Source organism: Rhizobium sp. BK176 (assembly GCF_024808055.1).
In genome coordinates this window covers 1,333,691-1,389,165 of the sequence record NZ_JANUBV010000001.1, presented here as the reverse complement: position 1 = coordinate 1,389,165, position 55,475 = coordinate 1,333,691, and the positions used below count along the sequence as shown (strand labels likewise).

At 60.6% G+C, this 55,475-nt stretch carries 56 protein-coding genes (1 of these 56 cut by a window edge); 29 read left to right on the top strand and 27 right to left on the bottom strand.

Translation table 11 applies throughout. The features are described 5' to 3' along the window. Positions 1-114 precede the first annotated feature (114 nt). Complete coding sequence (locus FHT76_RS07615) at positions 115-1,119, top strand: isocitrate/isopropylmalate dehydrogenase family protein (protein WP_259185195.1); 1,005 nt, start codon at positions 115-117, stop codon at positions 1,117-1,119. Positions 1,120-1,181: 62 nt separating this feature from the next. Here the strand turns inward: FHT76_RS07615 and FHT76_RS07610 are convergent, their stop codons facing one another. The 5 genes from FHT76_RS07610 to FHT76_RS07590 form a co-directional block, all read right to left on the bottom strand. Next, complete coding sequence (locus tag FHT76_RS07610; RefSeq protein WP_259185193.1) at positions 1,182-1,961, bottom strand: PAN domain-containing protein; 780 nt, start codon at positions 1,959-1,961, stop codon at positions 1,182-1,184. 96 nt (positions 1,962-2,057) lie between these two features. After that, a complete protein-coding gene (locus tag FHT76_RS07605; RefSeq protein WP_259185192.1) occupies positions 2,058-3,422 on the bottom strand; it encodes a peptidase E in 1,365 nt (454 codons plus the stop codon). 65 nt (positions 3,423-3,487) lie between these two features. Continuing rightward, on the bottom strand, positions 3,488-3,979 hold the full coding sequence (locus tag FHT76_RS07600; protein WP_259185191.1) for a hypothetical protein: 492 nt from the start codon (positions 3,977-3,979) through the stop codon (positions 3,488-3,490). 474 nt (positions 3,980-4,453) lie between these two features. Beyond that, positions 4,454-4,675 carry a hypothetical protein gene (locus tag FHT76_RS07595; RefSeq protein WP_259185190.1) on the bottom strand — a complete coding sequence of 74 codons (222 nt, stop codon included), beginning with the start codon at positions 4,673-4,675 and terminating at the stop codon, positions 4,454-4,456. Then, entirely contained in the window at positions 4,675-4,887 is a 213-nt protein-coding gene (locus FHT76_RS07590) for a hypothetical protein (RefSeq protein ID WP_259185189.1), read from the bottom strand. Before FHT76_RS07590 ends, FHT76_RS07595 begins: the two co-directional genes overlap by 1 nt. A gap of 153 nt (positions 4,888-5,040) precedes the next feature. On the opposite strand from FHT76_RS07590, the gene FHT76_RS07585 reads away from it, so the two are divergent. The 3 genes from FHT76_RS07585 to FHT76_RS07575 all read left to right on the top strand — a co-directional run bounded on the left by FHT76_RS07585 (position 5,041) and on the right by FHT76_RS07575 (position 8,572). Beyond that, positions 5,041-5,340, top strand: coding sequence for a (2Fe-2S)-binding protein (locus tag FHT76_RS07585; protein ID WP_259185187.1), 300 nt, complete (start codon positions 5,041-5,043; stop codon positions 5,338-5,340). Positions 5,341-5,366: 26 nt separating this feature from the next. Next, the gene (gene ligA / locus FHT76_RS07580) at positions 5,367-7,511 is read left to right on the top strand and encodes an NAD-dependent DNA ligase LigA (RefSeq protein WP_259185186.1); all 2,145 of its coding nucleotides are present in this window, start codon (positions 5,367-5,369) and stop codon (positions 7,509-7,511) included. A 512-nt stretch (positions 7,512-8,023) separates the two neighbouring features. Next, a complete protein-coding gene (locus tag FHT76_RS07575; protein ID WP_259185184.1) occupies positions 8,024-8,572 on the top strand; it encodes a hypothetical protein in 549 nt (182 codons plus the stop codon). 130 nt (positions 8,573-8,702) lie between these two features. On the opposite strand, the gene FHT76_RS07570 is transcribed toward FHT76_RS07575, so the two are convergent. Continuing rightward, positions 8,703-9,752, bottom strand: a complete 1,050-nt coding sequence (locus tag FHT76_RS07570) for a hypothetical protein (protein ID WP_259185183.1) — start codon at positions 9,750-9,752, stop codon at positions 8,703-8,705. Between the two features lie 71 nt (positions 9,753-9,823). Here FHT76_RS07570 and FHT76_RS07565 point away from each other — a divergent pair, with 71 nt between their 5' ends. Further along, positions 9,824-10,420: a hypothetical protein gene (locus FHT76_RS07565; RefSeq protein WP_259185182.1), complete on the top strand. Its 597-nt coding sequence runs from the start codon at positions 9,824-9,826 to the stop codon at positions 10,418-10,420. On the opposite strand, the gene FHT76_RS07560 is transcribed toward FHT76_RS07565, so the two are convergent. Together FHT76_RS07560 and FHT76_RS07555 are read right to left on the bottom strand one after the other, a co-directional pair. Beyond that, a complete protein-coding gene (locus FHT76_RS07560; protein ID WP_259185181.1) occupies positions 10,417-11,949 on the bottom strand; it encodes a hypothetical protein in 1,533 nt (510 codons plus the stop codon). The two genes, FHT76_RS07565 and FHT76_RS07560, sit on opposite strands and share 4 nt — an antisense overlap. A gap of 1 nt (position 11,950) precedes the next feature. Continuing rightward, the gene (locus FHT76_RS07555; RefSeq protein ID WP_259185180.1) at positions 11,951-12,268 is read right to left on the bottom strand and encodes a hypothetical protein; all 318 of its coding nucleotides are present in this window, start codon (positions 12,266-12,268) and stop codon (positions 11,951-11,953) included. A 209-nt stretch (positions 12,269-12,477) separates the two neighbouring features. Here FHT76_RS07555 and FHT76_RS07550 point away from each other — a divergent pair, with 209 nt between their 5' ends. Continuing rightward, positions 12,478-13,116: a hypothetical protein gene (locus FHT76_RS07550; RefSeq protein WP_259185179.1), complete on the top strand. Its 639-nt coding sequence runs from the start codon at positions 12,478-12,480 to the stop codon at positions 13,114-13,116. 4 nt (positions 13,117-13,120) lie between these two features. On the opposite strand, the gene FHT76_RS07545 is transcribed toward FHT76_RS07550, so the two are convergent. Further along, entirely contained in the window at positions 13,121-13,723 is a 603-nt protein-coding gene (locus FHT76_RS07545; protein ID WP_259185178.1) for a hypothetical protein, read from the bottom strand. Positions 13,724-13,780: 57 nt separating this feature from the next. Next, positions 13,781-15,517, bottom strand: coding sequence for an arginine--tRNA ligase (argS, locus tag FHT76_RS07540; RefSeq protein WP_259185177.1), 1,737 nt, complete (start codon positions 15,515-15,517; stop codon positions 13,781-13,783). Between the two features lie 195 nt (positions 15,518-15,712). Between argS and FHT76_RS07535 the strand changes: the two genes are divergently transcribed. Beyond that, on the top strand, positions 15,713-16,261 hold the full coding sequence (locus FHT76_RS07535; RefSeq protein ID WP_259185559.1) for a gamma-glutamylcyclotransferase: 549 nt from the start codon (positions 15,713-15,715) through the stop codon (positions 16,259-16,261). Here FHT76_RS07535 and FHT76_RS07530 read toward each other — a convergent pair. Beyond that, on the bottom strand, positions 16,209-16,547 hold the full coding sequence (locus FHT76_RS07530; RefSeq protein WP_259185176.1) for a DUF3846 domain-containing protein: 339 nt from the start codon (positions 16,545-16,547) through the stop codon (positions 16,209-16,211). The two genes, FHT76_RS07535 and FHT76_RS07530, sit on opposite strands and share 53 nt — an antisense overlap. 109 nt (positions 16,548-16,656) lie before the next feature. On the opposite strand from FHT76_RS07530, the gene FHT76_RS07525 reads away from it, so the two are divergent. The 4 genes from FHT76_RS07525 (at position 16,657) to FHT76_RS07510 (ending at position 19,534) form a co-directional block, all read left to right on the top strand. Next, positions 16,657-16,833, top strand: a complete 177-nt coding sequence (locus FHT76_RS07525) for a hypothetical protein (RefSeq protein ID WP_259185175.1) — start codon at positions 16,657-16,659, stop codon at positions 16,831-16,833. 34 nt (positions 16,834-16,867) lie between these two features. Further along, positions 16,868-17,983 carry a DNA polymerase beta superfamily protein gene (locus tag FHT76_RS07520; RefSeq protein ID WP_310503286.1) on the top strand — a complete coding sequence of 372 codons (1,116 nt, stop codon included), beginning with the start codon at positions 16,868-16,870 and terminating at the stop codon, positions 17,981-17,983. Positions 17,984-17,986: 3 nt separating this feature from the next. Next, positions 17,987-19,066, top strand: a complete 1,080-nt coding sequence (locus FHT76_RS07515; protein WP_259185174.1) for a hypothetical protein — start codon at positions 17,987-17,989, stop codon at positions 19,064-19,066. Positions 19,067-19,129: 63 nt separating this feature from the next. Continuing rightward, a complete protein-coding gene (locus FHT76_RS07510; protein ID WP_259185173.1) occupies positions 19,130-19,534 on the top strand; it encodes a hypothetical protein in 405 nt (134 codons plus the stop codon). Here the strand turns inward: FHT76_RS07510 and FHT76_RS07505 are convergent. Then, positions 19,518-20,168 carry a hypothetical protein gene (locus tag FHT76_RS07505; protein WP_259185172.1) on the bottom strand — a complete coding sequence of 217 codons (651 nt, stop codon included), beginning with the start codon at positions 20,166-20,168 and terminating at the stop codon, positions 19,518-19,520. The genes FHT76_RS07510 and FHT76_RS07505 overlap by 17 nt on opposite strands. 65 nt (positions 20,169-20,233) lie before the next feature. Then, positions 20,234-21,196 (bottom strand): MYG1 family protein, encoded by a 963-nt coding sequence (locus FHT76_RS07500; protein WP_259185171.1) that lies wholly within the window; start codon positions 21,194-21,196, stop codon positions 20,234-20,236. Positions 21,197-21,299: 103 nt separating this feature from the next. On the opposite strand from FHT76_RS07500, the gene FHT76_RS07495 reads away from it, so the two are divergent. Together FHT76_RS07495 and FHT76_RS07490 are read left to right on the top strand one after the other, a co-directional pair. Beyond that, positions 21,300-23,123, top strand: coding sequence for an ATP-dependent metallopeptidase FtsH/Yme1/Tma family protein (locus FHT76_RS07495; RefSeq protein WP_259185170.1), 1,824 nt, complete (start codon positions 21,300-21,302; stop codon positions 23,121-23,123). A 14-nt stretch (positions 23,124-23,137) separates the two neighbouring features. Beyond that, positions 23,138-23,638: a hypothetical protein gene (locus tag FHT76_RS07490; protein WP_259185169.1), complete on the top strand. Its 501-nt coding sequence runs from the start codon at positions 23,138-23,140 to the stop codon at positions 23,636-23,638. Between the two features lie 31 nt (positions 23,639-23,669). Here FHT76_RS07490 and FHT76_RS07485 read toward each other — a convergent pair whose 3' ends face one another. The 3 genes from FHT76_RS07485 to FHT76_RS07475 form a co-directional block, all read right to left on the bottom strand. Next, positions 23,670-24,377 carry a hypothetical protein gene (locus FHT76_RS07485; protein WP_259185168.1) on the bottom strand — a complete coding sequence of 236 codons (708 nt, stop codon included), beginning with the start codon at positions 24,375-24,377 and terminating at the stop codon, positions 23,670-23,672. 89 nt (positions 24,378-24,466) lie between these two features. Further along, positions 24,467-26,287: an LPD1 domain-containing protein gene (locus tag FHT76_RS07480; RefSeq protein WP_259185167.1), complete on the bottom strand. Its 1,821-nt coding sequence runs from the start codon at positions 26,285-26,287 to the stop codon at positions 24,467-24,469. 11 nt (positions 26,288-26,298) lie between these two features. Beyond that, positions 26,299-27,306 (bottom strand): hypothetical protein, encoded by a 1,008-nt coding sequence (locus tag FHT76_RS07475; protein ID WP_259185166.1) that lies wholly within the window; start codon positions 27,304-27,306, stop codon positions 26,299-26,301. Between the two features lie 119 nt (positions 27,307-27,425). On the opposite strand from FHT76_RS07475, the gene FHT76_RS07470 reads away from it, so the two are divergent. Genes FHT76_RS07470 through FHT76_RS07460 form a run of 3 tightly spaced genes read left to right on the top strand, consistent with a single transcriptional unit; the run spans position 27,426 to position 29,067 of the window. After that, entirely contained in the window at positions 27,426-27,875 is a 450-nt protein-coding gene (locus FHT76_RS07470) for a YkvA family protein (protein ID WP_259185165.1), read from the top strand. After that, a complete protein-coding gene (locus tag FHT76_RS07465; protein ID WP_259185163.1) occupies positions 27,872-28,282 on the top strand; it encodes a cyclic-phosphate processing receiver domain-containing protein in 411 nt (136 codons plus the stop codon). Before FHT76_RS07470 ends, FHT76_RS07465 begins: the two co-directional genes overlap by 4 nt. Beyond that, entirely contained in the window at positions 28,279-29,067 is a 789-nt protein-coding gene (locus FHT76_RS07460) for a hypothetical protein (RefSeq protein ID WP_259185162.1), read from the top strand. The genes FHT76_RS07465 and FHT76_RS07460 overlap by 4 nt, the downstream gene beginning before the upstream one ends. Here the strand turns inward: FHT76_RS07460 and FHT76_RS07455 are convergent. The 7 genes from FHT76_RS07455 to FHT76_RS07425 all read right to left on the bottom strand — a co-directional run bounded on the left by FHT76_RS07455 (position 29,064) and on the right by FHT76_RS07425 (position 34,787). Continuing rightward, complete coding sequence (locus tag FHT76_RS07455; protein WP_259185161.1) at positions 29,064-29,660, bottom strand: SMC-Scp complex subunit ScpB; 597 nt, start codon at positions 29,658-29,660, stop codon at positions 29,064-29,066. The genes FHT76_RS07460 and FHT76_RS07455 overlap by 4 nt on opposite strands. Further along, positions 29,657-30,406, bottom strand: a complete 750-nt coding sequence (locus FHT76_RS07450; protein ID WP_259185160.1) for a ScpA family protein — start codon at positions 30,404-30,406, stop codon at positions 29,657-29,659. The genes FHT76_RS07455 and FHT76_RS07450 overlap by 4 nt, the downstream gene beginning before the upstream one ends. A 69-nt stretch (positions 30,407-30,475) precedes the next feature. Next, a complete protein-coding gene (locus tag FHT76_RS07445) occupies positions 30,476-30,982 on the bottom strand; it encodes an outer membrane protein (RefSeq protein WP_259185159.1) in 507 nt (168 codons plus the stop codon). 111 nt (positions 30,983-31,093) lie between these two features. After that, a complete protein-coding gene (locus FHT76_RS07440) occupies positions 31,094-31,933 on the bottom strand; it encodes a hypothetical protein (protein WP_259185158.1) in 840 nt (279 codons plus the stop codon). Positions 31,934-31,935: 2 nt separating this feature from the next. Beyond that, positions 31,936-32,787 carry a hypothetical protein gene (locus FHT76_RS07435; RefSeq protein WP_259185157.1) on the bottom strand — a complete coding sequence of 284 codons (852 nt, stop codon included), beginning with the start codon at positions 32,785-32,787 and terminating at the stop codon, positions 31,936-31,938. Between the two features lie 84 nt (positions 32,788-32,871). After that, positions 32,872-33,351, bottom strand: a complete 480-nt coding sequence (locus tag FHT76_RS07430) for a hypothetical protein (RefSeq protein ID WP_259185156.1) — start codon at positions 33,349-33,351, stop codon at positions 32,872-32,874. Beyond that, complete coding sequence (locus tag FHT76_RS07425) at positions 33,348-34,787, bottom strand: hypothetical protein (protein WP_259185155.1); 1,440 nt, start codon at positions 34,785-34,787, stop codon at positions 33,348-33,350. The genes FHT76_RS07430 and FHT76_RS07425 overlap by 4 nt, the downstream gene beginning before the upstream one ends. A 129-nt stretch (positions 34,788-34,916) precedes the next feature. Here FHT76_RS07425 and FHT76_RS07420 point away from each other — a divergent pair, with 129 nt between their 5' ends. The 10 genes from FHT76_RS07420 (at position 34,917) to FHT76_RS07375 (ending at position 43,914) form a co-directional block, all read left to right on the top strand. Further along, positions 34,917-35,399, top strand: a complete 483-nt coding sequence (locus FHT76_RS07420) for a hypothetical protein (protein ID WP_259185154.1) — start codon at positions 34,917-34,919, stop codon at positions 35,397-35,399. Then, positions 35,329-36,915 carry a type II secretion system protein GspD gene (locus FHT76_RS07415; protein ID WP_259185153.1) on the top strand — a complete coding sequence of 529 codons (1,587 nt, stop codon included), beginning with the start codon at positions 35,329-35,331 and terminating at the stop codon, positions 36,913-36,915. The genes FHT76_RS07420 and FHT76_RS07415 overlap by 71 nt, the downstream gene beginning before the upstream one ends. A gap of 3 nt (positions 36,916-36,918) precedes the next feature. Next, positions 36,919-37,911, top strand: a complete 993-nt coding sequence (locus FHT76_RS07410; protein WP_259185151.1) for a hypothetical protein — start codon at positions 36,919-36,921, stop codon at positions 37,909-37,911. Beyond that, complete coding sequence (locus tag FHT76_RS07405; RefSeq protein WP_259185150.1) at positions 37,908-38,279, top strand: hypothetical protein; 372 nt, start codon at positions 37,908-37,910, stop codon at positions 38,277-38,279. The genes FHT76_RS07410 and FHT76_RS07405 overlap by 4 nt, the downstream gene beginning before the upstream one ends. Before the next feature lies 1 nt (position 38,280). Beyond that, positions 38,281-38,535, top strand: coding sequence for a hypothetical protein (locus FHT76_RS07400; RefSeq protein WP_259185149.1), 255 nt, complete (start codon positions 38,281-38,283; stop codon positions 38,533-38,535). A 46-nt stretch (positions 38,536-38,581) separates the two neighbouring features. Further along, the gene (locus FHT76_RS07395) at positions 38,582-40,552 is read left to right on the top strand and encodes a GspE/PulE family protein (RefSeq protein ID WP_259185148.1); all 1,971 of its coding nucleotides are present in this window, start codon (positions 38,582-38,584) and stop codon (positions 40,550-40,552) included. Then, positions 40,549-41,046, top strand: coding sequence for a hypothetical protein (locus FHT76_RS07390; protein ID WP_259185147.1), 498 nt, complete (start codon positions 40,549-40,551; stop codon positions 41,044-41,046). Before FHT76_RS07395 ends, FHT76_RS07390 begins: the two co-directional genes overlap by 4 nt. Positions 41,047-41,049: 3 nt before the next feature. After that, the gene (locus tag FHT76_RS07385) at positions 41,050-42,210 is read left to right on the top strand and encodes a type II secretion system F family protein (protein WP_259185146.1); all 1,161 of its coding nucleotides are present in this window, start codon (positions 41,050-41,052) and stop codon (positions 42,208-42,210) included. A 644-nt stretch (positions 42,211-42,854) separates the two neighbouring features. After that, complete coding sequence (locus FHT76_RS07380; protein ID WP_259185145.1) at positions 42,855-43,304, top strand: hypothetical protein; 450 nt, start codon at positions 42,855-42,857, stop codon at positions 43,302-43,304. A gap of 124 nt (positions 43,305-43,428) precedes the next feature. Beyond that, on the top strand, positions 43,429-43,914 hold the full coding sequence (locus FHT76_RS07375) for a hypothetical protein (RefSeq protein WP_259185144.1): 486 nt from the start codon (positions 43,429-43,431) through the stop codon (positions 43,912-43,914). Positions 43,915-44,246: 332 nt separating this feature from the next. Here the strand turns inward: FHT76_RS07375 and FHT76_RS07370 are convergent, their stop codons facing one another. Next, positions 44,247-48,884, bottom strand: coding sequence for a hypothetical protein (locus FHT76_RS07370; protein ID WP_259185142.1), 4,638 nt, complete (start codon positions 48,882-48,884; stop codon positions 44,247-44,249). Positions 48,885-49,102: 218 nt separating this feature from the next. On the opposite strand from FHT76_RS07370, the gene FHT76_RS07365 reads away from it, so the two are divergent. Beyond that, complete coding sequence (locus FHT76_RS07365; protein ID WP_259185141.1) at positions 49,103-50,836, top strand: type I secretion system permease/ATPase; 1,734 nt, start codon at positions 49,103-49,105, stop codon at positions 50,834-50,836. Then, positions 50,833-52,119, top strand: a complete 1,287-nt coding sequence (locus tag FHT76_RS07360) for an HlyD family type I secretion periplasmic adaptor subunit (RefSeq protein WP_259185140.1) — start codon at positions 50,833-50,835, stop codon at positions 52,117-52,119. Before FHT76_RS07365 ends, FHT76_RS07360 begins: the two co-directional genes overlap by 4 nt. 169 nt (positions 52,120-52,288) lie before the next feature. Here FHT76_RS07360 and FHT76_RS07355 read toward each other — a convergent pair whose 3' ends face one another. Together FHT76_RS07355 and FHT76_RS07350 are read right to left on the bottom strand one after the other, a co-directional pair. Further along, positions 52,289-53,881, bottom strand: coding sequence for a hypothetical protein (locus tag FHT76_RS07355; protein WP_259185139.1), 1,593 nt, complete (start codon positions 53,879-53,881; stop codon positions 52,289-52,291). A gap of 83 nt (positions 53,882-53,964) precedes the next feature. Further along, complete coding sequence (locus FHT76_RS07350) at positions 53,965-54,603, bottom strand: 3'-5' exonuclease (RefSeq protein WP_259185138.1); 639 nt, start codon at positions 54,601-54,603, stop codon at positions 53,965-53,967. Between the two features lie 142 nt (positions 54,604-54,745). On the opposite strand from FHT76_RS07350, the gene FHT76_RS07345 reads away from it, so the two are divergent. Next, a complete protein-coding gene (locus FHT76_RS07345) occupies positions 54,746-55,471 on the top strand; it encodes a hypothetical protein (RefSeq protein ID WP_259185137.1) in 726 nt (241 codons plus the stop codon). Here the strand turns inward: FHT76_RS07345 and FHT76_RS07340 are convergent. Continuing rightward, positions 55,463-55,475, bottom strand: partial view of a RecQ family ATP-dependent DNA helicase gene (locus FHT76_RS07340; protein WP_259185136.1) — the 3' end only. It continues 1,901 nt past the right edge of the window; 13 of the gene's 1,914 nt are visible here — the last part of the coding sequence; its start codon lies off the right edge, out of view — the gene reads right to left on this strand; it ends in the stop codon at positions 55,463-55,465. The two genes, FHT76_RS07345 and FHT76_RS07340, sit on opposite strands and share 9 nt — an antisense overlap.

Here is a 55,475-nt window from a genome sequence, read left to right as displayed (position 1 = left end):
GGTGTCTTGAATTTATAGGGCGTTGCCGTGCCGTCTGTCGAAGTCTTCATTTCAATGTTGACAACACCGCGGGAGGGGCATAAGCCAGGCCACGAAAGAAAAGGAGAATGCCGAATGGAACTGACCATCATCAAAGGCGACGGCATCGGCCCGGAAATCATGGACGTGACGCTGGAGGTCCTAAAGGCCGTCTGCGCTGACTTCACCTACGACTTCGTCGCCGCTGGCGAAGGCGCTATCGCGACCCACGGCGACACCCTGCCAGCCGAGACGCTCGCCAGTATCGAGCGTACCGGACTTGCCCTCAAGGGTCCGCTCTCGACGCCGTCGGGCGGCGGCTACACATCGGTGAACGTCCGCCTGCGTAAGCACTTCGACCTCTATGCCAACGTACGTCCCGCCAAGACGCTGGTTCCGGGTGGTCGCTTCACGGGCGTCGACCTCGTGCTGTTCCGCGAGAACGTCGAGGGTCTCTACAGCGGCGACGAGCGCTGGGAAGAAGTCGACGGCCACCCGCACGGCCGCGGTGTCCTGACGGCCAGCAACAGCCGCGCGGGCATGCTCCGCTTCGTCGACTACAGTTACCGCGCCGCCATCGCCATGGGCCGCCAGCGGGTGACGCTGGTCCACAAGGCGAACATCATGAAGGCGCTTTCGGGCATCTTCCTCGAGGCGGGTCTCGAAGTCGCGGAGCGCTACAAGGACGTCATCGCGACCGACACGCTGATCGCCGACGACTGCGGCCAGAAGCTGGTCCGCTGGCCTGAACGCTTCGATGTCATCGTCACCACGAACCTCTTGGGCGACATCCTGTCGGACGTCGCGGCCGGCACCGTGGGTGGCCTCGGTCTCGCCCCCGGAGCCAACATGGGCGACAAGGCATGCGTCTTCGAAGCGGTCCACGGGTCGGCACCGGACATCGCCGGCAAGCTGATCGCCAACCCGACCGCGCTGCTTCTCTCGGCCGCCATGATGCTCGACCACGTCGGCTGGAAGGACAAGGGAGACGCGATCCGCCACGCCGTGGTCTCGGCCATCGAGGCGGGAGAGCGGACGGGCGAAATCGGCGGCAAGCTCAATACCTACGGGTTCATGAAGGCCGTGTTGGCACGACTCTAAACGATTTGGGCGGAGGACACGAAAGCCCTCCGCCGTCCCAACATCCCTCGGCTATGTTGCCGCTAGTTTGGCACTCTGACGTCCAACCAACGTCCACGACCAACGCTGTCGTGTACATTGACGTTCACCCATACATTTCCAATCACGATCATGCGTGCCGCCGAGGCGGAAATCGATCCGTTGCGAACCATCGCCTCGAGGTCCTCGCGGTTGATTGGATCGGAGAACAGCCCGTCCGACTGGTCCCCGCGATCTCGAAACCCGAACTGATGGAAGTTCGCCAGGTCCTGCCTGATGATCTGCCACGGCTTCGTCAGACGATCGCCTCTGGAATTGTAAAGATCGGAATCGCCGATGTAGGCCCGATAGCGGGCGATGATCCGATCCGCGCCAGGGGTCGTGGTCACGCTCGATCGGGGAAGCGGCTGAACAGGTTGTTGCTGCGTAACCGCCGGCTGTGCTGGCATGTTCAAGGGTGGATGGTAGCTCGAAATAAGCGAGCGGGTGGCGGCCACGCCGTGCCTGTCCTCCCTCGCCGACGCGACCGAACTGAACATCCGGCAAACATTCGTCGTGTGGAAGTAGTCGTAGCCAACGCAGCCGCGTCGGTCGACGCATAGTTTTCGGCAATCGGCAGGAGGAAACTGTACCTCGGCGGAAACATCGCCATTCAGCAAGGTCGCAGCGTAGTCGAAGAAGTTTCCGTCCGGGCGTGTCTGCGCCGCGGCGATTGAGGCCGTGAACAAACAGACGAGAAACAATGCCGCGGAGATTTTGGTCAAGGAGAAGGAGCTGGCGATTGCTCCAGTAGCCAGGCGTCGCAGATGTCCGCGATGTTTCATCTTCGTTTCTCGGCTGCACGGGCGAAAACGCCCGGATCGTCTCCCGGGCGCACTATCGGTCTTATCGCCGACGTGTGCCAATCCGCCTTTCGGCCATCAGCCGATAGTGGCAGTCGGAGCCTGCGGTTGCACCGACGAAGCGCGTACGATGCGAGCGCCGTTCTCGTCGATCACCACCGCCTCGTTGTCGTCGAGACCGTAGTATTCGGTTCCGGCGGCGTCGAAGGCATCGGCGATCGCGCAGACGTAAGGCGCGAAGGCGACGTGATCCATGTGCGGTAACACCGGCCGGTCGATGAAGCCAAGCCCGACGTTGTCGTTACCATCCCCCTTTGAAGGATCGTCCACCGAAGCAGCGTAAGTGATATCGGGCGTCGCGGCGACGGAACCCGCGCTCGAACCGATGTAGACAAGGCCATTTTCGACCCGACCGCCGATCTCTTCGGCGAATCCTGAGGTTTTCATTGCTCCGACGAGGTAGAACGTGTTCCCGCCCCCGACGAAAACGACGTCGGTTCTGTCAAGCGCGGCAACCGTTTCCTCGCGGGTCTTTCCGGCGAGGTCGAACATCTCCACGACGAAACCTGCGTCCTCGAACGGCACGATGTCTGTCTCTGGAACGGGTTCCCAGCCCTCGCCATAGGCCGCCGTCGGAATGTAGAGCAAGCGGTTGCCGAGCGCCCTGTCACGCGCGGTGGCGATGATCGTCGGAAAACATCCCGTCATCTGGGAGGCCAGGATAATCGTCTGCATGGTTATCCAATTCTGGGTTAGGGCGAAAACGGACGGGATGCGGTGTTGGCGGGGCGCTCGACGACCGACAAGTCGCTGACGTTGTAGGAGTTGTCCTTCGCGGCGTAGTCGACCAGCACGAGAACCAGTCCATCCGGATTCTGTTTCGGATCGAGCGGCCAGGTTTCCGGCAACGGCACGGCATGGAGGACCTCGCCGATCTTCGCATCGACATAGGTTTCCGCCAGCACAGAATTCGCCGGGCGCGATAGTCTCGTTGTCGCCGTTGAAGACGAGAAATTCCGGGTCCATTCCGTCCAGCCTCGAAAGGAGGTCGGCGGGGATGTAGGACTTGAGAAGATTGCGAGGCGTTCCGGAGAAGTCCCTCGAGCGGACGATCCTCGGCGTGCGAAGGTTTTCCAGTTCGACCCTGACTAGATCGGTCGACAGGAGAACGCTGTCGCCGCCCTGAACCACCGCGCCGTAGCGCTTGACCGCCGCAACAGGGAAGAACTCGTCTTTGACGCGGTCGATGGAGGGAAGGCCATAAGGTGTTCTGTCGCCCTCGCCGAGGCGCATCAGCCTGTGGATGTCCGCGATGTCGGCAGTGGCAAACGCGGGACCATCGCCATCGACTGCCAGGAAGGTCCTGGATTCGTCGGGATTGCCGTACTGGCGCAGGAAGCGGCCGGTCGCCGCGTCCATGAGGTGGAATGTCGTCTCGGTCATCAGCCGTTTTCCCGTTGCGTCGCCCGCAAGATGTCACGGGCGACGGCAAGCGGCAACAAATCCGATTACTTCAGTTCCTTGAAAAAGCTGACGTCGTTGTCGAGCCAGTCGACCATGGCGCGGGCATCGTCGAGGTTCTTCTTGGAGACGCATGTCGCGAGATCGTCGAGACCCTTGACGAACTCGCCCTTCGCAAGCTCGCGCTCCGCCTTGTTGCGGTGGGCGTCGATGTCGCTGGCGATGATCTTGGTCGTCTTGGCGGCCGTGAACGAGATGTGTTTGATCTGCGGCTTCGCCTCGTATTCCTCGGCGAGCAGGGCCGCCTTGATAACGGCGGCGCGGCCGGCCTTGTCGAAGGTGCCGGGAAGGCTCGAATAGACGTCGTAGCCGTCGTCGAGAAGGATGTCGCGGGTCGCGCCGACGCTCGCCGCGCAACGGAAGTAGCCGAGCGCGTCCGCATCCATGGACGACAGGTAGGAAAGCTTTTCGGCAGCCGAGGCCGGAAGGGCCGCAATCAGCGCGGCGCTGGCGATGACGAGGGCTTTGATGGACTTCATCTTACGTTTCCTTTCGATTTCATTGGCTGGAAATTAAGGCACGGGGTCTTGTTTTGTCAACCAGAATTGAGTTCGAGGTCTTGAAAAACGCAATGATCGAGTTCTTTATTTTTATGCGCTAAAGCCCCCACTCAACCTGCCGATGCTCGGGCCAAACAGGAATGGCACCGCTCAGTTCATTTTTGGGGACAGCAGATGGATACCTTTCCGATCCTTCCGCCGTCGGTTCCGCGTCGCAGCGCGCGCGGCCGATCGTCATGACCTCCATCGCGATGGGTGCAGGAATGCTTCCGATCACGCTCGGGATCGGTGCCGATGCGACAGCAGCCCCCAATCACGGTGACCCCCATCGGCGCGTGGCTTTGGCCGTCGACCGTGCTGAGCCTCGTCTACATTCCTGTCGTCTACACCTTCGTGGACGACGTCGAGCGGTTCCTGTGTCGCCAGTTGTCGAAGCTGCGGTCCGCGGCCGTGTTAGAACTGGTTGTAGCCTGGGTGACCAGCGGGAAAGAGGATGAAGTTCTGGACTTCCTCCGGGGCGATATCGAGGGGATCGACGGATTCGTGAACGTCGTCTGCCACGAGGATATCGAAGTCATCGTCGAGGTCGATGTCATGGAGGCCGCCGTGAGTGCCAAAGAAGTCGGCTTCCACGCCGGAAGGGGAAATGACGACCAACGAGCTGGCGGCGGCCATCAGAATTCACCGTACCTTCCCTGCGAGCGGGGCGCTGGAATGTCGAAGTAGAGAGGTATGGTGCCGATCGGCGTCGCGACCGAAACGTGGAGCGTCGGCGTGATGGCGTCTATGATCACGTTGATGCTGTGCGACTGCACGAGCTCCTGCGGACTCTTCGCGAAATTCGGCGGCAGCGGCGGCAACGATGGGAGAACTGACGGGACGTCCATGTCTTCGATTCCTTTCGGGCGGGACCGTATCGAACGACGGTTTCTCCGACAACCAGAGTGTCGGGGAAACGTTAACGGACGGTTAATTCCGGATTTCGTTTGACAAGTTGACCGCATGCACGAGACTTTGGGGACGAAAGGACGACGGTCGCCATGATCACCTGCCATTGCAACTACATCACCGAGAGGGAAATCGAGGACGTCGTTATCGGCTTCTTGCGCGAAGACCCTTGGCAGCTGGTCGTTCCGAACAAGGTCTACCACGAGATGGGCAGACGCGGGCGGTGTTGCGGATGTTTTCCGTCGGTCATCGACATCATCATCAGGACAACCGTCGAGTTCCACCGGCACTTGAAGGGCGGCGCGTCCGAAGAACTGGAAACCGTCGTCTCGAAGCTCGACGAACTCAGAACACGATTGACAGCGGCCCGCAATAAGGTATTTGTCGCCTGAAATTAAAGACCTCAACGGAGTAGCCCATGAACGTCGAACCAAGCGCCATGTCCAAGGCACAGGCGAAAGAGGAACTTGCCCGTCTCGACGCCGAGATCGCGCGCCACAACCGCCTCTACCACGACGACGACGCGCCGGAGATCGACGACGGCACCTACGATGCCCTGCGCCGCAGGTTCAACGCCATCGCGGAACTGTTTCCCGATGTCTCGGAGGACCTGAAGGCGAACAAGTCGGTCGGCGCGCGCGGCACCCGAGGCTTCGAAGAAGTCCGCCATTCCCGCAGGATGCTGTCGCTCGCCAACGCCTTCACCGACGAAGACGTCCATGGCTTCGTCGAGGCAGTCCGCAAGTACCTCGCGCTCGCTCCGGGAACTGCCGTGCGCATCGTCGCCGAACCCAAGATGGACGGCCTCTCGATGAGCCTGCGCTACGAGCGCGGACTTCTGGTACGCGCGGTGACGCGTGGCGACGGCGACGTGGGGGAAGACGTGACCGCGAATGTTCGCGGGATCGCGGACGTGCCTCAGGACATCCGCGCGGCGACGACCCTCCCCGTTCTCGAGGTCCGCGGCGAAGTATATATGACCAAGGCGAACTTCTTCGCCCTCAACGAGGCGCTGGAGGCAGCAGGCAAGCCCGTGAAGGCGAACCCGCGCAACACCGCCGCCGGCTCGCTCCGCCAGCGTGACCCCGCCGTGACGGCGAGCCGCAAGCTCAACTTCATGGCCTATGGCTGGGGCGAGGTGTCGGAGTTCGCGAGCCGCACCCAGACGGGGATGCTCGAGTTCCTTGGCAAGGCCGGCTTCAAGACCAATAGCCTGACGGTCGCGTTCGACGACGTGGACTTGATCCTCGAAAACCATCGCGGCATCTCGGCGATCCGCGCGTCGCTTCCATATGACATCGATGGCGTGGTCTACAAGGTGGACGACCTCGACCTCCAGGACCGTCTCGGGGCTCTGTCGAACACGCCCCGCTGGGCCGTGGCCCACAAGTTCGACGCCGAGGAAGCGACCACGGTTCTCCGCGACATCGAAATCCAGGTGGGCCGCACGGGCGCTCTCAGCCCGGTGGCGAGGCTAGAACCTGTCACCGTCGGCGGCGTCGTGGTCTCAAACGTTACCCTGCACAATGAAGAATACATCGCGGGCATCGACCCGGACGGCGAGGCGATCCGCACGGGCGGCGACCTGCGTGTCGGCGACACCGTCATCGTCTACCGCTCAGGCGATGTCATCCCCAAGATCAAGGACCTCGTTCCGGAGAAGCGGCCGACCGGTGCCAGGCCGTACGTCTTCCCGACAAACTGCCCCGTCTGCGGCAGCGACGCCGTGCGCGAGGCCAACAAGTCGGGCAAGATCGACTCCGTGCGCCGTTGCACGGGCGGCATCACCTGTTCGGCGCAGGGAGTGGAGAAGCTGAAGTACTTCGTCTCCCGCGAGGCGTTCGACATCGACGGCCTCGGCGAGAAGCAGATCGAATACTTCTTCAACGACGCCGAGCTGCCGGTGCGCGAGCCGGCCGACATCTTCACGCTGCGCGCCCGCAACGAACAGGCCGTCAAGCCGATCAACTCGCGCGAGGGGTTCGGAACGTCATCGGAAGCCAAGCTGCTTGACGCCATCGACGAGCGCCGCGACATCAAGCTCGACCGCTTCATCGTCGCCCTCGGCATCCGCCACGTCGGTCAGTCGACATCGAAGACGCTGGCGCGCCACTACCGCAGCCTCGACGCGTTCCTTGAGGCCGCTCATTCCGTCAGGGCAGACGCGCAGGGTTCGGCAGCCACGGAGATGACCGCCCTTCCGGATATCGGCAAGGCGGTGGTCGAAAGCCTTGCGGGCTTCTTTTCCAACCAGCGCAACGCCGACGCCGTCGCACGTCTTGCCGCAGAACTGCGGGTCAGCGACGCGGAGCAGCCCGCGGCGGCGCAAAGCCCCGTCTCCGGCCTTACGGTCGTCTTCACGGGCAGCCTCGCGCGCATGAGCAGGGACGAGGCCAAGGCCATGGCGGAAAACCTCGGCGCGAAGGTCTCTGGTTCGATCTCCGCGAAAACCAACCTGCTTGTCGCGGGTCCGGGAGCGGGATCGAAGCTCAAGAAGGCGGACGAACTCGGCATCGAGACGATCTCGGAAGACGAATGGTTCGCGCGGGTGGGCGCAGGCTGATACCCAATCACGCTACCACGAGCAAAATGAGCCGACCGCGACGCGCGCGGCGGCTCATTTTGTTTATTTAAGACGTCAGCTCTGCTACGTCCGCAAGCGTGCTTTCGCAGGCACGGAAACACTAATTTTTTGGAAGGAACTCGACCACCAGGAGACGGGTGACTAGTGGTAACCGCGAGTTCATCAATTGTTTGCCATACCCCGACATTGGCCGGGGCAGGAAAACCCGCGCTGACCGATTATGTAGAGCACTACCTATTATCAATTGAAAACAATGTTTTAGCCGAAAGCAACCTCAGGTCGATTTCGGTCGTTAACAATTTTAATCAATGGAATCATTGGGATACCGCGCGGTTGTCAACATTCGGCAAATCCGCAACACTCACGACAAGGCACGCATAAATTAGTAATTGCCGGGGAAAAACCGGTTGACGCGGATCACCCGGATATGCTGAATAGCCCTCGAACTCAAGGGCAACAACTGAGTTCATTTCACTCTAAGTGGGGGCATCATGACTGACAATAGCATTCCGGTTGGTTCGAACATCAAGACGATCGCCGGTCATACCACGCCTAACCGTCGCCGTATGGTTTCCCTGTTCGCAGGTTGGTCATTTATCCGGTTCCGTGAAGGCAATGACGAGTCCTTCCCCGTATGGCCCGTCTACACCTACGACTGCCCGACGTTCGAATTCAATCCGGCGTGCGCCAGTCTCGAACATCTCGAAAATCCGCACATCGCTCCCTTCTGGCTTCCCCTCGCGCTTTCGCAAATCTGCACACGCGTTCTCGCTCAGGCAATGAACGACCAGAACGAGGGCGAAATCGATCTTGGCGACGAAGACAAAGGCGAACGCCTGATCGGCGAAGGCTGGGATAATTTCCGTGCCGAACTCTGCAAGCAATGTGACATGACCATGGATCAGATGATGATCAACGCACGCGTCCATGGCTTCGAGAATGCCGTTGCATACCTGACGCAGTGCATCTACTACGAAACGGGCCTCCACGCCGCCATCGAGGCGCGCCAGGCCGGCCGTCCCGTTCTCAGGTCAGCCTGATACTTTCGGCATCCTGAATTTCCATCCCCGGGTCGGAGAAAGATACGGTCGCTTTCGACCGTCCTCCCCCGGGAAGGTGTACGGTGCGGACATCCGCATCCCCGGTTCGCGAAGTCATCGAATTCCGCGATCAGTTCCCAACGCCAAGCCCCGCGGCTTCGGACACAGGATGCGACAACGCGCCGACCCATGTCCTCTTGGCGATCGTGTTGGCTATCTGCGGCTCCGCCAGAATACCCTCGAGTTCTTCTGCGTGCCGCGAATGGTAGTCGATAGGCTTGACGGGTACCAGCTTGCGGCCGGGCCACAGTAAGTCCGCCATTTCCGCGTCGTAGGCCGCCCTGTTGCGATCCCTCCATGCGCACAACTCCTGCCGCACGTGGTCCCGCGAAGGATTTCGGATCGCCTCGCCGTAGTAGGTGCTGGCATCGAATAGCGATGTCTCCAGCGGATGGCGCGGGATTGCCGTTTCCAAGACGCCGTCGGCGGAGATAGTCGTCAGCACGCCCTGTGCGAGCGCGTAGTCGGGCTTGTATTGCCCGCAAAGTAGACCGCCTTCGCCGAAAGCAGGCAGGAACATTCGTTCATTTAGGTCTTCGAGCGACGTCTTTTCGGCCAGGCTGAGCATGGCCGACCAGCCGACCAGGTCCATACCGACCTGACGCATGACGGCGGTCGCCGCTTTGTTGCGTTCGAGGAGGCGGGCGACCGCATGCAACCGGAAGGCCAAAGGCAGGGGAAGGCATTCGGTTTCGACACGCTCGCCCGTCAGAAGCACGCGCATGGAATGGAGCTGGTAGACAGTCTCGCGGTTGTTCGATTCCGCCGAGACCGGCAGGAAGACGACATGGCAGCTCTCGTGGTGGCTTAGTCCTTCCGCCACGGTATGCTTGTAGTAGCGGCTGTAGAGCGGCTGCAGCGTCTCGCAGATCAGCGAGTCGGACTTTTCGAAGCATTTGCGCAACGAGCGGCCGCCGACGGATGGCTGGTTCCTGAAGGAGCCGGCGACGGAGTCATGGACGAACTTGTAGGCGGTTCTCATCCTCGACAGGTTCCACCAGGTGTCCTTTGTCAGGTTGATGGCTTCCTGGTAGCACGGCAGCTCGTTGTGCGCGAGGCCTCGACGGACCGTCGGTTCGTTGAAATCTCCAATTTCGTCGTCTGAAATCCTGTCGTCCATATGGTTATTGCCCCCTCACGGGTTAAGGGTAATCATGGAGTCATGAATTAATCAAAGCGCCGACCAGTCCGATGATCGATATCAAATCACTTGCAAGAGCCCGCAGGAGCAGACGCAGATACGAGGCCGTGATCTCGATCGAAGACCCATGCGCCCGCAGAAAGCTGCGGTTCCACCGCACGCCGCATCCCGACCACCTCGTCCTCAGGCTGGAGGATATCGATCAACACGATCCCGACCTGGCAGGCCCTGACATCCACCACGTCGACCGGGCTATCGCTTTCGCCAGGGAACACCTGGACAAGAGGATTCTCGTCCATTGCCACGTCGGTGTCTGCCGTTCGACGGCGACTGGCCTTGCGATCATCGCCGACAGGCTTGGTCCCGGGAACGAGCGTTTAGCGGTCGAAGCCCTTCTCGCGTCGAATCCCGACGCCGTTCCGAACCTGTTGATGATCGGGATGGCAGACGAGGTTCTTCAGAGAAACGGCGCGCTGGTAGATGCATGGGCGGAGGTGGAGAGCGGAAACGTCGCCATCGCCGAGTACCGTCGCAAGAAGGAAAAGCTTCTCAAGGACGACCGGGCGCTCTTCGCCGCCCGGCCCGAAGGTGGATATCATACCGCCGCACGGTGCAGGCCACAGACGCTGGGCCTCACGCTGGTTTAAAGCGAGGGAACGCTGGCGCGACCCGAGAACAAGTGGCTGTCGTCGTAGTCAAATCCCATCGGCTGATTGCGCACGACGCTCTTGATCCGCCCTGCGACCGAGTTGAGGACGCCGTTGCGCTCTTCCTGAGCGACGCTCTCTGCCGTCTGGCGAAGGGTTTCGGCCAACGGGGTCGTCATTTCGGAGAACATCCTTTCCATGCGGTCCGGAACGTGGATCGCACCGAATGTCAGAAGGCGATGTGCGGCGACCGGATGAACCTTGTGTTCCTGGACCAGCGCGTCGAGATCGTCGCAGTACTTAACGCCTAGATGCTCGATGTAGTCGGGGGTGGACGACTGAAGGTCGGCCGCGATGAGGTTTGCCGAATTGACGGCTCCAAGCAGCTCCTGCTCGGTGACCGCCGACGCGTCGGCGAAGCGAAGGCCTTCGTAGGCCGTCGCCTTGGCGATACGGACGGCGCGGGTCACGAGGTCCTTGACCGACAGTTCGGCGTCGCCCTGCTCCGCATACCATTCTATCGCCGCGCGCACGGAGCGATGGGTGGCCTGCTCGAGAACGCCGTTCTTGAGGCCGCCCCTGCTTTCATCGTAGCCGAAATAGATGGAGGCTTCGCGCAGATGGGCGTATTCCTCGATCACCTCGGGCCTGCCGCCCCTTGCGAGAAACACAAGGCTCGCGGCGGCGTCGGCGAAGCAGTTGCTGAGATGGCGGACGCGAGGATGGGTGTCTAGGTCGGCCTGGAATCCCTTGCCGACGCTAAGGCGGTTGTGGGCGATGGCGAGCGCCATCTGCCGCGCCGACGAAAGCCTGCGCGTCTCGGAAATGTTCATGGAACACAGCGGGAAAATGCCGATGTGCATGCCGGCGACGTCACGGGCGAACCCGACCGATCCCGAGAACGGCGAATAGGGAATGACGAAGTTGACAGAAATCTCGTTGCTGCCCGTGAACTTCTCGACGATACGAGAGCAGGCCGGATGAAAGCCGGAGCGCAGGATGTTGGTCAGCTCGTCCTTGGAACGGCGGCTCCCCTCGATGTCGGCCGGCAGCGAAAAGTTCTGAAGCGACTTCATGTCCCAAGGGGATCGGGTCACGGCTTTCACGTCGATGACGTTCAACGCCAGACCGAGACGCTCGGCCTCGGGCTTGAAGTTGTCCATCGCCCAGCGGATATCCGGATCGTCGCTGTGCGGCATACGCTCGATCGACATGCCGCCGCCCGGCTTGAAGACGGCGGACTTGGCGCGCTCGAACATCTTGGCGAGGATGCGGGCCGTCAGGTCGGGTCGCTTGGAGAGCGGGATGATCTTGACGTTGCCGTCGAGCATGGCGTCGAGGACGCTCGGATAGAGCGTCATCTCGACACGCCCTTCCTCGCCGGCCGAAAGGTTGCCGATCACGTCGGAACCGATCATCGGCGAGCCGCCGCGGAAGAACACGTTTTCACGACGGCCGTCGCGCTGAACGACGACGTGGCTGCCGTCCTTGTTCTTTCCCCTGACGGTTCCGACGATGATGTCCGACATGTTAGCCCCTGTAACCTGCCACCTGCGCGATCACCGGCGGCTTGATCTCGTATTCTCGCCCCATATCTCCGCGGGAATCAAATTCGCGGATCATGTGGACGCTGCAGGCCGACGGCTCTGCGTAGTCCTGGTAGATGCTCTCGGGAAAGGTCACTTCCCGACCGGTGTCCGTGTACATCGTGACGGTGTCGCCATCGAAAGAGATGTCCTGGAAGGTCTCTCCGTCGGTCTCGGCCGAGTGCTTGATGGCCCATTCGGCCACGTTGCCGCTGACGAGGCAGACGACCAGTACGGGATGCTGTTCAACTTGGGCATGCATGGTGAAGTCTCCGGATATGCGCGTTCCAATCTCGAGTCTATAAATTTCGTTTGCAAGGAACGAACAGGGCAGGCTTTGTCCGCTTTTGAAGTCTTAAAAACTGTAAACAAATCTCGTCGAGGTCTTTAATTAAGTTGACGAGGCGTTACGATTCGTGGAAATTGGCGATACGAAAAGAAGAACCAAACCCTCATCGCGAAGGAACAACCATGACCCAGATTTCGAACGTGCCGAGGGAGACGGCCGTCAAGGTGTTCGGAACCGTGTGGCTGGCCGAAGATTTCGGCGGTGACAGCCTGGTGGAACACCTCGGCACCCACAAGCCGGCCCTGCATTTCGGCGAAGCGTTTCCGGACCTGGAAACCGCACGGGCGGCTCGCCCGGCCTATAAGGTCGTCTATCTCGGTGATCGCATCGCGCTGCCGAATGTCACGCCCGTCCCGATGCCGCGGACGGCACAGAGCGGCAACGTCGTTCCCCGGGAGATTTTCGTCGTCGAGTTCGACAACATCCTTGAACGCGGGCTTCGCGTGGCGACGGCCCAGATCGAAAAGGTCGAATTCGATTCCGCTCCGGCGCATCTGGTCGGCAAGGTGGACTTCGTCGTCGGTGCCGTCGTCGCCGGACCGCATGGAAAGTACCGCGTCCTCGTCCAGTACGACGAAAACCTCGGCCTCAACATCGTCGAAAACCCGATGGTGTTGTCCGAGCGCGGCAACTACGTCGCATCCGGTCAGGTAATGGCGTTCTTCCGCGCCGAAGACGCCGCCGCAGAGGCCGACCGCTTCGCAAGGGGTCTGGTCGAAGCGGCGGACTGGCGATCCCGCAGCGACGCGCTGGCCGCCTGATCGACTACCAACCGGGCTGCCTCATGACAGTGGCCCCGTTTCCCCTCGCATAGGCTTCCTGACGGGCGTCGTATTCGTCGAGCGCCGTCAGGTCCGCGAGCCACCACCCTCGCCCCCTCTCGTCGAGGAGACGGTCTTGCTCGTCGCAGTCCGTGTTTCCGGCGTAGGTGTCGAGCCAAGCCGCCATGCATCCGTCTCCGTCGTCTGGATGGCCGGGATGAAAATCCTCGTAGAACTCAGGTCGGTACCGACCGATCTCGGCTGACTGCGCACCCACGAACGAAACAGAGTGTCCATCTCCGAACTGGTCTCTCGTCCAGTCGATAATCGATCCGTCCGGTAGAAGGGAAACGACGTGCGCCGCGCAGATGACGTCGCCGTCGGTTGAGAGATACGCGACCGACAGCATCGGCCAACCGTGACGACCTCCCATGATCTCGCTGACAACGTGGCACATGCCTCCGCCGCCTTCGTACGCTCGGACGTCTTCGCGCAACGTCTCGGCTTCCAGAACGAATTCCGGCGTCATGTCGGCCGCGGAAAACGCACGTCCGCCGGCGACCGATTTGAAATAGGCGACTGACGCTTGCGGTTCGATTTTGGCCATGCCGGTTCCCGTGAATGATCGCATGGATCGTTACGGAAAATCCGGCATGGATCAAGGCTACATCCGCTCCGGAACCTCTATGCCGAGGAGGTCGAGCGCGGACGAGATCGCACTTCCGGCCCACTTCAACAAGGCAAGACGGCCTTCGCGTTCGCCGTCGGGGGCGCGAAGGATTTCGACCTCGGCATAGAGACGGGAAAGAGCCGTCGCGATGTCGTAGGCGGCGTCGCAGATCGCCTTGGGCTGGAGTTCGACCGCCGCGCGATGGACGGCGGCGGGCAAGCCCAGAACCTCGACCGCGAGGTCACGGTCGGCGGGATGCGAGATGGCGATGTCGCCAGGTCCGCCGCGACCGTCTTCGTCCGCCTTGCGCAGGAGCGAATTCACGCGGGCGCAGGCGTACTGGAGATACGGACCCGTGCGGCCGGTGAACGACATCATGCGCTCCGGGTCGAACACGTAGCCGGAACGGCGGTCGGTCGAGAGATCGGCGAACTTCAGCGCGGCGATGGCGACTTTGCGGGCCGTTTCGCCGTCGGTGTCGTCGGTGATGACCTCGCGGGCCTTCTCCAGCGCCTCCCCGATCAGGTCCTCGAGCAGCGCGGGCTTTCCCTCGCGGGTGCTGTAGGGCTTGCCGGATGCGTCGTTGACCGTCCCGAAGTCGGCGTGGACGAGGCGCGGCAGCGGAGAGAAACCTTCCACGCCTGCGGCCGCCGCCTTTTCAGCCAGCATGAAGCATGTCTTGAGATGGACGCCCTGACGGCCGTCGACGCAGTAGACCACGGTGTCGGGTGCGTACTTGGCGATACGGTCGACGATGGTCGCCAGGTCGGTCGTCCCGTAGAGATAGCTTCCGTCGCTCTTGCGCAGGAGCACGGGCGGCAGGCTGTCGTCTTCGACCACATGGCCGACCAGAGCGCCGTCGCTTTCGACGGCGAGGCCAGCCTCCGCGAGCGAGCGAAGCATCGCCGGGATCAGCGGATCGACGTCGGACTCCCCGTCCAGCGTGTCGAAATGCGCGCCGAGGGTCTCGATATGCTGCGAGATGCCCGCAAGCGAGACCTCGCGCATCCGGGTCCACAGCGCCACGAGGTTGAGATGGCGAAGGTGCATGAACCCAGCGCCGCCCTTCTGCAGGTTGACGGTGTTCGCCTTGGCCTTTTCGTAAGCCGCGGGATCGTCGTTCGTCAGGGCGTTGCCAGCACGGTAGTATTCGCCGAGGCTGTCGAGCGTGAGATCGAGACCGGCCACCTCCTCGGCGTCGACCTCGTGTCCAAGTGCTGTCTCGATGCCGAGAACGAGCTTGCCGATCGGCAGGCCCCAGTCGCCGTAGTGGATATCCGACACCACCTTGTGGCCGACGGCCTTGAGGATACGGCGCAGGCTCTCCCCGATCACGAAGGAACGGAGATGTCCGACATGCAGGGCCTTGGCGATGTTGGGTCCGCCGTAGTCGATGACGACGGCCTCCGGTTCCGCGACGGGTTCGACCATCGACGGAGCGGCCGCGGTTTCGCGCGCCACCGTCGCGACGTAGCCGTCTGCGAGGATGAAGTTGAGGTAGCCGGGGCCGGTTACTGTGACGTCCGCGATGCCCGTAAGGTCAATCGCCCCGGCGATTTCGCGGGCCAGATCGGCCGGCTTCATGCGCATGCGCCCGGCGAGCTGGAGGACGGAGTTGCACTGGAAGTCACCGCCGCCGTTCTTGTTCGGTGGCGAAAGCACGGGCGTTACGGATACGGGATACTTGGCGAAGGCAGCGATAAGCGCCTTCTCGATGGCGGACGTGTACATGGGTATTCTCCGGTTGGGAAATGACAGGCGCTCAGTGCGTGGTGGTCATCGCCGTCTTCGGAGTTCCATGTCCATATTTCCTTCACCAAGCCATCTTCTGGAAAAATTATTTATAGACTTCGTGAATTCAAGTCAATCGCCTTGCTTGAACGTTTCTCCCGCCGGGACACAATGGATGGAAGCAGTTGAGTGACAATGGGCGTCTTCGTTTTCGGCTACGGATCACTGATGTGGAACCCGGGCTTCCGTCATGCGGGAACCAGGCCGGCGCTGCTCGACGGCTGGCGGCGGGCATGGTGCGTTCGTTCTACCTATTACCGGGGATGCGAAAACACGCCGGGGCTTGTGCTTGGCCTCAAGAGGGGCGGGAGCTGCGTCGGCGTCCTCTTCGAGATACCGGACGATTTGGTTAGCGAAACCATCGGAACGCTGGACGCCCGGGAAATGCGGGAGTGCGGATACCGGAGGCAGACCTTGCCGGTCCTCCACGCAGACGGCTCCGCGGAAGCCATAGCCTATACCACCGACAGCCTGCCTGACCCGCATGAGGCGGACTTCGACATCGCCTACAGAGGTGCCAAGGGCATCGCCGGCAGGACCAGCGAATACATCGAGCGCACAAGGGATTTCATCAAGGGGATGGCGATTCCCGCCCATTGGCCGCCAGCGCAAGACGGCCTGCCACCTCGCCTCACGGCCGTGGAAAAGCGAACTGGATTCGCACCGTTATCTCGGGAACCGTGACGGAGACGTCGCATGGGCTTCCGCTGTCGTCCTCGCCGACGATCAGTCCCCTGCCCGCGAAAACCTGATGGGCGTGAATGCAGAAGCATGTCGCCTTGTCGTTAGGGCCTGGCGTCAGGTCTTTCGTCAGTCCCTCCTCATCGACGTAAAGGACATCGCCGGACGGGAAGACATGGGCGATTTCAAGATCGCCACCGATCAGCTCCTGCATCGCGCCGAACGACGGCGCGCAATCGACGTAGCGAACGGACAGGTCGCGGGGGTCGATGAGGATGGCTTTCGTCATAGATTGCAGGTCTCCCCGTTAAAGTCCGTTTAACCGGATGTCGGGAACGGTGTTGACGGCGTCATCCATAGCTGAGAGTAGTGGTTGTAGCAAACGAAAGGAGGCAGACATGGACAGCAGACTTGAAGAGCGCCGGCAGGCATTCATAACCGAGGAAGCCAAGCGCGCCGCCTCCGAGATCGGCGATTTGCGCCGGAAGGGCCAGTTCGTGTGCGACATAGCGTACATAGAAGGCGCTATGATCGAGGCGGCGAAAATGTTCGACCGAGTCAATTCTAAGACCTGAGGGTCTTCCGGGTTTCCGTTTCGCGGGTTAGCATCTGCCCTCGGGAACCAACCCGCAGGCACTGGATAGCATCGAAATGGAAAACATCGTACTCGCCCGCATCACGCACGGCTCCACCCTCTTCGGCCTTTCGACTCCGAAGTCGGACAAGGATTACGTGTCCGTCGTCCTGCCGTCGGCCGCCCAGATTCTGATGAGCGAAGGCTACTTCGTGACCGACGAAGGCTCGACAAGCGACAGCACGCGCAAGAACACGAGTTCCGACGTCGACGACAAGCAGTTCAGCCTCGCGACGTTCTTGGAACTCTGCGCATCGGGTACGCTGGATTCCATCGAGCTGCTCAACGCGCCGCTGGAGTATCATGTTATCGAGCCGCACCCGCTGTTCCTCGAGCTGATTGCCAACAAGCACAGGCTCGTCAGCCGGAATTTCGACAAGATCGTCGGCTTCTGCAGCAATCAGGCAGTGACCTACAGTCCGCGCAAGGAACGGTATCTGGCGGCGATGGCGGCCCGTGACGCCTTGCTGGCGCTCGGCGTCACCGAGACGACCAAGACGCTGGCCGGAGAATACTTCGACCGCGTCGTTGAAGCTTGTGGGACGGACTACGTCGTCGTGAAGAACATCCCGAACGCCAACGGGCGCGACATGCTGCATCTCGACATCTGCGGCAAGATGGTGCCGGCTAGCGTTCACGCCAGCATGGCGCTGGCCGTCGCCGCTTCGGCGTCGAAAAGATACGGCAGGCGTGTCAAGGAGGTGGCGAACGCCACGGACCACGACTGGAAGTCCCTGAGCCACGCGCTCAGGATCGCCTACGAGGGCATCGAGTACATGCAGACCGGGGCGGTCACTCTCCCCGTACCCAATCGCGCGCACCTGCTCGACGTCAAGCTGGGGCGCTTGCCGCTCGAGCAGGTCGCCAACGAGGTCGACGAGGCGGTCAAGACGCTGATCGTAGAGTCGAAGAGAAGCACGTTACCCGAAACGCACGACAGCCAATTCGTCCGAGAATTCGTGATCTCGGCGTACGGCCGTCGCGTGATCGCCGATTTCGAAGACCTCGAGGCCGATCTTGAGACCCGTCGGCCCTTGAAGCTTTCCGGAGATGCCGCCATGCTCGGGCCATCCAAGCTCACCATCAGATAGAAAATGGCCACGAGAAGCACGAGCACCAAGGAAAAGATCGCAGAAACAGTGACGTCCATACTCGAGGGGGAAATGGCGGACGACGTGGCGTCCTTCATTCGCGCCCTCTCATACCGGCGGTTCTCTCCCGACACGACGCTGGAAAAGCGCGTCGTCTTGCACGAGGCCGTCAGAACCTACCTGGCGACCGGCGACAGGCAGGCGGCAAGCCTGGAGATTTCAGAGCGTCTCGGCGATGCGACAGACATCGATCTCGCGAGCATCCTGAGCGACACAGAGGTGTTCGACACATTCTCAGCGAAGGTCCGCTCGGTGATCGAGGCGTCATTCCCGGAACTCGTTGTCGAGGGCATCGGTGCGGTGGTGGGCCGCACGACCCTGCTTCATCTCGTAGAAGAGGCCCGCCGCGCCGACACCAGCAACCCTTTCGACATCGCGGCAGGAAAGGACGTCACCGTCTGCTTCATTCCAGGGTCCTCCAGCGTGCAGAACTACTGGGAAACAGCGACCCGCAGCTGGCTGGAACGCAGCGATTCCATTTCGATCTATCCCGACCGGACGTTTCTCGATTTCCTCGGCGTGGTCGGTGTCACGAAGGCCGACTGGCTCGCGGCCGTCGAGCGCAACACGACGATGTCCGCGGCCGCGAGGATGCGCGCGCATCTTGCGGAACGTACAGCCGCATGGAACGCGGTGCCTGAATGGGAGACGGCAGGATCGCTCGATATCGATGACGACGACCTCGTCGCGGCAGTGGACGGCTGCCCCTTCGGCTTCACGCCGATGATCGCCTTCACCATGGACGCCGAAGAGGTGTTTTCGCTGGATTTCGCCGAAACGCTCGAAGTCACCGGCGGCATCGTCGGACTGCACGATTTCACCACCGGCTCCGGAGACCCGATCCGTTTCGAGGGAACGTTGCGCTTTTCGCCGGGTGTCGGCGACATGCACTTGGCCGACGACCAGCCGCTCGGACTGATCGCGACCCACGGTTTCCTGAGCTCGGCGTTCGTCTCGACGGTCAAGCGTCTTTCGCTCCGACCGACACCGGATTTCCAGACGACCGCCCATCTGACACCCTGACGGAGTTTGTGCCGGCCACGACGCGCTGTATCCTTTGGGAATCGGCGGTCGTGGAGTGGCGCATTGAAGGTTCAGGCAAGGCACCTCGTGTTCGCGGCACCCATGTCGCATCGCGAACTTCTCGTCCGCGAGATTTCGAGCCGTCTTCTCGAGGCGGGAATACGCGCGTATCCGCCCGAGTTCCCCTACGGCGTACACCACGAATATTACAGGACAAGGCTGCGTCACGGCGGCAGGCATTCGAAGCTGTCCGATATCGCCAAGGCGCTGGAGAACTGGGCCGCGACCCGCGAAAACGACGACGACTACGTCTGGCAGGCGGTATGCGGCTTCCTGCTCTCCTATTTCGCGGAAAAGCCCGATCACAGGCGTTGGCTTCCCGCCGACATCGAAGGCCGGATGGACATCCTGCGGTGGGGCGACGATTTCCTGGAGTTCTCGCGCTCGGCGATCAGCCAGCCAGCTTGAGCTGTTCCGGACCTTCGCCGTCCGTTTCGGCGGCAGGTGCCAGCGCTCCGACGCGCCGTGAAGCGACGACGATCTCCGAGGTCGTCCGTTCGACGAGCGAGACAAGCGTTTCGAGACGGTGACGTTCGCGTTCGATCTTGCGCGCGCCGTCCTCGGAGATCGAATAGGCGGCCGACTGGTTGAGACCGACGACGACACGCTTGATCGTGTAAGAAGCGTGCTGGAGGGAGGCGCGACGTTCGTTGAGGTCCTCGGTGAACGACAGGACCAGATGGACGAGCCTGGAGTCCTGAAGGCGGGCTTCCGCGGCGCTCGGGTCTTCCTCTTCGACGAGGACGTCAGCCTGCCGGCGCAGCGGGAACCAGGACTGCTTCTGTGGCGTGACCGAGACTGTCCGCACCCCTTCCCCGGCATAGCCCGGGAACTCGCCAGCAAGACGCGCGAACTCGTCGATAACGGAAGTCTCCTCGACCATCACGACGCGCTCGACGCCGACGGCGATGTCGTCCGGCACGTCGCCGATGGAGATCGCCTCGAGGCGGCCCGCCTGAAGTTCGCAGATTTCCCTGTACCTGTTGCGCAGGGCGACCAGTTGGCTCAGTTGCTCGTCTCGTCTCGCAATCGTCTCGTTCATCTTGAATGTCTCCGTGCAATTTGAAGTCTGGTATTTCGCACGCGGTAATTCAAGACAAAAAATGTTCACGGACGGGAAGACGGAACGGTATTCGGCGACGGCTCCCAGTCGACGGCGAGCCTCGCCATCCGAAGCGCCGTTTCCAGTGACCGGGTCGCGCAGGTGAAGCGCTTGACGTGGCAGAAGACGGCGTCTTCGATGCCTGTCACCTCAGCCAGGTCGCCGTCGCGCAGGCCCGCCCATTCCAGCGGCAGCGGCTTGCGCTGACCAAATGGCTCGCCGTCCGGCCTGACGCAGGTGACGAACCACTCGCCGCTGCGGCTTCTCTCGACCGTATAGAGAGCCTCGTCGAAGCCGTGCTTTCGGATGACGGACCCGATCGGCATGTAATCGGGGATCACCACGATCCGCGGGTCCTCCGCCGTCCGGAAGGCATCGAGGACCGCCGCCTCCGCCCGCGCCAGAGAAACGGTACGGGCGACCCGCTTGCGGAAAATCCCGCCGAAGACGGAGACGGCTTCATAGAAGCGGGCCTCGTTGTCGCCGACCGGGTCGTCCCACGGAGCGACGAAGTCCTCGACCAGCAGAGACAGCGTCGTTTCCGAGGAAGAGGCGACGCTTCCAGGTGGAACGTAGCCGTTGTCGGCCCGATCGATGTCGATGACGAAACGGCGGTCGATGTTGCCCCATACCGCCCGCAAGATCGCCTCGGATTCGCGGGGGAAGAGCGTCTTGAGGAAATCCGCGCCGTGGTGACGCCACACGAGACCGAACGACGAGTACGGGGTCCCGTCCTCGCGCAGCGGGTGGCCGGGCTGATGGTGGTCGTAACGGCCGCGTTCCGCGTCGTATTCGAAACCGACGTCGTAGACGATGTCGGAGGCCGTCGTCGCCGTCAGGACCGACGGATCACGGGTGCGCAGGACGGAAGCCTCGGGGAAGAGTTTGCTCAGCACGACCGTGGCCAAGACGTCGTCGGCATGGAAGGAGCCGGAGTGGGTGATCAGTCTCTGAATCGGCGTCTTCATTTTGCCCCCAACGTTAATCGTCCGTTAATTTTAAAAGTTGACCCCACCGTCAAACTAAGGGAACACTATCCAAGAGTAAAGAAAGACGTGGAGGGAAGTTCCTGTGAGTATAGTGCGCAAGATCGTGGAAGCACTGAGGAACACGAAACCCTGGAAAATCCTCGCTTTCGCCTGCGCGTTGTCGGCGGTCTCGGTGACCGCGGGAAGCCTGAGCCTGACCTCGATCCTGCTCGCTCCCGGCCCCGAAGCCGTCAAGTCGGAACCGGTCAAGGAACCCAAGACGGTGGACTTCACCGAGTTCCTGAAATTGCTCGACGCCAACACCTTCAAGAAGGTCGAATTCTCGACGACCAGGCTCGTCGCCGAGGACGCCAAGGGCGACACGTTCATCCTGAACCACGACAGGCGCTTCTCCGGCGAAACCTTCCCGCAGCAGCTGGCCCGCAAGGGAATTCAGGTCACGTTCCCGGACCTCAACACCACGACGGTCGGCGATTACGTGCTGATGGCCGTCCAGATCGGCATTCAGGTCCTCCTTCTCATGGTGTTCGTGTCGATCGGTGCCTTCATGCTGATGAACGCGCGGCGCTTCATCAATCCGAGCTGGCCAGCGGTCGCAAAAAACGTCGGCGTCCGTTTTTCGGATGTCGCAGGTCAGGAAGAGAGCAAGTTCGAACTCGAGGAAATCAGGACCTTCCTGCGCAATCCCGAAGCCTACGAAAAGTCGGGTGCAAAGGCACCGCGCGGGGTACTGCTCGTCGGCCCTCCCGGCACCGGAAAGACGCTGCTCGCAGAGGCTCTGGCCGGTGAGGCGGGGGTATCATACATCTACACGACAGGCAGCGAGTTCTCGAACATGTTCGTCGGCACCGGCCGCGACCGAGTCGAGAAGCTCTTCAAGAAGGCGCGGAAGATGGCCCCGTGCATCATCTTCATTGACGAGATCGACAGCCTTGCCCGCGCCCGCGGTGCCTCCGGTTCCGACGTCTCCCGCGAACAGGACACGACCCTCAACCAGCTTCTCACCGAGATGAACGGCTTCGGCAAGCGTTCGGGCGTGATCGTCGTCGGCGCGACCAACCGCATAGACGTCCTCGATCCCGCGATCCTGCGTCCAGGCCGTTTCGACCGCCATGTCTACATGGGCCTGCCGAACCTCGGCGACCGCCGCAAAATCCTCGACGTCCACATCAAGGGCAAGCAGATCGCCAAGGACGTCGACCTCGACGTGGTTGCACGGGGCGCGCCGGGCTTTTCCGGTGCCGAGATCGAGAACATCGTCAACGAAGCGGCGGCGTTCGCGGCCCGCGACGGTCGCGTCGAGCTGACCCAGTCAGACTTCTCCGAGGCCCGCGACAAGGTGTTCATGGGTGCCAAGCGCAGCACGGCCATCCTCGACGACTTCGAAAAGAAGCTGACGGCCTACCACGAAGCGGGTCACGCCGTCGTCGCCACGCTGACGAAGGGAACCGATCCGGTGCATCAGGCAACGATCATTCCGCGCGCCCAGTCGCTCGGCCACGTCATGCAGTTGCCGGAGAAGGAATGGAAGGCCATTCCGATGTCGCGCCTGCTCGCCCGTCTCGATGTCATGGTCGCAGGCCGCATGGCCGAGGAGAAGATTTTCGGCGCGTCCGAAATCACCACAGGTGCCGCATCCGACATCGAGGAAGCGACGAAGACGGCGACCGCCATGGTCACGGTCTACGGCATGAGCGAGCGGATCGGCATGCGCAAGGTCATCCAGACAGAGCGCGGCTTCGGAGAGGTCGCCGAAACGGAGATCGACCGCCTCATCTGCGAAGCATGCGACCGCGCCCGGCGGCTGCTTGACGAACGCGGTGCCGCGCTGGAAGCTGTGGCACAAGCCTTGCTGGACCGCGAGACCCTGACGGGACCGGAGATCAAGGTACTCGTCGAGGCATAGAGGGAACAAGCGCCATGGACCGCATCAATACACTCCACAAGGACGTCACAAAAGCGCTCGAGGGTTTCAATGTGGATGTTTCCATGTCGCGTGGACCGGACCAGGACTACCTGGATGTCAGGGCCTACTTCCAGGCCGATCCGGTCCACGACTTCGAATGCACGTGGTCGCTGGACGGCCTGTCCTGGAGCGAGCCTTCCGTTCTCGCGGCCGCCAAGGACGGTGCCTACGGCGATGTCGAAGGCATCGAGACGCCGGTCGCGGCGCAGCGGTTCTTCGACGCCGTGGGCCAGCGCGTCGTCGGCTACGGCCGCCTCTCTTCATCGGAGATGGCGCTTCTGTCGGTCCTGACCGACCAGGAGTTCGACTTCAACGACGTGTCGGGCGGGAAGCTGCGGGAAGCGATCGAGGTCCTGCATCGCGAGCTGGCGTTTAGAACGCCGGCGCGCCTCGTCGAGTCGATTCACGATTCCAGACGGACGAACGAATACAGGGCCGCCGAAGCAGCCCTCTAAACAAGAAGCCCATTCCAGGAAGCCCGCTCTTTCAGGCGGCGAGCGATGGCGCGGCGCTCGCCGGAACCGTATTTCGCTCGTCTTCGACAGACTCCCTGAAGCCTTCCGGATCGACGGCGTTCAGATGAACCAGGTCGGCCGCACGGTCGGCAAGGCGGACAAGACGTTCCAGCGGCTCGCCGAGCCTTGCAATGAGGGCCTTGTCCTTGCGGCGGTCGGCGAGGCCGCGCATCGCCACAGGCAGGTAGGACAGCGGGTTGGTGTAGTCGGCAGGCAGTCCGGAAGAAGCAACCGACGACGCGAACTGGGCGGCGTCGCGCAGCGCGCCGTGATCGAGACCAGGATCGTTTTCGAGCGATGCGCGCTCGAGGACAGCGCCGATGTCGGCGAGTGTCTCGATGACCCTGCCCCTATTGAAGGCGCGGCCCATCTCGATCATCTTGGGACGCATGCGGTCCATCAGGGCCTCGTAGGTGGCGGAGGCGATGACTGTCGCGACATTGCGGGTATCGACCGGCTTGTCGGCGAGAGACACGGAGCGTGTCGTTTCGTCCGAAAGGATCGCGAGCTGGCCGGCGGTGCCGACCGCCGCGACGTGTTTGTAGATCGCCGAGCTGAAGGAATTGGAGAGGAAATCGAGGCTGAGGTTCTTCTCGCCGCAGGCGATGATGTCTTCCCTGATCAGGGCGTTGATCTTCGCGACGGCCCTGTCCAGGTTTGTTTTGACGTTGTCCTGCATTGTTCCTCCGAATGCGGAACGGCAAGTTCCGCTCAAGTAATATTCGAATAAATACTCGATTAATACTTGGAACGCAAATCTATTTTCGTTTACATCTTCGGAACTATTGTTTTCGATGCCTTCAAAGGCGGAGCAGCCGACATGTCCGGGACAAAGTCGGCGACAAGACCGATCAGGTCGTCGAAGCTTGTCCTCAACCGCGCGAGGTCGTCGCCGGAGGGATAGGGATTGCCCTTGTAGAGTTCCTCCGGGTAGAAGCGCGCGTCGGCCCAGGCGACCAGATAGGTCGAGGACGACGACGTTTCCTTGAGCGTTTCCGTGACCACGGCCTCGAAGGCACGCGCGAAGAGCTCGTTCGGCCGCGCCCAGTATCCGCCGCTGCCGCTGATCTTGGCGGCCTCCGTATAGAATTGGTTCGGTTCGTCGCCGAAGTCGTGGAATTCCGAGCGGGACAGGGCGAAGTCGCGTGTCGCCTCCCACTGCTTGAGGCCCTTCTCCTGACCGCTTTTGCCCTTCACGAGCTTTTTGACGTGCGCGGCGTTGGGTTTCACTCCGGCTTCCTCGGCCTTTGCGAGGTAGGAATCTATCGACTTCTCCCATGAAGCAACACTCTGCTGGAAGCCTGCGATGTTCTTCTCGGCTTCCGCTAGCGCCTCTTGCCTCGTTTTCGGACGGAAATAGAGAGACCTGAGGACTCCCTGAGCGGCTGTCGCGAGCGCTTCTCCGCGATGGGCCAGAACCCCACGGCAGTTGTGGATACGGGTGCGCCAGCCGGTGAGGCTCGGTATTTCGAGCGCCGCCTTGGAGCCGTCGCCGAGCATGTGGTCGAGGGCATGGCCCCATTCATGCGCCAGAGCGCCAGCGCCGCTTAGTCTTGTCAGATTGACCACCCGTTGGCCGGGTTCGTAGTGCGCGGAATGCGCGCCGCCAAGACCGCGCGCGCCGAAGGCGATGGCGAGCGTGCCATCGAGAGAGAGCTGGCCCGGCGTGAAGCCGATGGCCTCGGCGAGGTCCATAAGGGCATCGTATCCGTGGTTGAGAACGAGCTGTCTCTCGTCGTCAGGCAACCAATCCCCGAACTGTACGCCTCTGAAGCCGAAGACGTCGAGGAAGGTCTGCGGGGAGACATCCTCCCCTCCGCGCCTGTCCGAGAGACCGACACGCTCGACGCGATCAAGGTGCGGACGATCAGGGGTCTTCTTGGTTCCGGTCCTGGTCGCGGCCCTGGCCTCTTCCCAGTTGTTCTTCAACCAGTCGAGAGCCTCTTGCTCGGAAGAAAAGCCCTTTCCGACGATCCACTTGCCCTTGACGACGATGAAATCGTCGCGGCTGCTGCCGTGTTTCTTGACCACATGTCCCCTGCGCCATGGCGGAACGTCACCAGGAAAACCTTGGTTCAGAAGGGCGGCGATCTTTGTCTTGTCGTCGAGCGGGCAATAGAGCGGGTTGTGCCGACCACGCCTGATGACGTCGAAACGGTCTCGCCCTTCAGCGGAATGATACTGCCTGTCCGAGCGACGGGCGATGGTCTCGTCGAGGACGCGTTGAGCGCCCATCACCTCGTCGAGCGTCTTGCAACCTTCGAGATACGCGCCGACGGCCGAAAGGGTCTCGTAGTACCAGACGAGCGTGGTGGAGTGCTCGCGGCGGCGCGACACAGCAGGGGCCTTGGCGATCCTGTCGCGGATCACCTTGATCTGGGCGGCGGCTTCGGGCGACATCCCCGCTTCCACGAGCGCGGCGTAATCGGGTTTCGGCCAGACGTTGTCCTTCTGGATGTGCTCGACGCGCTCGACGTCGGTCATCTCGTCGACATCGGCCTTCGCCATGCGCTCGCGCGCCCAGTCCTTCCTTGCTCCGCCGATCTTCTCGCCGGCGTCGTCGATCTTGCGCTTGCGCTCTTCCTCCATGACGTCCGTCCTTAGAATTTGAAGCCGCCGATCTGCAGTCCGGTCGTCGCGGCCGGCATCTCGAGCTTGCCGCCTTCTTCGGTCGGCCAGGCATAGGCATAGGTCCCCATGAAGTCGTTGAACACCACGACATCGACGCCCTTCGCCCTGTGGAACGCCACGTCGCCGGTCCTGTATCCGGTCAGCGCGTTACGCCCCTCGAAGGGAGGCAGCATTCCGGCGAGATCGAAGCCGGCTTCCTCGAGCTTCTCCGAGAAGTGCGCTTCCTCCGTTCCGGACTGTGCGCAGATCATCGTGACGCGGTCGTCCGGAAAGTTGCCGAGCATGTCGCGCATGAACATGTCGAACAGGTAACGGACCTGGGTTTTCATGTAATTCGGATGTTCGCGGACCTCGTGCCAGCCTTCCACCACCTGGTCCAGACCGAAGCGCTTGTGGGTCGGACCGGCCGGATTGCCGATGGCGCTGATCTTCGCCATGACCGCCATGAAATCGAGCCCGTCTGACAGTTCACCGCTGTCGACGTTGTACATGTGGTGTTCCAGGAGTTCGAAACGGTCCGTGGAATCTCCGTAAACGGTGGCCATCTCCCGGATGTCCATAAGGTGGTCGTCCGCAAGCCTGCTTTCCTTGCACTTGTCCATCTGCTTGCTGAGGGTTTCGGCGAACGAAGCGAGAATTCGACCGTCCGCAGTCGCGCGCACCGCCATCTTGCGGAATTCGTCGAGCGCGATCGGTTCCTCGAACCCCTCGAGAGAGACCGTCTTGTCTTCGGTATTCAGGACGTACTTCCTGACGACGCCAAGTTCCGTCGGCGCGACGATGGAATAGACGCCCTCGCCGTGGTCTGCGGCGGCGATCAACTGGCAACGGCGGTTGAAGTCGGCCTCCGTGAGCACGCTGACGTCGCCGCCGTCGTTGGTGGCCTGCCAGCGGCCACCAACGATCGGGTTGACGTAGGCGAGAGAAGCCAGAGTGCAGTGAGGGGCGAACCTGAACTTGCGATCGTCGATCGGCATGAGTAACTCCGTTTGCCGCTCGGCGGCCGTTTCCTATCAATACCATCGGGCGGGACAATGCAACGAGCAAGAGGAGGACGCCACCGGGATGGCATCGCGCGGTCTTGCGGGAAAATCCAATGGCGTCTATATTTATCCAGGGTTCGAAGGAGGACCCGTCGATGGCAACTGAGACCTCGAAGGCCTCGAAATTGAAGAGCCGGATCGCATCCGCCACCTCGCTGCTACCGAGCGCCGACAGTGTCGCGAAGGCGATGAAGCGCGCGACCGGCCGTATGCCATTCATGGACGACGTCCTGGCGATGTATTACTGCGCGGCCGATAAAAAGACCCCGTCGAAAGTCAGGATCGGGATCGGTGCCACCCTTCTCTACCTCGTGTTGCCGCTCGACGTCATACCCGACTTCCTGGCGGTGATCGGCTATACCGACGACGTCACCGCGCTGATGGTCGTCCTCAAGCTCGTCTCGTCGCACGTGACCGACGACCACAGACAGAAAGCCGCCGCCTCGCTGGCTTCCTTACGGGGAGAGCCTGCCGGCAACGCTCCGCAGGCGGTGTCCGCATGAGCTGGAAGCTGTTTATCGACGACGACTGCGACGGCGCGCGCAACCCCGCGATTTCCGTCGAGGACGGCGGCTGGCGGCGACGCATGAACCTGCCATCATCGGTTCCGGAGACGGCGTATCTGGGAGACTGGGTGCTTGCCCGTAGCGCCGACGAGGCGATCGCGATCGTGGAAGAACTCGGCATGCCGTCGTTCATTTCCTTCGACCACGACCTCGGAGACGGAAAGGACGCCATCGCGGTCGCGCACTGGCTGATCGAGCGCGACATGGACGGCGCTCCCTTCCCTGCTGACTTCGCTTTCGAAGTCCACTCCGGAAACCCCATCGGCCGCGCCAACATCCGCGGACTCATCGACAACTACCTAGAATTCAAAGCCAGGAACGCAGCGCCCGGCAACGGCCCATGAGATATCTCCGCAAGGCATTCGCAGACGCCCTCTCCTCCAAGGTTCCCGGAGCACCGGAAACCTTTTCGACCGAATGGCCATCCAGACCGGGTTGGACAAGCGCCAACCTCGACATCCACGAGGTCTACTACGAATTCGACGAACCGGTTTTCTTCTCCGTCAACGCCGGCCCTATGCTCCTTCTCCTGCAGAAAGCAGCGGAGCGCGGCGGCAACCTGATGTTCGGCCCGATGGTCGCACCGGAGGTCGCAGAGGCGATGATGGAGAACCGGATTTCGGTACGGGCCGCCATGATGGCAGGACCGATCCACGTGCTTGAGATGGACGGCCTGCGGGTGGTCCGCCATTGGCACGTGCCGCAGGCGAGCGTTCCGTCCTCCTGGTGGCCGACGACCGGAACATGCCTGTCCTCTTACGGGAAGATCGCGACCGACACGCCGTCGTTCGCCCACGGGCGGACCGGCCTGCGTCTCGTGGAAGGAAAAGCCGCGCCGGGCGACGGTGCTCTCGAAATCCGCGGCGATGGGTTCGATCTGCGGATCGCACCTGGCGCGTCCGGGTGCCAATCCCTATGGGGTTTCATGGCTGGTCTGCTCCCCGGCGTCCGCAAGGTGAGACATCTCAATCGCGGGAGCGATTACGACGTCATGCGCGAAGAGGTCAGCGTCCAGACGTCCCGGCCGATTCAGGAGGGCGATGTCCTGACGGTCTATGTCGAGCCTGACGGCAGGGGATGGGCTCGCCTCAGGGACGAGTTCAACGACGGCCGCTTCGAAACACTTTAGCCGTCCGTGTCTGCCGTCGACGGCGCGGCTATCCCACCGATCGAAAGCCCACGTTCGGCGCTAAGGAGGCCGGCCGACGCCATCTCCTCGCGGTCGGGCAACGCCTCCAGCGAACTGATGTTGAAGTGCAACAGGAAGTGTTCAGTGGTCAGGAACGTCATCGGATTGCCAGGGGAGGCCCTGCGCGGTCCGAGACGAACAAATCCCGCGTAGATCAGCACTTCCAGCGTGCCAGGCGACAGCGACACCCCCCTGACCCGTTCGATCTCGCTGCGCGTGACAGGCTGGAACAGGGCGATGACGGCCAGTGTCTCGTAACCGGCCCTCGACATCTTCAGCAGCCTGTTGGCGAACGCGCGCGAGAGATCGGAGCATTCTGGCCGTGTCCGCGCCGCCCAGCGGCCGTTGGCGACCTCGACGATCGAGATGCCCCGCTCCTCGTAGTCGTCGTTGAGCTCGTCCACGATCCTTCTGATGTCGGGGCTGTAACCGAGCCGCGCGGCGATCTCCGGTTCGCCGACGGGAGCCGACGAGGAAAGGATCAGGGTCTCGATGAGGGTCTTGTCGGACAGAAGGGACGAAGGATCGATCATGCGCGCTTCCTCTTTCGAACCATGACCGGGTCGACGCCAGAAGCCTGCTCGACCTCGGCGTGGCCGTCGCGCGCCATCTCGAGCGACGCGATCAGGTTCGACGCGATGTTGGAACGCAGCCGGATTCCCTCGGCGTAGGGTACAAGACGCAGCAGCTCGATCCAGTCCGCGGGCATTCTTTCGGCAAGGTAGGTGAGAGCCGCGTCGACCGACGCGAGATCGAACGGCTTGAGGTCGGGAGCGACGTCGGTGACGGCATCCACCCTTTTGACGACGGGGTAGCTCGAAAGGAAGGCGTGGAAATCGGATGTCAGGGTGTTCCCCCTGACGGCCTGCTCGGACGCGCCGGACGGGCCGAACCAGTCCCTTCCAAGGACAAGGCCGGCGGGAAGTTTCTCAGCCAATGTCCTGACGGCGTTCAGGCGCTTGAGATGGAAGGCGAGGACATCGTCGTCCTCGATGGCACGCTCGCGCTCCCTGGGACGGCGCAGCAACAGGCGTGACTTGAGGTAGGCCAGCCATGCGGCCATGACCAGCCAGTCGGCGGCAAGCTCGATGCGCAGCGACAGCGCCCGGCCGATGACGGCGTCGAACTGGGCGACGAGGTTGAGGATATCGATTTTCGACAGGTCGACCTTCTGTGCCTTGGCGAGATCGAGCAAAGCCTCGATCGGGCCTTCCCAGGTCTCGAAGCGCAGGACGAAAACGTCGTCTGGCGACTGCTGCGTGTCTTCCGAAAAATCCATGTCACCCCCTGAAACCGAAAAGGGGGAAGCCAAAGCCTCCCCCTCGCCATCGCGGACGCGTCCGTCCGACTAGAAGTGGTATGCGACGCCGAGGCTGGTGCGCCACTCGCCATCACCCGGGAGGCCCTTCTCGCCCTGCCAGTCGATGTAGTCCACCTGGCCGCGAACCGTGACATTGTCCTTCACGAAAGTTTCGACACCGACGCCGTATTTGTAGCCCCAGTCGCGGGCCGAAGACGGACCGTTGTCGAACTTGGCACCTTCGAGTCCGAGGACACCGTAGGCGAGGACCTTGTCGGTGGCCTTGTAACCGAGGCGGGCAGCGCCGGAGTAGTAGTACTTCTTCTCGACGTCGTTGCCGTCGGCCTTGCTGAGACCGCCGCCGAGTTCGCCGCCGATGTACCACTTGCCCATCTCGACACCGTAGCCGGCCGTGATGCCGCCGTCGAAGCCCTTGACGTCGTCGGCCTTGGAATAGCCGAGTTCACCGCCAACGTATGCGCCACCGAAGTCCGCAGCATGGACGTTCAACGCGCCGACGACGGCGAATACCGAAGCGAGAAGCAGTTTCTTCATGAATTGGACCCTTTCGTGGGATAAATGGAAGACATGACGATCATGTATTGAAAAGTCTGGGACCAATACTTCAGCAAGTCAATCACCAAATTGAAGACTCTATACTTGCCTCTAGCGAACGACGACGAAGTCTTCGGGCCACCATGACCAGCGGTCGGCGAGCAGGGAGCGCACCAGTTCGCGAGCGGAATCGAGGAACTCGTCACCCCAGTAGACGGCGTCTTCCGATCTGGCCCAGAGCGCGGGAACGAGGACATCCCGGTTGGGCATCCTGATCGAGACGTCCTGGAGCGCGTTCCAGTCGGCGACGGCGATCCTGAACGCCTCGACGTCACGGTCGGCCGCAAGCCGCAGGAGAGACGCCTCGAGCGCCGATATGTCCTTGAACCATTTCGAAGGCTGACGGATCACCGTTTCGAGGAAGGCCTCCGCGTCTGGCGAGCCGCTGCCGACCGCGAAATCAACGAAAGCCTTCGGGTTGACGCCTTTCCAGCGGGCGACGGAAACGGCGAAGCCGAACGGCATGTTGACGTCCGGTGCCTCGGCATCCGCGAGCGGGTGAAGCGCCGGGCCGCCGGGATCGGCGACCGCGGCGTTGCGGATCGCGTCGACGAGGCCCGTCGCGAGGTCCATGACCGAGACCGCCGCCTCGAGGACGGCGTAATCGCGCGCTACCAGTTCGAGGTCTGTCGCCGCCATCGTCCGCGAAAAACGATCGATCCAGGCCCCGGAGCCTGAGACCGCCAGAAGGCCGTCCCAAGCGGCTTCGCGGCAATCGTGATCGACGCGGCGGCAAAGCTCGTAGCTGGCGGGGATCGCGGTCGGCCACCGACACAGGGTGCCGTCGGCCAGGGCGTTGACGGCCGGAAGGAAAAGGTCCCACTGGCCAAGCGGCACCGGACGCTGGCCGCCTGTCCTTGAGAGTGCAAGCTTCAGCGTCGGTGCCGCCACTCTCAGGCCTCGCCCTGTGCGTCCATGCCGGCCAGACCGGAATCCGGACCGACATAGCGGGCATCTGTGTTCTGCGAATAGATTTCGCTGAAGAGCACGCCCATCGGGATTTCGATGACTTCCAGGCCGTGGACGGAAACGAAGCGTTCCTCGCCGTCGTCCTCGGTCTCGACCTGGAAGAACGGCGGCAGGTCGCGGCCGTTCAGAGCCGCGTCAAGGAGGGTGGCGAACGGGCGATCACCCTCGCCGTCTTCGCCGCCGTCCGGATGCAGACCCACAACCTCAGGACGCGCGCTTCCCTCGAAGACCATCGTGGCCGCGTAGGCACGCTCGCGGGAGCTGAACTGCGCATAGGAGGCTCCCACGACGAAGGCCACTTCCGAGATGGCGTTCTTCTTGATGATGACCTGCTGGCAATCGGAGTAGAAGCAGATGTAGCCGTCGGCATCCTTCGCGGAGACAAGCGCGTTCTTCACCTTGTCCATTTCCATGGAAGACAGGCGGTAACGGCGTTCGTTGGCCGAGCGCAGGTCCACGATCATGATCCAGTCGCGCAGGTCCGGATCGAGGCCAGCCGAGCGGATCGCCATCTTGTTGGCGGGTTCGAAGAAGAGCTCCTGAACTTCGGCCTCAGTGTCGAGGGCATCGGAGAGCGTCAGGATTTCGGAGATGGACGGAAACATCTCCGTCAGGGAGACATCCATCGCCTGGCACATCGCGTCGGCGTGGTCGTAGTGAACGGGGACGATGCCATGCTCGACCATGTGGATGGTGACGATGTCTATGCCCGTCGATTCCGCCAACATCGAGCTATCGTATTCGCTGATTTCCTTCATGGCGGTCAGTTTGGTCATCGGGGTCTCCGTTTCATTTCACCTCCAATGGTCAGTTGGATGAACAGGGTCGTCAATCGGGGTCTTGCGAAACCGGCGACTTTTTCACCCTTCGATCCGGGCAGGCGGGAAGGCGGGGCGCGCAACGCAGGCTGAGGCCATGAGCAGGGCGGCGCACAGCGCGGCAGCGCCCGAAATGACCGACTCCCCGACGTGCGTCCCCGCGCTGCCGTCTGTCAGCGTCGCACGATGGAGGATCGCGCCGCCGCCCGTGCTCAGGTCAAGCGTGGCTTCGGGAAACCACAGCGAGAAAATCCGGTAAGCCGCGCCGATGTCGGCCGTCAGCGCGGGGACCGAGAAGGCGCTGTGGACGCCGTGGTAGCCAAGGTCCATGGCCCTTGCCATCGTGAAGCCGTTGACCGGATGGTTGGGGTCTATGGGTGACGCCTGCCAGCGCACCATCGGATAGTCGCATCCGAGATGCAGCCAGACCAGCGCGTCGAGAACGCGGACGTCTTCGTCGCTGTCGCGCAGCCTCTGTACGATGCCGAGTATGCTGCGGTCGCCGTAGTCCATGATTGTCATCGATTTGCCACCACTTTGAATGTCGGTTCAGGTTGGGTGATCCAGCGCGAGGCTGTTTCCTGATATAACCGTTCCGGGTTTACGGTAGGATGTACACGACCGGATTCGTCCAGGAACGTGATGCCGGCCAGCTGCGAAGCCTTCACGCCCGCCGGGTTCGAGGAAAGGAGAATCGGAGTCTGGCCATACATATAATCCTGCTTTGCGAGCTTCGACAGGTCGACAATCCAGGTGGTGACGTCCTTGTGGTCGGCAAGCCGTTCCTGCTCCGCCCGCATCTCCAGTTTGACGTCCTCCTGGCTGGCGTGCGTAAGGCCAGCTCGACGCTCGACGAGATAATCCGCGATTTCACGTTCGAGTTTCTCGTCTCCGACCTTCAGAGCCTTGGCTCTCGCGATGTCATCGTGGAAGCACATATGGCAGTCGAAGCAAACGACAATAAGGCGCTGCAAAACCTGCAACCCTACCGGAATATCGGGATCGGGGCGGGAGAAACTCCACACTTCGTGGCACTCGACAGTACCGACCTTGTTCGGCTTGTCGGGCTCGAGCTTGCGAACGAGATTGCCGCTTTGCTTGCCGCAGAGGATGCAGCGCCGACCGGTCATGGAATAGTTGACGTTGCGGATATGGTCCCAGCTCAAGCTGTCCATGAACGAGTGGATATTCTGGCGGTGGGCCGTGGCGCGTATCGTCGAGAACGACAGTTTCGGCGGGTTCGCCCGGAAGGAATGCGGCAGCAGCGAATTGAAGCGCGCGAGGGGTTCTCCGACGTTGACGAAGAAACGGCTGGCACCCTTGATGCTCATGTCCTGCTTCGCTCCAAGGGCGACGGCCTGGGACTGCATGGAGAAGGGGATGGGCAACCAGATTCGTCCGGCCGCGTTGTCGGCTGCGCCGGACTGTCGGGCGATCTTGCCGGCTTTCGACCAGGCGTCGACGCAAACGACCAGCTCGCGAGCGGCTTCGACGATCGCCTTGGCGTCTTTCTTCCTCACCAAGCCCGCGATCTTGGCGGCGACGACCGCGAGCTTTGCCGAGATTTCCCGCGGCGGGTGGTCGAGGTCCGCGATTTCACCATGCATCCGCTTCAGACGGCCGGAAACCGCGGCCATCGCCTTGCGCGACTGCTCGGCCGTCCGACCCGTCGCGATCAGCTTGCGCACCTCGTCCTCGAACCCGTTGGCCTTTTCCGCCAGTTTCGACGCCTTGCCCTTGAAGAGAACCGCCCACAGCTTACGCACCAGCACGAGTTCTTTCATTATCGGAGGAAACAACGCCGCCGACGCGAGCGCGCGCGTATCATTGAGTTCTTTCTTTTTCGCCTTCAGAACGCCCGCAATCTCGTCGCGACGCCTTGTGAATTCGCGCTCTTTTACGACAGCATGCGCAGACAACACACTGATATCGCTACGCAATTGATCAACGGTATTCATTCGGTAATGTTCCGTCACCTTTGAGGCATCGAATTGGCCAAATTATTTGACACCGGAGTGCTTGACCGCGATGGCGAGTTCTAACCATCATCATGGAATGGGAAAGCAGAGAGAGGCAAGTTCCGACCCATGAAAAATTATCGCAAGACATGGGCGGCGGCCTTTCTAGCTGCGACCGTGTTCCAGACAGGCTTTTCGACAGCCCAGGAGATCGAGCGGGGAAACCCGTTCGTAGCACCTCCGTCGTGGGCTGAAGAACAAGCCCGCCTTGATGAACGCACGCGCATCATATTTCGGGAACTGGAACCCGAACTGAAGAACGACATCATGAAGAGGGTCAACGAGTCCCAGGCGACCCTCGAGATCAAGCTGCGCAAGCGCATCGATCTCGTCGCCCAGAACATCGGCACGGCGGCAGCGCCGGGCGCGAACGGGCAACCAGCCAACGGCCAGACCAAGAAAACGGAAGAGGAAGTCAAGGCTTCATCCATCCCGGAAGGCTCGACATTCATCTCCTGCGTAAACAAAGAGGCTTTGTACCGTGACTCGAACGACATTCTTTTCAAGGTTCCGAAAGACGATCCACAAAGCGTCGCTCGCTGCACTCGCTAGCACCTCTCTCCTGACGAGCTGCGCCTCGCAGCTGCCGAAGGCGAAGGAACTGCCGGACATCCGTCAGGCGCAGGCGTCCGCGATCGCGAAGTTCACGGAAGACGCGACGATCCCGGTCGAGCGCATCGTCGTTCCGGCGTCTTCGATGAAGGCCGTCGCCGACCGTCCGCCGATCCCGGCGCACATCGAGCGCATGCCGATCGACCTGCTTTTTCCGAGCAACCACGAATCGACGCTCGCCGGCCTTTCGCAGGCCCTGAGCTCGGTCGGTCTCCAGGTCACCTTCCAGTGGTCGAACCCGACCCAGGAAGACACGATCCTCCAGAAGAAGCTCCCCTTCCTCAGCTTCCAGGGGAATGTCGGCGAGCTGATGTCGGCTCTGAAGAACGGCATGGGCCTCGTCGCCTGGTATCAGGACGGCATGATCTACCTGTCCGACCAGCAGCGCTACTCTCTCTCGCTGCCGCAGAACAAGGACGTCCTCGAGTCCGTCTCCAAGGAAATCGAATCGCTCGGTGCCAAGAACATCGTGACCTCGCTGCGCGGCGGCAAGATCATGTACACGGCCTCTCCGAGCACGCAGGAGGACCTCATCGGTCCGTTCCTCGACCGCATGTCCCGCAACCTCGCGGTCGTCAACATGCAGGTCGCCGTGGTCTCGCTGTCGCTCAACGACTCCTCAGAAGTCGGCTTCGACTGGGACGCCTTCAAGATCGCGTTCGACTCGACGAGCGCAGGAACCTCGCCGTCGACGGGAACGGGCACCGGCACGGGCACATCAACGTCTACTGGAACGACCACCGGCACCGGCACGTCAACGGGAACCGACGGAAGCACAAGCGACTCGGTCACCGGCGTCCCGGGTACCGTCATCTCGCTGGTCGGCAAGGGCCTGTCGCTTAACCGCACCAACCTTGGCAACGTCTTCGGCACCTACGGCGCGTTGACGATCGGCAGCGCCGTGAAGTTCCTGTCCACCTTCGGACACACGAACGTCACCCAGCACGTCAGCCTCAAGACCCTTTCAGGATCGGAAGTCACCCTCCAGTCCGGTCAGGAAGTCCCCTACGTCAAGGGCGTCTCCTCTACCAACACGGGCGGCGACAACACCGTGGGATCGAGCGACACCGACACCGTCGAAACGGGCCTGAAGCTCACGCTCAACCCGCTCTACGATAGCGACGCCCAGGTCGTGACCGTGGATGTCGAAGTCGACCTCAACCAGATTCTGTCCTTCGTCGAGCTGAAGGCCGGCAACGACATCGGCACGCTGACCCAACCGCTGGTCCAGAAGCAGAACATGAAGGACCTGGTTCAGGTGCAGGCAGGCAAGACGGTCGTCATCGGCGGTCTCCAGTACGACAGCGACACGACGAACGGCAACGAGCCGACCGTTATCCGCAACGCGCTGGAAGGCACCGGAAAGCGGTTCGGCAGCGACAGCAAGCAGGTCCAGCGCAACGCGCTGTTCATCATCCTGCGCCCGACCGTGACGGTCTACGACAGGGAGCACTGATCGATGGCGAAGGAAAAAAAGGACAAGCCGCCGAAGGCCGCCAAGGCCCAGAAGAAGTCGCGTGCGGTGCAGCCGATGAGCATCCAGCTCGGCTGGCTCGAGGCCGACAGCGCCAAGGACGCCCGCTCCTATGCGCGTGGGATCATCCAGCAGCGCTTCAAGGCCACCGACGAGAGCTACTACGCCATCCTGCCGTTCCATGGCGGCTTCCTCTGGGAAGCCCATCAGGGCGGCGACGGCAAGGGCTATATCAAGTCGGCCGCCAAGGCGCTGGAAGACGATCCGGGTGGCGAATACTGGTTCAAGGCAGGCGACCGCGCTTACCGCGTCGTCATGCAGGACGGCAAGCCGTTCCCGCACCTTCTGCCGCCGGAAAAGTCGGTCGAAATCCTCAACAGCGGGACCGAAAGCCTTCAGCGCACCTATTCCATGACCCCCTATGTCCGCAAGGGCACGGGTTGGCTTGTGACCGGCGGCATCATGGCCGGATCGTCGGCGCTGTTCTTCATCGGCTCGATCGCCTTCTACGCCTTCGCCTACAATCCAGGTCCATCCGTCCGCGCAACCGACATCGGCTCGCTTCCGCACACGAAGTGGCCGATGGTCGCGAGCGTCGGCATCGAGGAAATCGTCCAGAAGCTTCAGATGAAGAACGGCAAGGACTGGTCGGTCGACCGCCGCGCCCACGTCGTCGAAGGACTGGACCAGCTCCGCAAGCAGCGGGCCGATCTCGAGCGTGCGAACCGCGAGCGTGACACCATCGACGAATCCGCCGCCAAGGCAGCAGCAGACGCCGCAGACGCCGCGGACGAAGCGGAACTGAAGAAGACCATCGACGCCGCCAAGGCAAAGGACGGATCGGCTCCGGCGACACAGCAAACGGCTCCGACGGCTGATGCCCCGAAACCCGCTCCTTCCGACGCGATCCCGGTCGCGACGCCGGTACAGACCGTTCCGGCCGGAACACCGCAAACTCCGACGGGAGCACAACGATGAAAATCAGAACGGCCAGCGGACTGGCCCTCATCCTCTCCTCTCTCGCGCTTTACGCCGGCGGCGCGTTCGTCGCCATGCAGGCGATCGACGAGCAGAACCGTCAGGAGGCGCAGAGACGCGCAACCGAAACGCAATGCCTTCGCCAGCTCGAGCAAATTCCGAACGCACAGGTGCAGAACGCCGGCAAGCTCACGGTCACCGTCGCCCCGGTCACGGTGCCGATGGAAGCCCTCACCACCGCCAGCATGGCCGTGATGATGTGTCCGACCCGCGACCTCGTCGACCTCTGCCTCGGAGACCAGTGCGACAACAACAAAAAGGGGACGGTCACCCTCGTCCTCCGTTTCGACCCGACAAAGGACAGATGACATGGACAACCACCCGAACGCCGCCATCAACAACCTGATCACCAAGTTCCTCACCGCCAATTTCGACACCCCGAGCCTGCGCGCGGGTGACTGGCTGGTCGCCATCGTCAGTCTCGCCGTCGGCGTCTGGTTTTCCTGGACATTGTGGATCGTTGTGGGGATCATTGGACTATTCCTCGCGTGGTGGCGTCCGATGACCCGACTGCAGCAGTTCGCCGGCGGCATCCTGCGCAGCGTTCACGGTCGCCGTCGCTAATTCAAGACCTCATCACAAACGAAGCGCCCAAGCCCCGGGAACCGGTATGAAAAAAATCTTCAAAATCTCGAGCCTGTTCTCCAGGTCCGGCCGCAAGTCGCCGGCGGAGACCATGCCGCGACTCGAGGTCGAGACGATGGATGCCGCGGAAGCGGCATCCGATGCGGCTACGGGCGAAGACGCGCTGTCCCGCGACCTTTCGTCGGCCGTAGCCGAGGCGGTGGCGCGGCCGTTCAAGACTGAAATCTCGGACTCCAATGACGCCGCCTCGGAAGTTCGACCGAAAATTCTGGACGCCATAGCCGTCGACGCCGTTGAAATCGAAGTCGACGGGATCGAAGTATCCGTTTCCGAAGAAAACTTCGTGGACGAAGAGGCCGTCGGCACCGTCGTTCTGGAAAAGCAGGACTCCGAGTCCGCAACGCCGAACCTTCCCGTCGACGCAGGTCCTGTCGTCCAGGCGTTCCGCACCGGCGGCGAGAAGCGCCACCGCTTCGGCGAATACGTCTTCCGCAAGGGCCTGATCTCCAAGGACGCACTCCATGCGGCGTCGCTGGAACAGGACGTCACGAACGCCAAGATCGGCCAGATTCTCGTCGCCAACGGCTTCCTGTCCGACAAGGACAGGGTCGAGGCGATCCTCGCCACCGAACATTCGCGTATCGCCCAGGAAAAGGTATCGCGCTGCCTGATCCCGGTGGACGTGCTGGCCGAACACAACATCATGATTTCCGCCGAGCAGGAGGACAAAATCTACGTCGCTTCGGCGGAAGACGAGCGTCTGGTGAAGATGGTCGTCCAGGAATACTACCCGACGAAGGAAATCGTCATGGTGGCGTACGACGCCTCCGCGATGAACCTCTTCCTCGCCCAGATGCGCAAGATGTCCAGCATCGACGACCCAGCAAACGCCGAGGAACTGATGCTCGACCGCATCGTATACAACGCGCTGACCGACGGGGCGTCCGACATCCACATCGAGCCGCGCGCGGCATCCTACAGCATCCTTTACCGCAAGGACGGCGTGCGCCGGCTCATCCATACCGGAGCGCTCGCCGAGTACCAGGTCCTGATCGCCAAGATCAAGGACCGCGCGGCGATGGACCTCGCCGAACGCAGAAAGCCGCAGGACGGCGGTTTCCAGATGGAGTTCGCGGGCCGCATGATCGATCTGCGTATCGCGACGATCCCGTCGGCCGACGGCGGCGAGAAATGCACGATCCGTCTGCTCGATTCAGACCGCGTTACACCGAGCCTCGAGAAACTCGGTATTTCGGAAGTGACGAAGTGGCGCAGGGGAATGCGCCACCAGTTCGGTATATGCCTTATCTGCGGCCCGACCGGCTCCGGGAAGACAACGACCATGAACGCGTCGATCCGCGAGATGGACCGCTTCGGCAAGGCGATCAACTCGATCGAAGACCCCGTCGAATACCGTATCCCTTACGTCACACAGGTAAGCGTCAACAAGCAGGTCGGCCTCGACTTCCCGAACGCCATCCGTTCGTTCATGCGACACGACCCGGACGTGATCATCGTCGGCGAAGTGCGCGACGAGGAGACGGCCCGCAACGCCATCAAGGCGGCTGAAACGGGCCACCTTGTCATCGCGACCCTGCACACCGGATCGATCGTCGGCGCGATCACCCGTCTCAAGGAGCTGGGGATCGAGCCCCACGAGCTGCGCTATCTCGTGCGCGCCATCATGGTCCAGTCGCTCGTCCGAACGACTTGCAAGGCATGCGGCGGCACGGACGATGGCAAGGCGGAATGCCGCGAATGCGGCGGCAGCGGCTATCGCGGCCGTACCGTTGCATCCGAATGCGAGTATTTCGCGACGGCCGCCGACGTCCAGAAAATCATTCCGGAACCAGGAAAACACATCGAGGAAACCTGGATGACGAAAGAACAGGACGCGGTCAACAAGATGTACGCGGGAATGACAGACCTCGCGGAGCTAGACCGCGTTTTCGGCCCGGCCGTCGAGCAGTATCTACGCGAGGAAGACCGTCCATGATGCATATCCTCTACGCGGTCATCGCCATCGCGCTGACCTGCCTCGTCACCTTCGGCGGCGTGAGCTACATCCACTCCGAAGCGCCTGTGCGCGCTGTGGCGTCGCGCGCCCTGACAGGCCAGTACGAGGCGATTCTCCTTGGGGTCTCGTCTTATCGCACCGAGAACAACGGCATCGCGCCGCAGTCCATCGAAGCTTTTTCCGGATTCCTGCCGAATGGTGCGGTCCCGTCGTTCGGTGCCCCCTCGCAGGGCTTTGATTGGTCGATGGCCAAGCTGGACGGCGAACAGTCGCCGGCTCTCTGCCTGCAAGTCGACACGTCCCAGATCGCCCACTTCGATTCCGCGTCGATGTTCGCGCGCGAAACCCTTCGCCGTGGAAACGGCCGTGTCACCGTCACGGTCGGAGCGGCTTGCGGCGAAGGACAGGCTTTCGACGGCGTCTCCGCACCGCCCGCCGGCGGCGTGGTCGTGTTTACCATCCGAGGGTTCTGACCGATGGCACTTTATATCGTCAAGGTGATGACCGAAGACGGCATCCGCACGACCCGTGTCGAGGCCCCCGACGACAGCTCAGCCGAGCGCATCGCGTCCAGAAAGGGAACGGTGCTGTCCAAAAAGCGCCAGATGAAGACCGACCTCTCACGGGGCATGTCCTCCAGCGACCGCAACACCTTCATGCTCCGTCTCGCGGCCATGGTTGGATCGAAGGTTCCCGCATCGTCCGCGCTCAAGCTTCTGTCCGAGACATTCTCCGGAAAGATCAAGCAGTGCGCCACCCAGATGGGAGAGCGCATCGCCCAGGGAATGAGCCTTGCAGACGCCATCGCCGCCGACACCAAGAATTTCCCGCCGGCGACCGCGGCCCTGGTCAAGGCTGGCGTCGCAGGCGGCGAAACCTCGAAAGCGCTGCGCGAGGCCGCGGAGTTCGAGTACATGATCACCGGCATCCAGAAGGGTGCCATGAAGGATATCGCGGCCGCCGTCGGGACGTTTTTCATCGCCTTCGGCCTGATGATCATGACGGTCTACTACCTCGGACCGACGGTGACCGAAAACCCGATCTTCAAGAACAACCCGAACATCGACGTCTATTGGCCGAAGCTTCTGGGCGTGATCCTCGTGTGGGTTATGGGCTTCAAGGCGTTGCTGTTCATGATTTTCTTCTGGATCGGAACAGCAGGGAGACTGATTTCGCCGGATCAGGCCGACAAGCTCATTCTGCGAATTCCCTACTACAAAGACCTCGTCCTTTCGAGAAACAGCTACGTCGTCCTCTACAAGCTGTCCCTGCTCGTCAACTCCGGGATCAGGATCGAAGAGTGCTTGGCGCTGACCGCCGACGGCAGTCCCAAGGGTGCGATGCGGACGGACATGTATCGAGCGCTCGGTTTTATTCGCCAGGGAAAGAACTGGTCTAACGGCATGGAAACGCTCCACCCGACCGACCGGGCTGCCCTGTCCTGTTCGACGGACCGCGACGATACGGCACGAACCCTGGACATGCTGGCCAGCCAGTACCGCGATCTGTACATGTCACGCATCAAGTCTTTTGCGCCCGTCATGCAGACGATGGCAGCACTATACATGTCGATCGCGGGTGCGGAGATGTTCTTCCTGACCATGTTGCCAATGCTCCAGTTCTCCGCCTCCGTCTAACCAGAACCGCGAGAGCCAACGCCAGAAGCCCCGTCGCGCCTGCCACGGGGCTTCTGGCGTTTCTGGGCAACGGCGACCGGCAGAGCCACCGAACTCGTCGTGGAAGCTCTCCGGAACGCCGAACCGCAAGCGCAAGCAGCCTACCTTCGCGCCGTCTTCCTGCTTGCGCTCATCACCGGATCGCGGAAAAGACCCGCGGCCGACGCCACGTCGAACAACAGGTTCCAGTCGGTGTCTAGAAATATGTCATCCGCCACCGAGAGAAACGAGAGCTGGCTCGGCCGAGGAACGGAAGCGTCGGAATGATGGACGCCGAGGTCAGAAATATTTCGGCGAATTCTTCGAAATGCAGGACATCCATTCAGCTCGAAGATGGTCGAAATCGGGCCATCGGCGGCTGTGGAGAAATAAATCCGAAATATTTCTCAATGTTCGCAAAGAAAAGTTTGCTGACGAACGCAGTCATGACAAAAGCAATACTTTCGGAACCAAAACTATACTTAATTTTGTCTTAACAGACCCGTTGACCCGAAGTCATGCGTGGCCAATCATCGAAAGTGTCAGCAGGAAATGAAGACCTCAAGTTCCTCTGAACGCAGCCAACAAAGGCCCCAAAGGGGCGACAAAAGGAAGGAAATACCCACATGTTTCAGCTGATCGTTGCAGTCATCGCCATCGCTCTCGTGATCGCCCTGACCCTCGCATCCATCTTCTACGGCGGTGAAGCGTTCACCCGTTCGAGCCTGAAGGCCAACGTTGCTGCCATGGTCAACCAGGCCCAGCAGATTTCCGGCGCTCACACGCTCTACAAGACCGACTACTCCACGGCTGCTCCGACGGGTCAGACCGGTCTGGCTGAGCTGAAGAAGCAGGGCTACCTGGCCGAAATCCCGAATGCTCCGAAGATCGCCAAGATCGACTCGGTTACCGGCGATGTCGCCAAGTGGGACTACCGCCCGGATGACAAGGCCGTCTACCTCGAGCTCGGCGCTGAGCCGGAAGAAACCTGCAAGGCCGTCGCTCAGAACGGCGCTGGCGAGTGCCAGGACGCAACCGGTAACGCCGGCACCGAGTTCTACGCATTCCCGCTCTAATCCAGGCGGTTTCTGGATCGCATGACAAAAAGGGGCGGGGGTAACCTCGCCCCTTTTTGCTTAGACCTCAGCCTTCGGGGGAACGCGAGGGTCACAAACCAAATAAAAGAAGGACACAGGACAGATGTTTCAATTGATTATCGCCATCGTGGCCATCGCGCTCGTGCTGCTGCTGGTTCTCGCCGCCATGTATTTCGGCGGTTCGATTTACGACGAAAGCAACGCCCGCGCGGCCTACGCCAAGAACGTGAACTCGGCGACCCAGATCGAGGCCGCGATGCAGCTTTACTTCCAGGACAAGAGTGCAAACCCGGCAGGCGAAGACATGCCACTTCTCCGGAACCTGCTCTCGTGGGGTTACCTCAAGGAAATTCCGGAGGGCGACTGGAAGGTCAACTCCGCGGCCCTCTACAAGCCGATCAAAATTCAGGACGTCGCCCAGTGCAGCGCGATGAACAAGGCCGCAGGCTTCAATCTTTCGCAGGTTCCGTCGCAGTACGAAGGTTGCCCGCCGTGCAACGGCGCGGAAGGTTCGCAGCAACTGGCCGACGCCGAGACGTTCAAGAAGTGGCCTGGTTGCCAGTTCATCTCGACCGCCGCGACACCGTAACACGGAAAAACAGAAGATACCGAAAGGCTGGGACGAAAAGCCCAGCCTTTTCATTTTTAGGAATCAGTCTCGTAGCAGGACCACGACCTCCCACGCCAAAAATGGTCTAGTTCGCGTTTTGCGGCCAGAATAACAATCTCCAAACATCCGTTTTGAATCCCGATTAAAAAGACAGCGGCCGTCCAAGGGGCCCACTGTCGGTAAACGGAGACGGTAATGATCCCTGGAGCCGTACTAGCCCGCGTTTCGCATTGGTAACGAGGTGATACTCGCAGGACTGACTAGATCAGTTCTCCGAGTATCACTCACCTATCCCATGTCGCTACCCTACGTCACACGAAGCTAAAGTGGTCTTGTGAAAGAGTGTGGCCGTCGGTCGCAATGGACAGCGTCGTGGAACCGCTCCTAAACGTGTAAGATGAGCCGGATTGGGCGGTTAGTTTGCTGAGAAGAACGTCAAAGTTCGACGCGAACCCAGTGCCGATCTCAATTAAGTCGCTTTTGTCGAAATCAAAGATGCTGATTGCTCTGGTGCTTGAGAAAGGGCCTATAAGCTGGAACAAATCAGCTCCGGCTCCCCCGTACACAGCGGCGCTTCCACTTTGGAAAACAAAGGTGTCGTCATCATCCCCGCCATATGCATATGAAGGCCCTATAGCGGAACTGAATACGAATTTGTCTGATCCGCTATCCCCGTAGTAGTGGTAATTCGGGCCACTCTTGATGAAAAAGCTGTCATTTCCATCACCCCCGTGGGCCGTCGTGTATTTTCCACTATTGAAAATGTCGTCACCAGTCGTTCCCGTGATCTGGGTCGGGTATCCGGCGATTGTATCGATGTAAGTCGCCCCATTGATATATTGCACGACCTTTGAATCGCTGCGCACTTCAATTCTACCGGAATCTTCATAGTGGATACTCAGGCTTCCGTTAAAAGTATCATTCCCTTCACCTCCCCAGACATGGCTGTCCGCTCCTCCGGAGAACATGTCATCGCCAGCACCGCCATAGGCAAAATCGTAGCTAAGGGTGAAGGTATCGTTTCCATCGTCACCGTAGAAGACGGATCGTCTCCCATCCACTGATGCGTTTGGATTTTCAAGGGTGCCGTCGAACACGTCGTTTCCTGAGCCGCCATGCGCTTCATCCTGGCCGTTCAAGAAAACGGTGTCGCTCCCACCTCCCATGTATACGACCTCGCGCCCCCCAAAGCCAGTGTAAGTTTCATTCGCTTCGGTCCCTGTGACTCGTACCTGAAGACCCTTCATTTGGTACCGCTCACCTATTTGGACGCCAGACAGACTTCCTTCGAAGGTATCGAAAGAATCATACTGACCACCAGAAAAGTATGTTGCGGCATTCAGATACTCGTAGACCTTCCGATCAAGGAGGTTGATATCGAGAAACCCTGAATCACCAAACGAATCCCCCACAAAGAGAGTATTATTGCCCGAGCCGAAGTCCAATCGATCAAAGCCGCCGCCGCCGCTCATTCGATCATCGCCGTCCCCGCCCAAGATATAATCGTTACCCGCACCACCTCGAAGGTAATCGTTGCCTGCACCACCCTCCAGTCTGCTGCTGGACGCATTGCCGGACTCGAGCCAATCGTCACCGCCGCCACCGATCAGTGTCAGAACACCGTAGTAACCCCATCCACGGACATCGTCCTTCAGATTGGAACCTAGAAACTCGTACTCATTGGCTCCCTTCAAGCGTTCGAATCCGACTGCTCCAGTCCACGCCTTAGCCCAATCGTTGTCATACCTGAACACCATCGCCTGTGAAGCTAAGGTGTAATCGATCGTGAGCTTTCCACCAGTCTTTTCGACGTAGTCGAGTCCGAAGCTGAACAATACACGATCGTTTCCACCGGCGAGGTACATGCGGTCGTTCCCGGAACCACCATCCGCGATGTCATTTCCAGCGGTGCCATAAATTACGTCGTTTCCGCCAAGTGCGTTGATGCTACCAGGTGTTAGGAGGGAGAGAGTGTCGTTGAACTGGGTGGCAGTGAGACCTTCGAAATTTTTGAGGGAGAGCGTCACTCCGTTGATAATAAGACCTGCCTGAATCGACCCGCTGATCGAGACACCGGTTGATAGACCAGATAAATCGATGATGTCATTGCCGTCGCCAGCATCGAAGACCATGGTTCCGGAGGCGGCTTGCGTGGGAATGAAGTCAAAGTAGAGTTTATCATCGTTCGCCGTCCCGAACACATTTTCGAAACCAGCGGCGTAAAAGGTTCCACTGGAACCCGTACCGGACAAAACGAACGATCCAATGTCGATCATTATGTCTTTGAATACCGAAGCGAGGGCCGCGGTATAAGAGGCAATGTGGACCGCCACGAAACCGATCGTTGACGTGAAATTGATCGTGTCGAAGCCAACGTTTCCGAAGTACACCAGTCCGAGGTCGGTGGTAATATTAGCAACGTCATCGCCCCACCCAAAGTCGACGATCCTGGTGGCCGGAAGCACACTCGACGTCGTCGCTGAGAACGTCACCGTGTCGGCCGATGCACCAAACTGGAATACCTCGACATTCCTGATATTGTCGGTTCCATCGGCGGCGGCTACCATGAAGAGGTCTTCACCCGTTCTCGAGAAGCCGAAGCTGAGGGCTTGGCCGTCAATACCTTTAAAGAGCGCTATGTCCCAACCGGTCCCGCCGTCAATTCGGTCGCTCCCGGCACCGCCATACATGGAATTAGAGCCGGCATCGCCTGTAATATCGTCATCGTATGATGAGCCAAGGATGTTCTCGATTTCGAGAAGGGTCGCCTCCCCATCGTGCCATTTAACACTACCGCGCCCGAGATCGACAACGTAACCGTTGCGGGTGTCCACCGGATCATCTTGCTCAGATGCAGCAGAGAGGTCGAGCGTATCGATACCATCTCCCCCGATGAAGTGATCGCCTGATCCGGCCGAACCATCGCCGTCGATAAAAAAACGGTCGTTGCCTTTTCCTCCATAGAGCCAATTTACACCTGTATCGCCGCGAAGCTTGTCATTCCAATCAGAACCAACGACATTCTCGATGCCTACTAGCAAATCGCCCTCGGCGTCACCGCCAATTTGGACGACGTCACCAAGATGAATATCTACCGCCGCCCGCGACCCGCGATAAGACACCGTATCCCCCAAGGTCGAATGTGCGCCCCCTACTATAAGGTCAGCTCCTGACCCACCCTCGATAATGTCGTCTCCATCGCCTCCGTAAATGTAGTCCTTGCCGTTGGATGTGCGGATGCGATCATCGCCCGATCCGCCAAATACAATATGATTTAACGATTGTTCGTCCTGTTGAAGGAGGAGACCTTCGGCACTCATTCCATATCGCAAAGTGCCATTTCCACTCTGGGCCACTGCAACGGTCCAGTTTAGGTCAATTTTACTTGCCCAAGTGAGTCCCCAGTCGTTCGCCTGGGATGGACTTAAAACATCTGCGACATAGTATTGGAATGCCTGATCAAGCTCGGCTTTTCCGAGGGTTACCCCATCGATGGCTGTTAGTTCGGAGATGTTACGAAGATCAACAGCGACACCATTGGCGAGACCGTCGCGTTCGAAAAGATGCCATGCCGCCTGCGATACAGAGCCAGTTCCATCTCGAGCTATCGCGTCTCGAACAGTTTCCAAGCCGAGATTCACGAAACCAGAATGCAGGAGCGCCGTTGATGAGTAGGGCGTGAGGCTGCTTTGTGATACGGCACCATCCTTTAGATCGTCGCCGAAGCTCTTGTAAAACTTTTCGTAAAATCCGTCTTGGTTTACCAAGGATTTCCAGAGTACACGATATAAAATGTGCGTTCCAGCTCCTGATGATGGGAGGCCACTACCTCCGATACCTTCCATTCCATAATCCGCTCTATTGCCCTCGATCGGGCCACTTATCTCAGGATGTTCGAACAGTCCATTTCGCAAATAGACGTCGTTTCGAGAGAGTTCGGAAAACTTGTGGTCAGTACTCTCAGCTAGCAACACAAGGGCATGCAGTGTTGGGCTATGCAGGCTAACGCTGGTGTTATCGGTGAGCCCTCCCGTTATCGATGGCTCGACGCCTAAGTCGTACTGGGTACGGGGCACGTCAAATTTGGTGCCGAGAATGCCCCCAGCGCCGTCGCTGAGCATCTCTCCTTCAATGGTATTGATCGTCGTGTTGAGGGAAAGGTTCGTTTGGAACTGGGCGATATATTGATTCCGAAGGGCAATAAAATCCGCAATCTTTCCTTCGTCCCAATCAAGGTTGTTCTTCAGTGCTGCTTCCAGGTATTCGCCGGTCTGGAACACGTAGAAAAGAACCCCCCCTTCCCAGTGGCCTACCTCCCCCCTTGCAATTCCATATTCAGCCAATGCTTTGAATGTGGCTTCAATATTTAGTTGTGCTTGGAAAGGCGCTGGGGCCACCAAGAAGCTCTTCAAGTCCATCACCGCGCCAACCAAGCCAGCAAGACCACCACCAAGTGATTGACCGACTACCTTGACAGTCTTTCCTGTCGCATCAGCAAACTCGACCGCTTTCTGAGCCAATGAGAGAGCGTAGTCGAGTTGCGTGAAGCCAACGCTGCCCTTCCCAAGCGCGACGTCTGTATATAGGTCTCCCAGGTCAAATGTGTGGTCGCTGCTCTGAGCAGTCTGGTCGCTAATGCTTCCATTCACCAAAGCCTGGTACGATCCCCATTTAAAAGAGGACGCGGCATCGGTTCCGCGAAATATCACATATACTGTGTTCTCCGCTTCAACGACTTGACCGCAAAATCCGTTGTCGGCGTAGTAGAGCCCAAGGCCCCTATCGTCACGTACCAAGCCGTCAGCGGATAGACTCGTAACCGAGCTTACATTGAGTTCGGCGAGGGTGATGCCGACATCGTCCGTTCCATTGGCTCCGTCTGTCGATCTGCGGTATACTTCCTCTGCGAGTGCGGCGGTCAATTGGACTTCGGTAAGTGCAAGCGTCATGAAACCCTCGAAATTCGTTGTGCCGGACTACTATTGTACTCGGTATACGTTTTTGGAAATCCGCCGACGGAAAACTTGATCGCATGCATAGCCGAATGCTCTCGAACGAGTTTGCGTCATTGGTTCGGTCTTTATTACCTAATAAAACGTGGATTTTTACTTGAACCACCATCTGCCAGTGGCATGCTTGTTCTATTCCAAAGCAATGGACGGTATACTTGGCGACCCCTAGACTTCCCCCACTGACGGCCGCACGTAAGCAATTCCTCAAGGCGCTAATCCCAACGTCTATATTCAGCCTCGCGATCAACACTCTATTGTTCGTTAGTCCGATCTACATGCTCCAGATTTACGACCGGGTGCTGTCCAATCGCAGTGTGCCTACACTTGTGGCGATCTCGATCATCGCTTTCTCGCTCCTCGCGATCTATGGTGTCATCGAATTCATTCGTTCCAGGTGCTTGGCTCGCGTTTCGGTCGGTATCGACGAAGCGTTAACGAAAGACCTCATGGTCAAGATGGTTAAGACCAAAGTAGCTGCGCCGAACGGGTCCGTCGAAACAGTCGTGTCAGACGTAGATCGTCTTCGGGAATTCATCGCCGGACCGCTTTTGGTCACAATGGTCGATATGCCTTGGGTGCCACTGTATCTGGCGCTCTGCTATCTGTTTGACCCATGGCTCGGCGTCGTCGCCACGGTCGGGGCAATCCTGCTGGTCGTGCTGGCTCTCCTGAACGAATTCCGTACTCACAAGCTGGTGAAGGAATCAACGATAGGATCAATTAGGGCGTCCGCGTCGATGGCGGCGGCACTGCGTAATTCGGATACTCTTTACGCGATGGGAATGGACCGCGCTGTCGGTGAGCGCTGGTCGACCGCACGAAACATAGTTTTAGACATCCAGATCGAGGCCGGAGATCGCAGCGGCTTCTATTTATCCGCCACAAAATTCGTTCGAATGGCGTTACAGTCAGCGATCCTTGGGGTCGGTGCTTATCTGGCCATCCACCAACGGATATCCCCTGGGATGATCCTTGCTACATCGATCATGATGGGGAAGGCTCTGTCGCCGATCGAGCTGGCGATGGGCCAGTGGAAGCAGTTCGTTGCCGCGAGACAGGGCTACGGCCGCATGACGCAGCTGCTGGCGATGAAGGATGATGAAGACCGCCTCGTCCTTCCCGCCCTGAAGGGTGATCTCTCGGTCGAGCAGTTGCACTGCTTCGTCCCTGGGACCCAGAGCCGTGTGATCAAGGGGGTCGATCTCAAGCTACCGGCCGGCGAGACGATGGTCGTGATCGGCCCAAGCGGCGCAGGCAAGACCAGCTTCACGAAGGCGCTGATGGGTCTATGGCCGTCGATGAGCGGACACGTCCGCCTTGACGGCGCTGATCTGAGGCAATGGAACCGGGAACAGCTAGGACGGTCCGTCGGCTACCTTCCGCAGAACGTACAACTGTTCCCAGGAACGGTCGCCGAGAATATATCGCGGTTCTCCGCTCCAGATCACGAGGCGATCGTTAAGGCCGCCTCGCTGGCGGGTGTCCACGAGATGATCCTCGCTTTGCCGAACGGCTACGAGACCGAGGTGGGTGAAGACGGATCGTCACTTTCTGGTGGACAGCGGCAGCGGATCGGCTTGGCACGCGCGTTTTACGGCGATCCTAAGTTCATCGTCCTCGACGAGCCGAATTCCAATCTCGACACAGACGGCGACAACGCACTCATCAGAGCGCTTACTACAGCCCGCCGCGATGGAGCCACGGTGGTCATCGTCTCCCACCGGAACAACATCCTTCAACACTGCGACAAGCTCCTCGTCCTGAAGGACGGCGCTATGCAGGCGTTCGGACCGCCGCAGGAGGTGTTCGGCAAGCCGCAAGCTGTCGCCAAGCCAGCCGGACGGCCATATACGCTGAGCTACGGCGGCAAGCAGGAGACCAGACAATGACCCGCAAGAACGATCCGCGCGGCTTCGTCATCGCGGGCTACGCAACCATCTTCATGACCTTCGTTGTCGGTGGTACGTGGGCGTGCTTGGCCAAGGTCGACGAAGCCGTCATAGCACCTGGTCATATAGACGTCGCCTCCAACAAAAAGGTCATCCAGCATCTCGAGGGTGGGATCGTCAAGGAGATCGCTGTCAAGGACGGGTCGGCCGTCAAGAAGGGCGACCTGCTGATCCGGCTCGAGCGACAGAGTTCCGTGTCCAACCTCGAAGTCTTGCGCCAGCGCGTCGCCAGACTCAGGGCAGACGAGTACCGCCTGATCAATGAGAGAGACCTCTCGACCTCCCTTGAGTACCCCCGCGACCTGCTAGACCAATCCTTCCCTGGATCAATCGACGAGAACGAACGCATCTTTCGAGAACGCCGAAACGTTCTGGATACGCAGGTCGAAATCCTGGCCAGCCAGATCGAACAGCTCGAGAAGCAGCAGGCCGTCATCACAGGAGAGCGGCGTTCTTTCGAAGCTCGTGTTGCTGTCTTGGGGGCGCAGCTTGATCGGCTGAGGGTAGGTAAAGCGAAGGGGATCATTCAGGCTAACGTCGTCAGTGTCCGAGAGGACGAGTTCCTCGAAACCAAAGCCAACGTCGAGCGCCTCGACGGTGAGTATGCGAAGACCCAGAAGGGTATCTCCGAGAAGACCCTCCAGAAGCTCCTGGCCTCCAAGCAATACACCGAGCGGGCGGCAAACGAGCTGAAGGACGTTCGTGACAAACTTCAGGAGGCGATCCAGAGCCTCAAGGTAGCCGAGGACACGGAAGACAGGAATGCGATCCGCGCGCCGTCTGACGGTTTCGTACAGAACCTGGCGGTCCATACCGTCGGCGGAGTGGTGCAGCCGGCTCAGGCTCTCATGGAAATAGTACCGGACAGAGATGCGCTGGTGGTAAAGGCTCGTGTCGCGCCGAACGACATCGACAACGTGACTGCGGGACTGAAAGCTGAAATCCGGTTCTCGTCGATACCTGGACGGTTCGTGCCCATCATCGAGGAAACGGTTGAAGATGTGTCGAAGGGCGTGACGGCCCAACAAGGTCAGCAAGGGCAGGAGGCCTTCTACACTGCGCGGATTGACCTAAACCGCTCCCATTTGCCAAAGTCCGTTCAAGACCGCCTGAGCGTCGATATTCCGGTCGAGGTCATGATTTCGAAAGGGGAGCGGACCGTTCTTGAGTTCCTGACGTCCCCGTTGTCCGATGCGATACGGAAGAGCATGCGCGAAGAATGAAAATATCTTGAAACAGTGACTTATCGACCGCCAGAAACTGCGTACCCAAAAACTTTCTTACTGATCGCACATTAATCGGCACGACCCAAAATTGGGAAGAGTCGAAGCATACATAGTGGATTGTCATCTTGAGTGGCGCGGCAGTGCTACACCACTCAGACGCACCTGGTCAACGGAAATCACAGACCGCTGTGGCCTTGGGGTCGGTCGTCGCCGGAAGCGAAGAGAACTCGCAAGCGAACGCGTTGTCATCGTTAGGTCCGAAGGAAAGCAAAGGCGTACCGCTGGAGCTTGAGCATCCGCCCGTGACGACGACCCGGTCCGCCGGGCAGACGGCGGCGCAGCTGCTGCCACCGTCGGGGCAGGCCTGCGTCACCGTCTCGCGCGCCGATGCGACGGCTTCCTCGTTCGAGACACCGTCCCTGCTGACCATCAGCCTCGGCGCGGCGACACCATCGGTCGGGACCACGATCCTGCCGCCGTTCTGGACAGCCGACAGCGAGGCCGTCGCGCTCGTGGAGACCTTCATGTTCTGTGGCAGGTTGATGGTGCCGCCGTTGGAGCGGAAGACCATGACCGCGCTCGGAGCGACAACGGCGGCCACGTCGGAGGAAGAACGGAGCAGAATGTCTCCTCCCTGCGCGTAAACGGGATTGTTGCCCGTGTCGTCACCCTTGTCGGGAGCGACGACCGTGCCTCCGGAGGTCGCGATCCGCCCGCCGGAGGTTTTCAGGCCTGCCACCGTGGTGTCCTCGAGAACGACGTCTGCCGATGCCTTCGCGTCGATCGCGATGTCGAAGCCGCCCGCGTTGCCCGTCCCGGCGAAGGTGATCCCTTCCACATGGAGGCTGCCCTTCACGGGGACGTAGTAGTTGGAGGATTCCACGGACGCGGTGCCGGCATCGATGGTAAGCGTCGCATGTCCGGCAGCGTTGCCGTTCGAGTCGGTGCCTGGAACGAGGCGGAGCGTGCGCGAGGTTCCGGCGGCTACGAAGGCCTGGAAGTCGGCGAGGCTGACGGTCAGTTCCTTGGGAACGCGCACGGTGATGTCGGACAGCTGGTACTGGTTGATGAAGTTGGCGACGTCGCCAAGCGTACGGACCACGCGGTCCGTGCCGTTGTATCCCGAAGGCGTCTGCCCGTCTGCCGACAGGACGAAGACGGAACCGCGGGCGTCGGTGGTGATCGTGTAGATCGGAACGACGGTGCCGCCGTCGACCAGAAGCGTGTAGTTGTCGGGAGCGAGCTGCACGTTGCCGCAGGCGAGCGGCCCCTTGTAGTTCGGTTGCGGCGACAGGAGGTAGGCGATCACGCCCATATCCGAAAGCCGCGACGCCACGTTGCCATCCTGGTAGTCGGGATGCCCCTTGCGCGCATAGGTCTTGCCAGCGAGCGTCGTTGTCTCGACCGCGAAACTCTCGGAGCCACCGCCGACGAGAGGATTGACGAGGGTTCCGGAAGACGCTTCCGACGGAAACGCAGGGCAGAAAACGATGTCGGCCCCGGAGGTGGTCGTCGCGAACGGCGAGGAAGCCGGAAGTCTTGCCACGACGTTGTTGCCGTCGACGAGGACTGGCAGAAGGACGTTGCCGCCGTCGCTCGTCAGTCCGGCGCGCACCGAGTTGGCGATGTTCTGCAGGCGGACCTGGTTCGCCTGGACCGTCAACGACGTCTGCGCCGTGTTGATCAGCGTCACGATGGAATAGCCGATGCCGGCCGCCACTCCGATCGCGACGAAAAGCATGATGAAGATTGAAAGCATTCGAAGTCTCCGGGACCCGGGATGGTGTCTTGTAAGACCATGATGGGGTCAAAGAACTCCGAACACAACAAAGACCCCGCCGATTAGGGCACGGGCAAATTGGAAGGTTCCGGTCCGATCGACGGCAGGCGGATGAGGCCTCCGAGCGCGCACCAGACCTCCGCGAGAACGTCGGCGTCGGCACCCGCGTCGTGAGGTCTTCCCTCGAACGAAATCCCGAACCTCTCGGCCGCCTCGTCCAATCCGATCGAGCGGCCGTCGCTGGCGACCATGCTGTAGAGGAGGCCGACGTTGAAGAAGGCGTTCGAGAAAAACGCTTCGACGTTCTTGGAGGCGCAGTCCCTGTCGATCGCCGCTTTGTCGCTTCCCCAGGCAAGCCAGCCCTTGTTTTTAGAGCCGTACTTCTTTGCGATGATCCGACCGGCTTCCGCAAGCGTGATACCGCGACGGCGAAGGATGGCGGGGGTAATTCCTGTCAGCGCCGTGCAGTAGGGAGAGACCTCCGAATACTGGTTGCGGACATACCAGCTTTCCGACCTCAGCCGGGTCATGCTTTCGTTGTCGATCTCCGTGATCCCGATCTGGATGATTTCGGGAAACTGACCGGGAGGCGGTTCGCCTTCCCAGCACGTCATTTCGAAATCGACGGAGAGGACCCTGTCGAGCCTGACTTTGTATTTGGCGGTCATCGGATTGTGTTCTTCGAGTACGTTGGAATTCAAAGGATAGTCCGTAAACGTACAGACCGCAACAAATCACCAAATTGTTGATAGAACAACCAATTTTGGGCGGCAAGCGCCGTTGACGGCTTCTTCCGCTTAGTTGTAATGACTTCCGGAACAGAAACGGGGTTGCAAAGGGGGCATGATGATCGGGGGCGAAGGGGGTGCAACTGGAGAGGCCGTAGAGGCCTGCCCAGAACTGTCGGAAGTGTACAATTTCAAGTGCGTCAGGGACACATTGCGCATCAGGGCACCAGACAGAACGACAGTCTCGGTTTCCTCGGATTGCGATCGGGCTTTGACGGCGCTGTCTGTCTTCGCGCCATCTGGCCTAGCGACAGTGGATCGACATTCGAACCTCTCCCTCGTCGATACGGCTACTGGGCGGGCGGTCGAATTTCCGGCGCGCCACGTCAAGGACATCGCCAGCCTCATTTCGGCCTTCGCGGTGATCCGCGAGGCGAAGACAGAAGAACTCATGGGCAGCAAGCCGCTGTCATTGCCGGATGCCGTATTCGATCCTCCGTCGCGGGACCTGTCGTTGGTGCCGGACTGGATCGCGTCGAACTCGGATTTCAAGCCGACGCTGGTCGAGGACGACGGGCGGATCGTTCTGTCGTTCACGGCGCTGAGAATGAACCAGAAGTCCAAGTACCTCGTCGAAGGACGATGCGAGGGCGGCATCCCGGATCAATGGGGATACGAGGTCACGGCGGACAGGCAGCCGTTCGGCTGGGTCGTCCTCATGGAACCGGGGGTCGTACTGGTCACGGGAGCGGGCAACAACAAGTACTCGAAGCACCGCACCGTCACTTCCGCCATGTTCCGGCTGTCGTCCCACCTGCGCGGGATGGAACGATCAGAATAGAGAG

What these genes read in the sequence shown, in the direction of transcription:
- FHT76_RS07615 (WP_259185195.1), top strand. Translation starts at nt 115, where the DNA reads ATGGAACTGACCATCATCAAAGGCGACGGCATCGGCCCGGAAATCATG.
- FHT76_RS07610 (WP_259185193.1), bottom strand. Translation starts at nt 1,961, where the DNA reads ATGAAACATCGCGGACATCTGCGACGCCTGGCTACTGGAGCAATCGCC.
- FHT76_RS07605 (WP_259185192.1), bottom strand. Translation starts at nt 3,422, where the DNA reads ATGACCGAGACGACATTCCACCTCATGGACGCGGCGACCGGCCGCTTC.
- FHT76_RS07600 (WP_259185191.1), bottom strand. Translation starts at nt 3,979, where the DNA reads ATGAAGTCCATCAAAGCCCTCGTCATCGCCAGCGCCGCGCTGATTGCG.
- FHT76_RS07595 (WP_259185190.1), bottom strand. Translation starts at nt 4,675, where the DNA reads ATGGCCGCCGCCAGCTCGTTGGTCGTCATTTCCCCTTCCGGCGTGGAA.
- FHT76_RS07590 (WP_259185189.1), bottom strand. Translation starts at nt 4,887, where the DNA reads ATGGACGTCCCGTCAGTTCTCCCATCGTTGCCGCCGCTGCCGCCGAAT.
- FHT76_RS07585 (WP_259185187.1), top strand. Translation starts at nt 5,041, where the DNA reads ATGATCACCTGCCATTGCAACTACATCACCGAGAGGGAAATCGAGGAC.
- ligA (WP_259185186.1), top strand. Translation starts at nt 5,367, where the DNA reads ATGAACGTCGAACCAAGCGCCATGTCCAAGGCACAGGCGAAAGAGGAA.
- FHT76_RS07575 (WP_259185184.1), top strand. Translation starts at nt 8,024, where the DNA reads ATGACTGACAATAGCATTCCGGTTGGTTCGAACATCAAGACGATCGCC.
- FHT76_RS07570 (WP_259185183.1), bottom strand. Translation starts at nt 9,752, where the DNA reads ATGGACGACAGGATTTCAGACGACGAAATTGGAGATTTCAACGAACCG.
- FHT76_RS07565 (WP_259185182.1), top strand. Translation starts at nt 9,824, where the DNA reads ATGATCGATATCAAATCACTTGCAAGAGCCCGCAGGAGCAGACGCAGA.
- FHT76_RS07560 (WP_259185181.1), bottom strand. Translation starts at nt 11,949, where the DNA reads ATGTCGGACATCATCGTCGGAACCGTCAGGGGAAAGAACAAGGACGGC.
- FHT76_RS07555 (WP_259185180.1), bottom strand. Translation starts at nt 12,268, where the DNA reads ATGCATGCCCAAGTTGAACAGCATCCCGTACTGGTCGTCTGCCTCGTC.
- FHT76_RS07550 (WP_259185179.1), top strand. Translation starts at nt 12,478, where the DNA reads ATGACCCAGATTTCGAACGTGCCGAGGGAGACGGCCGTCAAGGTGTTC.
- FHT76_RS07545 (WP_259185178.1), bottom strand. Translation starts at nt 13,723, where the DNA reads ATGGCCAAAATCGAACCGCAAGCGTCAGTCGCCTATTTCAAATCGGTC.
- argS (WP_259185177.1), bottom strand. Translation starts at nt 15,517, where the DNA reads ATGTACACGTCCGCCATCGAGAAGGCGCTTATCGCTGCCTTCGCCAAG.
- FHT76_RS07535 (WP_259185559.1), top strand. Translation starts at nt 15,713, where the DNA reads ATGGGCGTCTTCGTTTTCGGCTACGGATCACTGATGTGGAACCCGGGC.
- FHT76_RS07530 (WP_259185176.1), bottom strand. Translation starts at nt 16,547, where the DNA reads ATGACGAAAGCCATCCTCATCGACCCCCGCGACCTGTCCGTTCGCTAC.
- FHT76_RS07525 (WP_259185175.1), top strand. Translation starts at nt 16,657, where the DNA reads ATGGACAGCAGACTTGAAGAGCGCCGGCAGGCATTCATAACCGAGGAA.
- FHT76_RS07515 (WP_259185174.1), top strand. Translation starts at nt 17,987, where the DNA reads ATGGCCACGAGAAGCACGAGCACCAAGGAAAAGATCGCAGAAACAGTG.
- FHT76_RS07505 (WP_259185172.1), bottom strand. Translation starts at nt 20,168, where the DNA reads ATGAACGAGACGATTGCGAGACGAGACGAGCAACTGAGCCAACTGGTC.
- FHT76_RS07500 (WP_259185171.1), bottom strand. Translation starts at nt 21,196, where the DNA reads ATGAAGACGCCGATTCAGAGACTGATCACCCACTCCGGCTCCTTCCAT.
- FHT76_RS07490 (WP_259185169.1), top strand. Translation starts at nt 23,138, where the DNA reads ATGGACCGCATCAATACACTCCACAAGGACGTCACAAAAGCGCTCGAG.
- FHT76_RS07485 (WP_259185168.1), bottom strand. Translation starts at nt 24,377, where the DNA reads ATGCAGGACAACGTCAAAACAAACCTGGACAGGGCCGTCGCGAAGATC.
- FHT76_RS07480 (WP_259185167.1), bottom strand. Translation starts at nt 26,287, where the DNA reads ATGGAGGAAGAGCGCAAGCGCAAGATCGACGACGCCGGCGAGAAGATC.
- FHT76_RS07475 (WP_259185166.1), bottom strand. Translation starts at nt 27,306, where the DNA reads ATGCCGATCGACGATCGCAAGTTCAGGTTCGCCCCTCACTGCACTCTG.
- FHT76_RS07470 (WP_259185165.1), top strand. Translation starts at nt 27,426, where the DNA reads ATGGCGTCTATATTTATCCAGGGTTCGAAGGAGGACCCGTCGATGGCA.
- FHT76_RS07465 (WP_259185163.1), top strand. Translation starts at nt 27,872, where the DNA reads ATGAGCTGGAAGCTGTTTATCGACGACGACTGCGACGGCGCGCGCAAC.
- FHT76_RS07460 (WP_259185162.1), top strand. Translation starts at nt 28,279, where the DNA reads ATGAGATATCTCCGCAAGGCATTCGCAGACGCCCTCTCCTCCAAGGTT.
- FHT76_RS07455 (WP_259185161.1), bottom strand. Translation starts at nt 29,660, where the DNA reads ATGATCGATCCTTCGTCCCTTCTGTCCGACAAGACCCTCATCGAGACC.
- FHT76_RS07450 (WP_259185160.1), bottom strand. Translation starts at nt 30,406, where the DNA reads ATGGATTTTTCGGAAGACACGCAGCAGTCGCCAGACGACGTTTTCGTC.
- FHT76_RS07445 (WP_259185159.1), bottom strand. Translation starts at nt 30,982, where the DNA reads ATGAAGAAACTGCTTCTCGCTTCGGTATTCGCCGTCGTCGGCGCGTTG.
- FHT76_RS07435 (WP_259185157.1), bottom strand. Translation starts at nt 32,787, where the DNA reads ATGACCAAACTGACCGCCATGAAGGAAATCAGCGAATACGATAGCTCG.
- FHT76_RS07430 (WP_259185156.1), bottom strand. Translation starts at nt 33,351, where the DNA reads ATGACAATCATGGACTACGGCGACCGCAGCATACTCGGCATCGTACAG.
- FHT76_RS07425 (WP_259185155.1), bottom strand. Translation starts at nt 34,787, where the DNA reads ATGAATACCGTTGATCAATTGCGTAGCGATATCAGTGTGTTGTCTGCG.
- FHT76_RS07420 (WP_259185154.1), top strand. Translation starts at nt 34,917, where the DNA reads ATGAAAAATTATCGCAAGACATGGGCGGCGGCCTTTCTAGCTGCGACC.
- FHT76_RS07410 (WP_259185151.1), top strand. Translation starts at nt 36,919, where the DNA reads ATGGCGAAGGAAAAAAAGGACAAGCCGCCGAAGGCCGCCAAGGCCCAG.
- FHT76_RS07405 (WP_259185150.1), top strand. Translation starts at nt 37,908, where the DNA reads ATGAAAATCAGAACGGCCAGCGGACTGGCCCTCATCCTCTCCTCTCTC.
- FHT76_RS07400 (WP_259185149.1), top strand. Translation starts at nt 38,281, where the DNA reads ATGGACAACCACCCGAACGCCGCCATCAACAACCTGATCACCAAGTTC.
- FHT76_RS07395 (WP_259185148.1), top strand. Translation starts at nt 38,582, where the DNA reads ATGAAAAAAATCTTCAAAATCTCGAGCCTGTTCTCCAGGTCCGGCCGC.
- FHT76_RS07390 (WP_259185147.1), top strand. Translation starts at nt 40,549, where the DNA reads ATGATGCATATCCTCTACGCGGTCATCGCCATCGCGCTGACCTGCCTC.
- FHT76_RS07385 (WP_259185146.1), top strand. Translation starts at nt 41,050, where the DNA reads ATGGCACTTTATATCGTCAAGGTGATGACCGAAGACGGCATCCGCACG.
- FHT76_RS07380 (WP_259185145.1), top strand. Translation starts at nt 42,855, where the DNA reads ATGTTTCAGCTGATCGTTGCAGTCATCGCCATCGCTCTCGTGATCGCC.
- FHT76_RS07375 (WP_259185144.1), top strand. Translation starts at nt 43,429, where the DNA reads ATGTTTCAATTGATTATCGCCATCGTGGCCATCGCGCTCGTGCTGCTG.
- FHT76_RS07370 (WP_259185142.1), bottom strand. Translation starts at nt 48,884, where the DNA reads ATGACGCTTGCACTTACCGAAGTCCAATTGACCGCCGCACTCGCAGAG.
- FHT76_RS07360 (WP_259185140.1), top strand. Translation starts at nt 50,833, where the DNA reads ATGACCCGCAAGAACGATCCGCGCGGCTTCGTCATCGCGGGCTACGCA.
- FHT76_RS07355 (WP_259185139.1), bottom strand. Translation starts at nt 53,881, where the DNA reads ATGCTTTCAATCTTCATCATGCTTTTCGTCGCGATCGGAGTGGCGGCC.
- FHT76_RS07345 (WP_259185137.1), top strand. Translation starts at nt 54,746, where the DNA reads ATGATGATCGGGGGCGAAGGGGGTGCAACTGGAGAGGCCGTAGAGGCC.